Below are 57,671 nucleotides of genomic sequence, written 5' to 3'. Positions count from 1 at the left end.
GGTCGCTGAGCGCGTCGGCCTCCTCCAGGTATTGGGTGGTGAGCAGGGTGGTGATGCCCGCCTTCTTGAAGCCGGCGACCAGATCCCACACCCCTTGCCTGCTGCGCGGATCGAGGCCGGTGGTCGGCTCGTCCAGGAACACCACGTCGGGCCGCACGACCAGACCGCAGGCGATGTCGATGCGCCTGCGCATGCCGCCGGAGTAGGTGCCGACCCGGCGGCCCGCCGCGCGTTCGAGGTCGAACTCGGCGAGCAGTTCGTCCGCGCGGGCGCGGGCGGTCCGCTTGCGCAGGCCCATCAGCCTGCCGAACATCACCAGGTTCTCGTAGCCGCTGAGCATGTCGTCGAGCGCGGCGTACTGGCCGGTCAGCATGATGCTGCGGCGGACCGCCGCGGGATCGGCCAGCACGTCGTACCCGGCGACCGTCGCCCGGCCGCGATCCGGCCGGATCAGCGTGGACAGCACGTTCACCGTGGTGGTCTTGCCCGCGCCGTTCGGTCCCAGAATGCCGAGCACCTCGCCCGGCTCGGCCGCGAAGTCGACTCCGCGCAATGCCTTGACCGCGCCGAAGGATTTCTCGATCCCCTCGACGACGACTCCTTGGTCGGAATTCATCCTCGGCCTCCCAGATGTGCATCGAGCACGCGCGCGACGACCGGCAGCACGTGCGGCGCGGTCAGTTCGTCGTGGGTCGCCTCGATGTCGTGGTTGATGATCTCGCCGGTCACGTACGGCCCCCAGCCCTCCGGACCGAAGATGTCGGAGGTGTCGACGATCGCGCTGAAGTACACGATGTCGCCGTCGAACACCGGACGGCGGTAACCGGTTCTGGTTCGCGCGGCGGCGTTGTAGGACGCGGCCATGCGCTCGAGCGTCGCGGCGTCGATCAGCGACACGCCGCCGAGCCGTTCGCGGATCAGATCGGCCGCCTGCTGCGCGGTCGCGTCCGCGGGGACGTCGTGGATGCCGAACACCGCGCCGAAGGTGTTCACGAACGAGCCCGCGGTGAGCCGTTCGATGCTGTCGCCGTCGATGTCGGCGGTGTCGGCGTCCAGCAGCGCGACCACGCCCACCTCGGCGCCTTCGGCCTTCAGCTTCGCCGCCGCCGCGTGGGCGATGAGGCCGCCGAACGACCAGCCGAGCAGGTGGTACGGCCCCTCGGGTTGCAGGGCCCGGATCTCCCGCACGTACCGCTCGGCGAACTCGTCGATCGAGCGCGCGGGCGGTTCGTGGCCGCCGAGGTCGGGCGCTTGCAGCCCGTAGATCGGGCGGCCCGGTGCGAGCGCATCGGCGAATCCCAGGTACGTCCAGGACATCCCGGACGACGGGTGGATGCAGAACAGCGCGGGTTGCTCGCCCCCGAGCCGGATCGGCAGCACCACGTCCAGCCCGAGGCCGCCCGCCGCGGGCACGGCCGGAGACGCCGTGGCCGCCGCTTCTTCCTCGGCGGCGGTCCGCGCCGCCGGGGTATGGGCGAACCGGGCCGCGGCGCTCAGGGCGTCGATCCACAGATCGGCCAGTTCGGCGACCTCGTCCTGATCGAGCAGCGTGGACGGGAAGCCGAAGCTCGCCCGCAACCGGTCGCCGATCACGACCGCGTTCACGTCGATCGCCGATTGCAGCGGCACGCCGGGGTCTTCGGCGACGTGCACGTCGCCCAGTTCGTCGGTCGGCAGCCAGCCCAGGCCCTCGAGTCCGGCCGGGATGTCCCCGGTGGAGTACCGGCCGAGGTAGTTGAAGCCGACCCGGCCCGGCAGCCGTCGTGGCAACTGCCGCGCGGTCTCGGCGTTGAGGTAGCGCAACAGGCCGAAGCCGATGCCTTTGTCGGGCACCGCGAGCAACTGGTGCTTCACGGCGCGGATCGCGGCGCCCAGCGCGGGTCCACCGGCCAGCGCGTCGTCGATGTCGATCTGTGCCAGGTCGAGGCGCACCGGGTAGATGCTGGTGAACCAGCCGATGGTGCGGGACAGATCGGCGCCGGGCACCACTTCTTCCTGACGGCCGTGGCCTTCCAGGCGCAGCAGCGCCGACGGGTCACCGGCGCGCCAGCGCACCAGGGCCAGCGCCAAGGTGGCCAGCAGCGTGTCGTTGACGCTGCCCTGGAACAAGCCGGGCAGGGTGGTGAGCAGCGCGGTGGTGACCTCGGCGGACACCTCTCGCTCGACCATGCGCAGCGTGCCGGTCCGGTCGACGGCGGGATCGAGTTCCCGGCCGCCGATCAGCGGATCGGGTCCGGCGAGCACGTCGTGCCAGTACGCCAGTTCGGCGACCCGCTGTTCGGAGTGCGCCTCCTCGGTCAGCGCGTGGGCCCACCGGCGCATCGAGGTTCCGGTCTCCGCCAGCACCGGGGTGGCGCCCGCCGACACCTGGGCCCACGCGGCCACCAAGTCCGGGATCAGGATGCGCCAGGACACCCCGTCGATCACCAGGTGGTGCGCCAGCACGATCAACCGGCCCGATCGGGTGCGCGAACCCGCGTCGCCCACCGGGTCGAGCCAGATGAATTGCAGCACCGCGCCGTTGGCCGGGTCGAGCCGGTCGGCGGCGGCGTCCAGCTCCGTCATGGCGAACTCGTGCAGTTCGATCGGGTCGACGGCGCTGAACTCGACGCGGTGCACCAGCGCGTCCACGTCGACCGATCCGGGGGAGCCGACCAGTATGCGCGGGCCGTCCGCGCCGTCGGTCACCAGCCGGGCGCGCAGCATGTCGTGCCGGTCCACCGCGGCGGCGAGCACGGTGACGATCTGCGACCGCTCGATGCCGACCGGTAGCTCCAGGACCGCCGTCTGGGCGAAGCGGTCGTAGTTTCCGCCGCGCTCCAGCATGTAGTGCGCGATCGGCGTGAGCGGCAGTTCGCCGACGCCGCCGCCGGGCAGCTCGTCCAAGGTCACCGCGGCGCCCGCCGCGTCGACGGCCGCGGCCAGCGCCGCCACCGTGCGGTGCTCGAACACCTGGAGCGGGGTGCAGGTGATCCCCTGCTGCTTGGCGCGCGACACCAGCTGGATCGCCAGGATGCTGTCTCCGCCCAGCGCGAAGAACGAGTCGTCGGCGCCCACCCGCGCCACCCCCAGCAACTCGCCGAAGATCGCGGCCAGCTGCTGTTCGGTCGGCGTGCCGGGCGCGCGGTACTCGGTGCGGTCGGCGCGGAACTCCGGTGCGGGCAGCGCCTTGCGGTCCAGCTTGCCGACCGCGTTGAGCGGGATCTCGTCCAGCACGACGAACGCCGAGGGCACCATATAGCCGGGCAGGATGTCGGCGGCGAAGGCGCGCACCTTCGCCACGTCGAGCTCGGAGCCGGGCGTGCGGACCAGGTAGGCGGCCAGCGCGGTGGCCCCGGTGGGGCCGGGCACGCCGAGCGTCACCACGAAGTCCACGCCGTCGGCGCGGCCGAGCACCGCGTCGATCTCGCCCAGCTCGATCCGCTGTCCCCGCACTTTGACCTGGAAGTCGGTGCGGCCCAGGTACTCCAGTTCGGGTCCGGAGTCGCCGCGGATCCAGCGCACCAGATCGCCGGTGCGGTACATCCGTTCACCCGCCGTGCCGAAGGGACCGGCCACGAAGCGGGCCGCGGTCAGACTCGGCCGTGCGTGGTACCCGCGCGCCAGCGACGGCCCGGCGAGATACAGCTCGCCCGCCACGCCGAAGGGGACCGGACGCAGCCGGTCGTCGAGGACCAGCACCTGCGCGCCCTGCACCGGCGTGCCGATGGTTACCGGGGCGCCCACCGCCAGCGGCGCCGAACCTGTTGCCCAGATGGTCGATTCGGTGGGTCCGTACAGGTTGACCATGGTGCGTCCGGTGGCCCAGCGCTCGACCAGTTCCGCGCCGACCGCCTCGCCTGCCACCGCGAGCACCCGCACGCTGGTCACCTCGGCGGGGTCGAGGGTCGCCAGCGCGGATGGCGTGATCACCATGTGGCTGACCTGTTCGGTGTCGATCAGCTCCGCCAGCGCGCCGCCGCCGAACACCTCCGGCGGTGCCACCACCGACGCGCCGCCGGAACCGAATGCCATGATCGCCTCGAACACCGACGCGTCGAAACTCGGTGACGCCACCTGCAGCACCCGGGAGTGCTCGTCCAATCCGAGCGAAACTCGTTGCGCCGCGACGAGATCCGCGATGCCACGATGGGATACCGAGACGCCCTTCGGTGTGCCGGTCGAGCCGGAGGTGTAGATCATCCACGCCGCGTTGTCCGGCCGGATGGGGCCCGGCAGCTCACGCTCGCCCAGCGGTCGGCTGCTCGCGGCGCTCCACCGCTCGACGAGCGCGAGGTCGTCGAGCACCAGCCAGTTCGCGCTGTCGGGCAGCATGGGCCGGAACGCGGCGAGGGTCAGCCCGAGCGTCGCGCCGGAGTCGGTGAGCATGTGATCGATGCGCTCGACCGGGTGCTTCGGATCGACCGGAAGGAACGCCGCGCCCGCTTTCGCCGCGGCCCACATGCCGATGAGCAGTTCCGGCGAACGCGGCAGCCCGAGCGCGACCACGGTTTCCGGACCGCCGCCCGACTCGAGCAGCACTCGGGCCAGGCGATTGGCGTGCGCGTCGATCTCGGCATAGGTGGTGGTCTGCCCGTCGGACACCAAGGCGATGCGGTCCGGGTACCGCCGCACGGTCTCGGCCAGCAGGTCCGGCAGGATCGTGGTCGCCGCAGCGGCGGGGCCACGCACGGGTACCAACGTCGCCCGTTCGGTGTCGTCGAGAATGTCGATATCGGCGATGCGTACCTCGGGCCGCGCCAGCACCGCCGCGAGCACGCGCCGCCAGCGGGTGGCGAACGCGGCCACCGTCGCCTCGTCGAACAGATCCGTGGCGTAGGTCAGGACGGCCTCGATGCCCGCCGGACCGTCGGCGGCGAAGCGCTCGCGCAGATCCAAGGTCAGGTCGAACTGGGACGCGTCGCGCTCGAAGTCCTCCACCTCGAACCGCAGGCCGGGCAGTTCCAGCACGGGTTCGACGAAGTTCTGCAGCGACAGCGAGACCTGGAACAGCGGGTGATGCGCGGTCGAGCGAGCCGGATCCAGCACCTGGACCAGCCGCTCGAACGGCACGTCCGCGTTGGCGAAGGCGTCCAGGTCCGTGGACCGGACGGTGTCCAGGAACGCGGCGAAGCCCGCGCCCGGATCGACCGGGGTGCGCAGGGCCAGGGTGTTGACGAACATGCCGACGAGCTGGTCAAGCGCTTCCTCGCCGCGTCCGGCGACCGGGGTGCCGATCAGCACGTCGTCGGTGGTGGCGAGGCGCGCGAGCAGCACCGCGAGCGCCGCGTGCACGACCATGAACGGGCTGACGTGGTGCGCGGTGGCGAAATCCACCAGCGCTCGGTGCGTCTCGGCGTCGACGGTGAAGCCGAAGTCGGCGCTGTGCATGGTCTGCATCGCGGGGCGTGGCCGGTCGGAGGGCAGTTCCAGCACGTCGGGCGCGCCGGCCAGGGTCGCGCGCCAGAACTCGATCTGCCGCGCCGCCAATGATTCCGGATTCGCCTCGTCGCCGAGCACCTCGCGGTGCCACAGCGCGAAATCGGCGTACTGCACCGGCAGCGGGACGCGGACGGCGTGCCCGCCCGCGGACCGTTCGGAGTAGGCGGCGACCAGGTCGGCGGCCAGTGGCGCCATCGACGCGCCGTCGGCGCTGATGTGGTGCACCACCAGCACGACGACGTGCACCGGCGGCGTGGCGGCGGCGATCTCGCCGGAACTCGCGGTGTAACTCGATGAGACCGGTGCGGTCGCGCTCACGGGCCCGGACGAGATCGGCGCTTCGCCGGTGGAGGGGGCCGACGACACCGGTTCCGCACTCGCGGAGGACTCGACGTCGCCGTGGATCCGGAACAGGCCGACCCGCAGCGGCGGCTGGGTGGCGAGATCGAAGCCGGTTCCCGCCAATTCGGTGATCCGCTCCCGCAGTTCCGCGCCGTCCCCGGTGTCGGTCACCGGCATCGCGGGCACGGCCACGTCGGCGTCGACCACGACTTGACGCGGCCCTTCCGCGTCGGCGGGGTAGAGCGTGCGCAGGCTCTCGTGCCGGTCCACCACGTCGACGAGCGCGGCGCGCAGCGCATGGACGTCCAGCTCTCCGGTGAGCCGCAGTGCCACCGCGATGTTGTAGGCGGCGGAAGCCGGATCCATCCGGTTGAGCACCCACATGCGCTGTTGCGCGGGAGACAGCGGAACCCGGTCCGGCCGGATGCGGGGCGCGAGACCGAACCCGCCCGGTGCGGCGCCGGTGGCGGGTACCACCCGGGCGGACAGCTGGGCCACGGTCGGCGCGTCGAACAGATCACGCAGCGCGATCCGCGAGCCGAGCGCCGCGTTCACTCGCGCCACCACCTTGGTCGCGCTCAGCGAGTTGCCGCCGAGTTCGAAGAACGACTGGTCGACGCCGACGCGCTCCCGTTCGAGCACCTCGCCGAACACGGCGGCCACCGCCTCCTCGACGGGGCCGCGGGGCGCGAGGTAGGGCCGGTGGCTGTCGGAGAAGTCCGGCACCGGAAGGGCTTTGCGATCCAGCTTGCCGACCGGGGTGAGCGGGATGGTCTCCAGTACGACGAGGTAACCGGGCACCATGTAGCCGGGCAGCTCGGCGGCCACCTGGGCGCGCAGCCGCTCGACGTCCAGCCGCGCGCCTTCGACGGGCAGCACGTAGGAGACCAGCACGGTCGTCCCGGCGGGGCCGGTGCGCCCGATGGTCACCGCGTATTCGACCTCGTCGTCGCGGGAGAGCACCGCGTCGATCTCGCCCAGCTCGATACGCAGGCCGCGAATCTTCACCTGGAAATCGCTGCGGCCCAGGTACTCCAGCTCGGGACCGGCACCGTTGTCGACCCAGCGCACCATGTCGCCGGTGCGGTACATCCGCTCGCCGGGTTCGCCGAAGGGGTCGGCGACGAACCTGCTCGCGGTCATCTCGAACCGGTTGAAATAGCCGCGCGCGAGCGCGGGACCCGCGAGGTACAGCTCACCGGGCACTCCCATCGGCACGGGACGCAGCCAGGCGTCCAGCACCACGGTGTCCGCGCCGCGGATGGGGCCGCCGATCGTGATCGGCTCCCCGCTGACGAGTTCGCCCGGCCCGGTCGCCCAGATGCTGAACTCGGTGGGGCCGTACAGGTTCACCATCCGCCTGCCCGGCGCCCACCGCTCGATCAGCTCCGGCGTCGCCGCTTCGCCCGCGACCGCGAGAACGCGCAAGTGTTCCAGCCCGGCGGGTTCCATGGTGGCCAGCGCCGACGGCGTGATCACGGCGTGGGTGACGCGCTGGGTGCGCAGCAGCGTCTCCAGTTCCGTCCCGCCGTAGACATCCGGCGGCGACACCACCAGCCTGCCGCCCGCGCCGTGCGCGATGAGCAGTTCGAACACCGAGGCGTCGAAACTCGGCGAGGCCACTTGCAGCGCGCTGGTGGTGTGGTCGAGCGCGAGCGTCTCCCGTTGCGCGGTCACCAGGTTCGCGATGCCACGGTGGCTGAGCAGCACGGCCTTGGGTTTGCCGGTGGAGCCGGAGGTGTAGATCAGGTACGCCGTCTGATCGAGGTCGATCGGCCCGCCGCGCTCCTCGTCGGTGATCGGCGCTTCGGACACCGTCATCACCCGGCGGATGGTGTTCAGGTCGTCGAGCAGCAGCCAGTCGATCGTGCCGGGAAGCGTCTCGCCGGTCGCGGTGACCGTCACGCCGATCGGGGCCTTGGAGTCGGTGAGCATGTGCTCGATACGTTCCACCGGGTAGTTCGGGTCCAGCGGAGCGAACGCCGCGCCGGTCTTGGCCAGCGCCCACACGGCGACCACCGATTCCAGCGAACGGGTGAGCGCCAGCACGACGAACACCTCCCGCCCGACGCCGCGGCGCAGCAGTACCCGGGCGAAGCGGTTGGACCAGGCGTCGAGTTCGGCGTAGGACATGGTGAGCTCGCCCGCGGTGATCGCGATCGCGTCCGGATCGATTCGCGCGCCCGCGGTGAGCAGCTCGGGCAGCGTGGCGGGCGGCACGGACTCCGGGCCGCGTACCGGCGCCAGCGTTGCGCGCTCGGCGTCGTCGCAGTATTGCAACTGGGAGACCAGCGCGTGCGGGTTGTCCGCGAGCTGGGTCAGCAGCCGGACGAAGCGATCCAGCAGCGGCCGGGCATCCTCCGCCGGAAGCTGGTCGGCCATGTACTTCAGCGTGATCCGCAGCGTGTCCCGGCCGTCGTCGCCGCGCAGCGGGATCACCATGAGGTTCAGCGGGTACGGCGTCGCGTCGGTGCCCTCCACGTCGAGCACCCGCATGCCCGCGATGTCCAGCGCCTGCGACAGCGCTTCGCGGTCGATGGGATAGGACTCGAATACGGTGAGCGTGTCGAACAATTCGGCGAGGCCGACCGCCTGGTGGATGGCGGCCAATCCGACGTGCTGATGGTCCATCAGCCGCGCCTGCTCGGACTGCACGCGCGCGAGCAGGTCGGCGACCTTTTCCGCCGGATCCAGCCGCACCCGCACCGGCAGCGTGTTGATGAACAGGCCGACCATCTCCTCGACCCCGGCCAGCTCCGGCGGCCGTCCCGAGACCGTGCCGCCGAACACCACGTCGGTGCGCCCGGTGAGCATGGCCAGCAGCATCGCCCACGCGGCCTGCACCAGGGTGTTCACCGTCGCGCCCGCTTCCCGGCCCGCGGCCTCCAGCCCGGCGACGGTGTCGCGGGACAGGTCGACGGAGGTCATGCCGGTTTCGGTCGATTCGATTCCGGCGAGGGTGGGCACCGCGCGGGTCGGAGTGTCGATACCGGCCAGCGACTCGGTCCATGCGGCGAGGGATTCCGCGTCGTCCCTGGTCTCCAACCAGGTCAGGAACTCACGATAGGAATGCGCGGGCGGCAGGGCCGCGGCGTCACCGTCGGTGACGTAGAGGGTGAGCAGTTCGCGTACCAGCAGCGGGGTCGACCAGCCGTCCAGCACCAGGTGGTGGTTGGTCAGCACGAAACGGTAGGTGTCCGGGGCGATCCGGATGAGCGTGCAGCGCAGCAGCGGGGGCCGGGTGAGCTCGAACCGGGTGCGGGCGTCCACCGCGATCAACCGGTCGACTTCCCCGGCGCGCTCGGCCTCGTCGGCGATGCCGGTGAGATCCGCTTCCCGCCACTCGATCTCGGCGTCGGCCAGGACGAGCTGGCGCGGGCCGTCCTCGGTCTCGACGAAGGCGACGCGCAGGTTCTCGTGCCGGGTCACCAAAGCCTGTGCGGCGCGGCGCAACCGGGCCGCGTCGACGGTGCCTGCCAAGGTGAGCAGCGACTGCACCGTGTAGCCGTCGGCGGTGTCGGAATCGTAGAGCGCGTGGAAGAGCAGGCCGTACTGCAGTGGCGAGAGCGGCCACACATCGGCGAGGTTCGGGTAGGCGCGCTCCCAGGCGTCGATCTGCGCCTGTGTGACGGTGACCAGATCGAAGTCCGATGGTGTGCGTCCGCCCGCGCTCGCGGACGCGACGTGCCGAGCCAGCGCGCCGAGCGCCTGCTCCCACAGCGCGGCGAGTTCGCCGAGATCCGCCTCCTCGAAAAGCCGTCCGGCGTAGCCCCAGGTCACCTCGAGTCCGGCATCGGTGAGCACGGCGTTGATGTCGACCGCGGCGGCCAGCGGCGCGCGGTCGTCCTGGGTCGCGGCGAACCGGCGCGGCAGCCACGGTTCCGCGTCGCCGCCGGTGGACGCGCGTCCGAGGTAGTTGAAGCTGATCTGCGGTGTGGGCGCGTCCGCGAGCGCCGCCGCGGTGCTCGGGACCAGGTAGCGGAGCATCCCGAATCCGATGCCTTTGTCCGGCAGCGTGCGCAGCTGTTCTTTGGTCGCCTTGATCGCGGAGCCCGCCGCGGCCCCGCCCGCGAACGCGTCCGCCACGTCGATGCCGGTCAGATCGACCGCGACGGGGTAGACGCTGGTGAACCAGCCCACCGTGCGCGCCACGTCGGCACCCGGCAGGACGGTTTCCGCGCGGCCGTGGCCCTCCAGAGTGAACAGCGTGGAGCTGCGCTCGCGCCACCGTGCCACCGCCAGCGCGAGGGCTGCCAGCAGCACGTCGTCGGCGCCGCAGTGGAAACGATCCGGCGCGGTGGTGAGCACGGACTGCGCGATGTCCGGCGGTACGACGGTCGTCAGGTGCGCCATGGAGCCCACCACGTCGACGGCCGGGTCCATCGGCGCCGAGCCGAGCGCGGGGTCGGGTGTCGCCAGGACGCGTTGCCACAACGGCAGTTCGCCGGTGCGCGAGGCCGCGTGCTCGCGCTGTCCGTGCGCCCAGCGCCGGAACGAGGTGCCGACCGGAGCGAGTTCGGCGCCCAGCGCGGCGGTGGCGAGGTCCGGCAGCAGGATCCGCCAGGAAACGCCGTCGGTGACGAGGTGGTGCAGCACCAGCCACAGCAGCGGCGCGGCGTCGGCACGCTCGATCCACACGAATCGCGCGACCACGCCGGCCTCCGGGTCGAGCAGGTCGGCGGCGCGCTGCAACGCACGCTCGCAGGTCGCGTCGAGATCAGCGTCCGCGGTCACGATTTCCAGCAGGGCGCCCGCGTTCACCGCACCGGGTTCGGCGACCACCCAGTTCCAGCCGTCGCCGGTGCGGCGCAGCGTCGAACGCAGCAGGTCGTGCCGGTCGAGCAGCGCTGTGAGCGCGGCGGCGAGATCCGCGCGCTCCATGCCCGACGGCAGCTCGATCAGCACCGCTTGGGCGAACCGCCGCCAGGTGTCACCGGTCTCGAGCATCGCGTGCACGATCGGCGTCAGCTCTACGTCGCCGACTCCGCCGCCGGGCAGCTCGTGCACCACTCCGGTCGGCACGTCGGTGGCCACCGCGGCCAGCGCGGCGACGGTCTTGCGCTCGAAGACATCCCGTGCGCCGAACCCGAGCCCGGCCGCCTTCGCCCGCGACACCAGCTGGATCGAGACGATGCTGTCGCCGCCGAGCGCGAAGAAACTCTCGTCGACCCCCACCGATTCCAGGCCGAGCACCTCCGCGAACAGCGCGGCGAGCGTCTCCTCGCGCGGTGTGGACGGCGGCCTGCTCGCGGTGGTGCGCGCGCCGAATTCCGGTGCGGGCAGCGCCTTGCGGTCAACCTTGCCCAGCGGCGTGAGCGGAAGACGGTCGAGCACCATGATCACCGCGGGCACCATGTAGGCCGGAAGCGACTCTCCTACCGCGGCTTTCAGCGCCTCGGGGTGGATCTGCGCGTCCGGCTGCGGCAGCACGTACGACACGAGCGCGGTGGCGCCCGAACCGGTTTCGATACCGAGGGTGAGCGCGAAGTCGACGTCGGGCTGCCGCTGCAAGGCGGCATCGATCTCGCCGAGCTCGATGCGGAAGCCGCGCACCTTCACCTGGAAGTCGCTGCGTCCCTGGTACTCCAGTTCGACGCGGCCGTCGTTGTGCACCCAGCGCACGAGATCGCCGGTGCGGTACATCCGCTCGCCCGTGCCGTACGGGTCGGCGACGAAACGGTCGGCGGTCAGCCCGTTGCGCCGGTGGTACCCGCGCGCGACGCCGGGACCGGCGAGGTAGAGCTCGCCGACGGTGCCCGGCGGCAGCGGACGCAGCCACGGATCCAGGACCACCGCCGACACGTCGCGGGCCAGACTGCCGATGGTGACCGGACCGTCCGGCGTCAGCGGGGCGCTGAGGGTGACGGTGATGGTGGTCTCGGTGGGCCCGTAGCCGTTCAACAGGGTCCGGCCCGACCATTTGGTCACCAGCTCGGGCGGGCAGGCGTCGCCGCCCACGATCACGGTGCGCAGCTGTGGCAGCGTCGCCGGGTCGAGCGAGCCGACCACGGCCGGGGTCACGTTGAGGTGGGTGACGCGGTGGGCGCGCAATACCTGGGCCAGCTCCTCGCCCGCGTACGCCGACGGCGGCACCACGGCCAGCGTCGCGCCCGTCGCCAGGGTGACCAGGATCTCCTCCACCGAGATGTCGAAACTCGGCGACACGGCGTGGGCGACGACGGACTCGGCGTCGATGCCGAATCCGGCCCCGGAACTCGCCACCAGGTTGGCCAGCCCCCGGTGCGGGACGAGCACGCCTTTCGGGAGCCCGGTGGAACCGGAGGTGTAGATGATGTACGCGGCTTGGTCCGGGTGCGTCGCCGCGGTGCGGTCGGCGTCGGTCAGCGGCGCGGCATCCTGCTCGGCCATCGCCCGCTCGGTGCTCTCGTCGTCGAGCGACAGCCAGGACACTCGGCGCGGCAACGACTTTCGGGCGGCCGCCGTCGTGATGCCCGCGACGACGCCGCTGTCGCCGACCATGTGCTCGATCCGGTCGGCCGGGTAGGTCGGATCGATCGGCACGAACGCCGCGCCGGTCTTGGCCACCGCGATCGTCGCCAGCACCGACTCGATGGACCGCGGGATGGAGATCGCCACGGTGCGCTCGGGCCCCGCGCCCGCTGCGATCAGCACCCGGGCCAGCCGGTTGGTGTAGTCGTCGACCTGACGGTAGGTCAGCGTGGTCTCGCCCTCCACCAGCGCGGTCGCCAGCGGATCGCGGGCCGCGCCTTCGGCGAGGAGGGCGGGCAGCGTCCGCGCCGCGACACCCGCGGGTCCCCGGGCGGGTGCGAAGCCGGTGCGCTCGTCGTCCGACAGCACCGGCACACTCGCCAGCGGCGCGTCCGGCCCGGCGGCCAGGAAACGGTGCAGGAACGACAGGAAGCGGCGGTGCTGCCCGGTCAGCTCGGCCTCGGTGTAGAGGTTGCCGTTGGCCTGGAAGTCGATGTGCGTGCTCTCGCCGCCGACGCCCGGATACAAGTTGACGAACAGGTCGTCGATCAACCCGGAGGTCAGCACGTGCAACCGCCCGGTCACCGGGCCGAGCTGGATTCTGGTGTCGACCATCATCAGGTTCACCGACGGGCCGAACGACCCGGCCTCGTCCATCGGCCAGCCCAGATCGCGGAAGATGTCCTCCTGCCGGTAGCGCTGGCGCCGCAGCGCCCCGGTCAGCTCGCCCTGGGCCGCCCGGATCACCTCGCCGACGGTCGTGGCGGGCGTCAGCCGCAGCCGCAGCGGAACCACGTTGGCGATCATGCCGCCGGAACGCCGCAGCGTCGCGGTGGTGCGCGCGGACACCGGCAGGCTCAGCACGACTTCCGGCGCGCCGGTCATCGCGGACAGATACGCGCCGAACGCGGCGACCACGGTCGGCGCGACACCGGAGGACGCCTGCTCGGCGACGGCGTCCAGCAGGTTGCCGGTGTCGGCGGGCAGCGCGCCGGTGACCCGCCGCGGATGCCCGTCCACGCCCGCGGTGCGGCCGGCCAGGCTCACCGGATCGGCCATGCCGTCCAGATGCGCCTGCCAGTGCTCCCGGTCCGCGCCGAACCGCTCGGAACTGCGGTAGGCCAGATCGGCCTCGACGATCTTGCGCAGGTCCTCGGCCTTCGCCGGCGACGCTTCGCGGCCCTCGACGGCGGCGTTGTACAGCTCTCCGGTGCGCTGCACCATGGTCAGCGCGCCCATGCCGTCGAGCACGATGTGGTGGATGCGCGAGTACCAGAACCAGCGGTCCGCGCCGACGCGCAGCATGGCGATGCGCACCAGCCGGTCGCGGGTCAGCTCCAGCGGGGCCTCGTACTCCGCGCGCATCCACGCGTGCGCGGCCGCCTCCGGATCGGGTTCGGAACGGAAGTCCAGCGTTTCCAGACTGTCGTCGAGCGCGGGGTCGACGAATTGGAACGGATGTCCCTCCACCTCGACCAGGCGCAGGTAGCCGGTGCCGAACTCGCGCCCGGCCTGCCGCGCCGACCGCGCGAGCAGCTCGAGGTCGATCGGACCGTTCAGTTCGACGTACTGGGCGATCGAGATCGGAGTATCACCGGCGACGTGCTGGGCGAACCAGATGCCGCGCTGTGCCGCCGATAGGGCGAAAGCCCCATCGGGAAGAACTGTGTCGGAATCTTTCGCCGAAAGGGAAGGCTGTTGCATGACGTGTCCTACGTTCTGACCGCGATCCGGCCGATCGGCAGTGACCGCCCGTAGCCACCGCGGTAGCGGTAGTACCTGCCGCCGCACAGCACGCGGCAACTCAATTCTGAACCGGCGCGGTCGACGCTGCGGGGGTATTGGGCACACTGCGCGACCCGAACATCGCTGTTCGGGTCGCGGGGGAGGGGTTGTGTCCGGTCAGGCGGCTTTCGGGAGAAGATCCAGGTCGGCCGCGCCCAGCGGGGCGGCGGAGCTGGTCAGATAGCGCTGCAGAGTGGAGCGCTCGTCCAGCACCAGCCAGGTGATCGCTTCCACGGACTCGGGCTGCTGGTCCTTGGTGGTGACGCCCACCGAGGTGCCGAGCGCGTAGGAGCCGTCGTCGGTCACCGGGACGGCGATGGCGCCGATCTTGGTGGCGGCCCGCTCGGCCACGACGGACTCGATCGCCTGGTCGATCGCGACCGCGATCCGGGTGCCGGGTCCGGCGCCGAGGCGCAGCAGCAGCCGGGCCAGACGATTGGACCAGCGGTCCAGCTCGGCGTAGGTCAGGTCGCAACCGGCGGTGGACGCCACGACCGCGTGCGGATCGACCTCGGCGACGGGCTGTGCCACCGGCAGGGAGTACAGGTTGTCGGCGAGCGATTCGGTCAGCGTGTGCATGTCGTGTCCTCGGGGTCGATTGAGAGGTTCTGGGCGTACCTCTGAATCTCGTCCTCGAGCGGACTTTTCGACAGCAACCCCAGCGCTGGTCCGCGCACTCCAAGGGTGGGGGAAACCCCACCCAAGGGGTGGGCGGTCAGTCGGTCACGTAGCCGTTGAGCGTGTTGCGCAGGTCGGTGAGCAGGGCGCGGGCGGCGGTGAGGCCGTCGCCGTGCCAGACGCTGTCCTCCACGGCGAACACCCGGCGATCGGTGGCGGCGCCGAGTTGCTTCCACTCGTCGGTGCGCAGCACCGCTTCACCGTGCTTCTTGCCCTCCTGGCCCGCGAGGATCACGTAGATCAGGTCGCCCTCGGCCTTGGTGGCGAACTCGCTCTCGCGCACGTCGAACGACGCGCCGCGCTGCGCGGCGGGACGCTGCACGCCCGCGTCGGCGAGCACCTGGCCGGAGAAGCTGTCGCCGCCCTGCACCCGCTGAGCGTCGGCGGTGAACCTGAGAATCGACGCCTGGGTCTGCCCCGCCGCCAGCGTGGCACCGGTGTCGCGCGCCTCGGTGCGGTAGTTCTGCAGTGCGGTCTCCGCCGCGTCGCGCCGTCCCATGCCCGCCGCGTACGCCGCGAACTCGGCTTGCCAGCTGTTGTTCGAACCGACCAGCACGGTCGGGGCGATGCCCTGCAACGCGCTGAAACTCGCTGTGCCGGTGGGGTTCTCACCCAGAATCAGATCGGGATGCAGGGCTGCGATCCGGGCCGGGTCCGGCTGCGCGGCGGTGCCGACGCCGGGGATCTTCAGCACGCCGGTGCCCAGATAGGCCGGTTGCGGGCTCGGACCGTCGAGGGTCACCGTCCCCACGACCCGCTCCCACAGGCCGACCGCGCAGACGGCGTCCAGCGCGGAGGTGCTGAGCACGACGATGCGCTGCGGGTCGGCGGGAACCTCGGACACGCCCGCCGCATGGGTGACGCTGCGGGTGTCCCCCCCCGCCGGGTCGGGCGCGCTCGGCAGCGCGCAGGCCTTGGTGGTGTCGCGCTCCAGCCCCACCACACCCGCGCCCGCGATATTGGTGGTGGTGCGCACGATGGAGGCGGAGTCGTCGGTGGCGCCGCCGCAGCCCGCGAGCGCGAGCGCGGCACACCCGGCCACGACCGCCCGGAACCGGTGACCGGCCGCGCCGTTCCGATGACGAATCGCGCGAATTCGGGTGCGTACCTGCATCACGTCGCTCACCGGCATGCGAGTGAGGGTACATGTCGGCGCCGTCCGGCCCCGGGGTGAGGTCGCGGCGGTGGGCGTCCGTGTGCCGCGCTTCGCGGGCAGGAATCCACCCCCCAGCAGACGGCCCGCACGCAACGCCCCGGTCGGTGCCGGTCCGCGTGCGGGCCGCCGGGGTCAGGCTCGATTGCCCCCGATGCTGAAGCGGGCGCCGGTGGCGTCGGTGACCGCGGCCATCCGGCCGTAGGGCGTGTCCTGGGGCGGCGAGAGCACCGTCCCGCCCAGTTCGGTGAGCCGCTCGACGGTCTTGTCCACGTCGTCGGCGCCGAAGTAGACGATCCAGCCCGCGGACGCGCCCTCGGGCAGGAAGGCCGACGCGTCCATGACGCCGCCCAGCATCGGGCTCTGGGCGTGGATGGTGGAGTAGCGGAACTCCGGTGCGTCGGAGACGGTGAAGACGTCCGACCAGCCGAAGACCTCCCGGTAGAAGGTCAACGAGGCGTCGTAGGCGCGGGTGTGCAGCTCGAACCAGGACGGCGCGCCCGCGTGCTCGCGCCACTGCCCGCCGGAGACCAGACCCATGGTCTCGAAGCCGGGGAACGTCCCGGCCTGCCAGATGCCGACGCCCGCACCCCCGACGTCGCCGAGCACGGCCATCGTGCCCAGCTCGCCCACCGCCATCGGCGGCACGACCAGCGACGCCCCCGCCGCCGTCGCCGCGTCGGCGGTGGCCTGTGCGCCGGAACTGGCCAGATACACCGTCCACTGTTCCGGGCTGTCGGTGTCGCCGGGCATCCTGGCCATCGCGCCCGCCACCGCGCGTCCGTCCTTGCGGAAGGTGACGTACCCGCCGAACTCCTCGCCCGCGCTCTCGGCGGTCCAGTCGAACAGTTCGCGGTAGAACGCGATACTCCGATCGAGGTCGGAGCTGTACAAATCGACCCAACAGGGATCGCCGATCTTCGTGCGGTCGGTTCCGGTCATCGCTGCCCTCCTGGCCTGAGGTGAACTCGTGTCACCTCTACAGACGCCCGCCACCGACAGAACTCATCGGTCCCGCACGGAACAGACGAGCCCGGACGGACGCGAGCCATGCGGGGCCGCGAACACGCCACACCGCAGGTGCGGCCGAACAAATACGACAGAGAGTAGGACCCGTTCGGTCGGGCGCATCTTCACGGGTTTACGATTCGGAGAGCGCAAGCGAACTGTCGTCTGTTCCGACATCGGGATGGATGCGATCAGCGGAGCCTGCGGAGCGACCTAAAGGCACTTTCAGGAGGATCAGTGACTGCCGTAGAGCCCCAGCCAGTCCCTCAGTTGGAAGCGACTCGGCCTTATCCGGCTCGGACCGGGCCGAAGGGCTCGTTCATCTACAAGATGGTCACCACCACGGACCCGAAGGTCCTGGGTGTCATGTACCTGACCACGTCGATGGGCTTCTTCCTCATCGGTGGCCTGATGGCCCTGCTGATGCGCGGTGAGCTGGCCCGGCCGGGCTTGCAGTTCCTCTCGACCGAGCAGTTCAACCAGCTGTTCACCATGCACGGCACGATCATGCTGCTGTTCTACGCGACCGCGATCGTGTTCGGCTTCGCGAACATCATCCTCCCGCTGCAGATCGGCGCCCCCGACGTCGCCTTCCCGCGTTTGAACGCCTTCAGCTACTGGCTGTACGCGTTCGGCGCCAGCATGGCGACCGCGGGCTTCATCACCCCGGGCGGCGCCGCGGACTTCGGCTGGACGGCGTACGTGCCGCTCACCAGCATCCTGCACTCCCCGGGCGTCGGCACCGACCTGTGGATCCTGGGCCTGGCGGTGTCCGGTCTGGGCACCATCCTCGGTGGCGTGAACATGCTGACCACGGTGGTCTGCCTGCGTGCTCCCGGTATGACCATGTTCCGGATGCCGATCTTCACCTGGAACATCGCCGTGACCAGCGTCCTGGTGCTGCTGGCCTTCCCGCTGCTGACCGCCGCGCTGTTCGGCCTGGCCTACGACCGTCACCTGGGTGGCCACATCTACGACCCTGCGACCGGCGGCATCCTGCTCTACCAGCACTTGTTCTGGTTCTTCGGACACCCCGAGGTGTACATCATCGCGCTGCCGTTCTTCGGCATCGTCTCGGAGATCTTCCCGGTCTTCTCGCGTAAGCCGATCTTCGGTTACACCACGCTGGTCTACGCCACCCTGGGCATCGCCGCGCTGTCGATCGCGGTGTGGGCGCACCACATGTACGCCACCGGCGCCGTGCTGCTGCCGTACTTCTCGTTCATGACCTTCCTCATCGCGGTCCCGACCGGTGTGAAGTTCTTCAACTGGATCGGCACCATGTGGCGCGGTCAACTGACCTTCGAATCGCCGATGCTGTTCTCCATCGGCTTCATCGTCACCTTCCTCTTCGGTGGTCTGTCCGGCGTCATCCTGGCCAGCCCGCCGCTGGACTTCCACGTCACCGACTCGTACTTCGTCGTGGCGCACTTCCACTACGTGCTCTTCGGCACCATCGTGTTCGCCACCTACGCGGGCATCTACTTCTGGTTCCCGAAGATGACCGGCCGGATGCTGGACGAGCGCCTGGGCAAGTGGCACTTCTGGACGACGTTCATCGGCTTCCACACCACCTTCCTGGTCCAGCACTGGTTGGGCGCCGAGGGCATGCCGCGCCGCTACGCCGACTACCTGCCCAGCGACGGCTTCACCACGCTGAACACGATCTCCACGATCGGCGCCTTCGTGCTCGGCGCGTCGATGCTGCCGTTCCTGTGGAACGTCTTCAAGAGCTACCGCTACGGCGAGGTGGTCACCGTGGACGACCCGTGGGGCTACGGCAACTCGCTGGAGTGGGCCACCACCTGCCCGCCGCCGCGGCACAACTTCTACGAGCTGCCGCGCATCCGCTCGGAGCGTCCCGCGTTCGAGCTGCACTACCCGCACATGGTCGAGCGCATGCGCGCCGAGGCGCACGTCGGCTGGGGCGCGGGCAAGCACGCCACCGACCTGCACGAGCCGAACGTCCTCGCGCAGTAGGGCGCTTCCCCGGCGGGGCCGGACGGGTGACGTCCGGCCGCGCCGTAGGATTCATCGCGACGAGTGTGCACCCGCTGGTCACCAGCGGGTGCACACTCGTTTGTGGGAATCAGTACGCACCGTGCGTTGCGACAACGACGTCCAGCACAGCGACGGCGAACATCGAACATGGAGCGCATCAGTTGGCCGACACCACCGTCCTCGTCACCGTCACCGGGCCGGACCGCCCCGGTGTGACGTCCGTGCTGCTCGCGGCCATGTCCCGGCACCGAGTGAGCCTGCTGGACGTGGAGCAGGTCGTGATCCGGGGCAGGCTGACTCTCGGCGTCCTGGTGACCTGCCCGACCGACGCCGAGGCGTTGCAGGACGAGCTCGAAGAGGCCATGAACACCGTCGGCATGAACGTCGACGTTGAGGTGGACGCGGCGATCGGCAGGCAGCCGATGTCCACCCACGCGGTGGTTATTCTCGGCAGCCCGGTCACCGCGCGCGCGTTCAGCGCTGTGTCGCGGCAACTGGCCGCGCTGGGAGCCAACATCGACACCATCCGCGGTATCGCCGACTACCCGGTGACCGGCATGGAGTTGATGGTCACCGCGACCGACTCCGGCCCGGACACCGATTTCCGGCTGCGCACGGCGCTGGCCGAGGTCGCGGTGGCCGAGCAGGTGGACGTCGCCGTGGAACGGGCCGGGCTGGCGCGCCGGGGCAAGCGGCTGATCGTGTTCGACGTCGACTCGACCCTGATCCAGGGCGAGGTCATCGAGATGCTCGCCGCGCACGCGGGCGTGGAGGACGAGGTCCGCAAGGTGACCGAGGCCGCCATGCGCGGCGAGATCGATTTCGCCGAATCGCTGCGGCAGCGGGTAGCGACGCTGGCCGGGCTGGACGAGTCGGTGATCGAGGAGGTCGCCGACCGGATCGAGCTGACTCCCGGCGCCCGCACCACCATCCGCACGCTGCGCCGGATCGGTTTCCGCTGCGGCGTGGTGTCGGGCGGTTTCCGGCAGGTGATCGAACCGCTGGCGCACGAATTGGAATTGGACTTCGTGCGGGCGAACACCCTGGAAGTCGTGGACGGCAAGCTGACCGGCCGCGTCGTCGGCGAGATCGTCGACCGCGCGGCCAAGGCGACCGCCCTGCGCAAGTTCGCCGCCGACGCCGGGGTGCCGATGGAACAGACCGTCGCGGTGGGTGACGGCGCCAACGACATCGACATGCTCAACGCCGCCGGGCTCGGCGTCGCCTTCAACGCCAAACCGGCGCTGCGCGAGGTCGCCGACGCCGCGCTCTCCCATCCGTATCTCGACGCGGTGCTGTTCATCCTCGGGGTCACCCGGCACGAGGTGGAGGCCGCCGACGCCAGGGACGGCCTGCTGCGCCGCGTCCCGCTGGGCTGAACATCCGGCCCGGTCCCGCCTCGATAAACGCTGTCGGGCGCAGTCCGTCGTTAGCTTCGCGCATGGCCGGAGCGAAGGCGGAGGTACGCCTGTGTCGGTAGGCTCGCTGCTGTTGATCATGCGGCGATCGGAGGACGGGTGCGCAAGTCCCTGCTTGTGCTGCCCGCCGGATCGGCGGCGGGGTGCGGCGTGCCGGATAAGACGACAGAGTCCGCGAATTCCGTTGTCCGTATGGGCGAAGCGGACGGTCGGCAACAGCGGCCACCGCGCATGGGGCGGCGGCTGGTGACCGCGCGCCCCGCGAATTCGTCCACCGCCTACTCGGAGAGCATCGCGAAAGCCGGTGCGGCCGTGGCGAAGCAGGACGGAGCGGCGGATCTCGAACCCGACCCCACCCGCGCCGGGCGCGGGCAGGAGGTCGGTGTGGAGTTTCGTCGGCGTGGCGTCCCGTGCGTCGCCGCTGACGATGGAGTACGCGCGTCCGTGGGAGCCGGGTTCCGAACCGGCCCGGACGTTTTCGTCGACGATCGAGGTGGAGCGATGACGAGCATTCCGGAATGCGGCGCCGAAGTCCGTGAGGACGGCGAGATCCGCGGCGTGGCAACGGCATCGGACATCGAGGGGTTCCGGGCCCGGCACGCGGAGCTGGCCGGCGGCTACGGTGCGGGCGATCCGGCCGACCCGGCCATGGTGCAGGCGATGCAGATGGTCCTGCATCTGCCCAAGATCGACCCGCCGCCGCGCAGTGCGCTGCTCGCCGCAGCCGCGTCGGCCGCGGTGGCACTGTGCCTGGACGAGCGAGTCGGGCCGGGCGGCGAGTGGGAAGAACGCTACCTGGCGTGGAAGCGCTCCCGGATCCGCAAGGTGGCTCGGCGCGCTCGCGGCGCACAGTGGCAGGCGACTTGCGCTGTCGCGGGCGTCACGGTGGAGATCGACGGCGCGCAGGCGCGGGCGCTGGTCCCGGGGCCGGTGGGGCAGGTCGACCCGCGGATCAAGCGTCTGCAGATCGGCGGCACCGACCTCGCACACGACGAGCCCGGCCCGCCCGATCCCGAACTGCCGGTGTTGTGGGTGAACGCCGGGCTCGGGATGACGTTGGGCAAGGCCGCCGCTCAGGTGGGTCACGCGAGCATGCTGCTGGCCGGTGCGCTGCCGGTGGAGCACGCGCTGCGCTGGGCGGAACTCGGCTTCCGCTGCGCGGTGCGCGAGGCCGACCCGCGGCGCTGGGCGTCGCTGGCCGAGCAGGTGGCCGAGGGCGCGGCGATCGCGGTGCGCGACGCGGGATACACCGAAGTGGCGCCGGGCTCCATGACGGTGATCGCGGAGCCCGCCCGGTCCTGGTGAACCCTCCGCTACGGCGCGGCGCGCGTGTCGGTCGGTGTGGCCGATCGGGCCGGGACGGCGGCGTTCCAGCACAGATCCGACCGACCGGGTCGGTTTTCCCTCCCTGCGTTGGCAAGTGCCCCCCGGGGTGGGCCAAGATGGAGCGCGTGCCGCAACCGGATCCCGATCTGCTCATCGATTTCACCGACGTGACCGTCCGCCGCTCCGGCCATACCCTCGTCGGCCCGGTCACCTGGCAGGTCGAGCTCGACGAACGCTGGGTGGTCCTCGGCCCCAACGGCGCGGGCAAGACCTCGCTGCTGCGTATGGCCGCCGCCGAACTGCATCCCAGCGCGGGTATCGCCCATCTGCTCGGGGAGCGCATCGGAAAGGTGGACATCAGCGAGCTGCGCCCGCGCATCGGGCTGTCGTCGGCGGCGGTGGCCAGCCGGGTGCCGACCGACGAGAAGGTCAGCGATCTGGTGGTGTCCGCGGGTTACGCGGTGCTCGGCCGCTGGCGGGAGCGCTACGACGACGTGGACACCGACCGCGCCATCGACATGCTGGAAAGCCTCGGAGCCGAACATCTCTCCGACCGCACCTACGGCACGCTGTCGGAGGGCGAACGCAAACGCGTGCTCATCGCCCGCGCGTTGATGACCGATCCCGAGCTGCTGCTGCTCGACGAGCCCGCCGCGGGCTTGGACCTGGGCGGCCGCGAGGAACTGGTGGAGCGGCTCGGCGATCTCGCCGCCGACCCGGACTCGCCCGCGATCGTGCTGGTCACCCATCACGTCGAGGAGATCCCGCCCGGATTCACCCACGGCCTGCTGCTCAACGAGGGCGAAGTGGTCGCGCAAGGCCTGCTCTCCGACGTGCTCACCGCCGAGAACCTCAGCGACGCCTTCCACCAGTCGATCGCGCTGGATCGAGTCGACGGCCGCTACTTCGCGCGGCGTTCGCGGCGGGCGGGCAGTCACCGCACCCGCTGACTCGGACGGCGTGCGATCGCGCACCTTGCGTGCGTCAGGCGTACCTCCGCCTTCGCTCCGGCCGTGCGCGTTGTGCGTACCTCCGCCTTCGCTCCGGCCGTGCGCGTTGTGCGTACCTTCGCCTTCGCTCCGGCCGTGCGCGTTGTGCGTACCTTCGCCTTCGCTTCGGCCGTGCGCCTGTTGCGTACCTTCGCCTTCGCTTCGGCCGTGCGCGCGCTGCGGACGGAGTACGTCCGACTGCGCCTGTTGCGTACCTTCGCCTCGCTGCGGCCGTGCGCGGGCTATCGACGGACTACCTCCGACTGCGCCTGTTGCGTACCTTCGCCTTGCTCCCGCCGTGCGCGGGCTGCGGACGGACTTCCGACTGCACCTATTAAGGTGCAAGGGTGAGTGAGACAGTAACGCAGGCAGACTCTCAGCAACCCGAATCGCCGCTCAAAGACGCGTCCACCGTGATGCTGGTGCGCGACGGCGCCGACGGGCCCGAGATCTTCCTGCAGCGCAGGGTCGGCGCGATGGCCTTCGCCGCGGGCATGACCGTGTTCCCCGGCGGCGGCGTCGACCCGTCCGACGGAACCGCCGACATCGCCTGGGCCGGTCCCGAACCCGCATGGTGGGCCGAACAATTCGCGACCAGCGAAACCAGGGCGAAGGCGCTGGTCTGCGCTGCCGTCCGGGAGACGTTCGAGGAGTGCGGCGTGCTGCTGGCCGGGCCGACCGCCGACAGCGTCGTCTCCGACACCACCGATTACCACGAGGCCCGCGCGAGGCTCGAGCGCAGGGACCTGTCGCTGGCGTCCTTCCTCGCGGAGGAGAAGCTGGTGCTGCGCGCCGACCTGCTGCGGCCGTGGGCGAACTGGATCACCCCCGTCATCGAGCCGCGCCGTTACGACACCCGGTTCTTCGTCGCGGTCCTGCCGGAGGGACAGCGCGCCGACGGCGCCACCTCCGAGGCGGCGGAGGTGCGGTGGAGCACTCCGGCCGAGGCCCTGGAACGCTGGCGCTCGGGCGTCGACGTGCTGCTGCCGCCGACCTGGTCGCAGTTGGTCGCGCTCGGCGAATTCCGCTCCACCGCGGACATCCTCGCCGTTCGGCGCGCGATCGACCCGATCCTGCCGGTGCCGGCCGATCTGGACGGCAAACAGATGCTGTCCTTCCCCGACAACCGTCGCTACTTCGCCGACCTGCCCGACGCCGGGCGACTCAGGGGATCAGTGCGCCCGTGAGCAGAGCGGGTGGCCGGAAGGTGCACAGCCGGCGCTGAACAACTGCGGCACCCGCAGGAGTGACGACCGCTGCGAGATCATGACGGCGCGGACCCGGTAGCGTGCGTCCCATGGCCGAATTCGTGACCCTGGAGCTGACCGAAGGTGATGCCGCGCGGCGCGTGGCCGTCCTCCGGATCGCCCGCCCGCCGATGAACCTGCTGAACCTGCAGCTGGCGCGGGAGCTGGCCGAGGCGGCGGACGCCGTCGCGGCGGACCAGGGTGTCGCCGCGGTGGTCGTGTACGGCGACGAACGAGTGTTCTCGGCGGGCGACGACGTGGCCGAACTGTTCGGGCTCGGAAGCGCCCAGGCCGCCGCCATGGCGGCCGACCTGCAGCACGCCCTGGGCTGTCTGGCCCGGATCCCGCAGCCCACCGTCGCGGCGATCAGCGGTTACTGCCTCGGCGGCGGGCTGGAGCTGGCGCTGGGGGCGGACCGCCGCATCATCGGTGACAACGTCAAACTGGGCCTGCCGCAGATCCAGACGGGACTGATCCCGCTCGCGGGCATCCGGCGCCTGTCCCTGCTGATCGGGCCGGGCGCGGCCAAGGACCTCGTCTACACCGGTCGTTTCGTCGAACCGGACGAGGCGAAGGCGGTCGGCCTCGTCGACGAAGTCGTCGCGCCGGACGACGTGTACACCGCCGCGATGCGGTGGGCGCGCCAGTTCGCCGGCGGTCCCGCCCGCGCGCTGGCCGCCGCGAAAGCGGTTTTCGAAGCCGGTCCGCACGGCCTCGATCGCGCCCGCGGCGAGTGGTCGGCCCTGTTCACGACGGAAGATCGCCTGATAGGAACAGGTTCTTATCTGGCCAACGGTCCAGGGTCGGCCGAATTCGTAGGCCGATAGCAGGCGTCAACTGCGGATTTGGGTAGGCTTGCCGACCATGACGGTACGTCCCGACGACCCCGCGCCGAACCCGCACGCCACCGAGGCAGAGGTCGAAGCAGCGCTCAAGGATACGAAGCTGGCCCAGGTGCTCTACCACGACTGGGAAGCCGAGACCTATGACGACAAATGGTCCATTTCCTATGACGAGCGCTGTATCGAATATGCGCGCGGCAGGTTCGACTTGGCCGTCGGCCCCGCGCCGCTGCCCTACGGCAAGGCGCTCGAACTGGGCTGCGGTACCGGATTCTTCCTGCTGAACCTGATGCAGGCGGGCGTGGCGAAATCGGGCTCGGTCACCGACCTGTCGCCGGGCATGGTGAAGGTGGCGCTGCGCAACGCGCAGAACCTCGGGCTGGACGTGGACGGCCGGGTCGCCGACGCGGAGACCATCCCCTACGACGACGACACCTTCGATCTGGTGGTCGGCCACGCGGTGCTGCACCACATCCCCGACGTCGAGCTGGCGCTCAAGGAGTGCCTGCGCGTGCTGAAGCCGGGCGGCCGCTTCGTGTTCGCCGGTGAGCCGACCACGGTCGGGAACTTCTACGCCCGCTGGCTGGGCCGCATCACGTGGAAGGCCACCACCACGGTGACCAAGCTGCCGATGCTCAGCGACTGGCGGCGTCCGCAGGAGGAGCTGGACGAGTCCTCACGCGCGGCGGCTCTCGAGGCCGTCGTCGACCTGCACACCTTCGATCCGCGCGCCCTGGAGTCGATGGCTCGCTCGGCGGGCGCCGTCGAGGTGGCGGCCAACACCGAGGAGTTCGCCGCGGCTCTGTGGGGCTGGCCCGTGCGCACCTTCGAGGCCGCGGTTCCCGCGGAGAAGCTCACCTGGCGTTACCGGATGGCGATGTACCGTGCCTGGCTGGGACTGAGCTGGGTGGACGAGAACGTCATGCGCCGTGTCGTCCCGCGCCAGTTCTTCTACAACGCCATGATCACCGGCGTGAAGCCCACCTCAGCCGGAAAGTAGTGGCGCGCGATACCTGTCGCGACCGCATCGCTCATCGCGGCAGCACCATCGGTGCTGCTGCGGTGGATGTACACGAGCCCATGTCGCCGCGCCGGTTCGAATGCCGTGACCTGGCTCGGTCTGCCATGATCCGAACCGGCACGATCGCGATCGCCGGAATCAGGCGCGTCGACTCGATCCCGATGCGGGACCGATAGTGGGCTATCTCTTCACCCGCGACGACGTCGGGTACCTGGGTAGCGCGACCGGTCGGGCCGCGCTGGCCGAGGTGGATCGCCTCGCGCTGACGTCGGTGTCCCTGCTGAAGGATCTCGAGCAGGTGCGCGGCGCCTATGGTGACCGCGCCGCGGCGCTGGTCGAGACGGTCCGGTTGCGCCGCCGTGCCACGGCCAAACTGGCCGACGCCGGGGAGTGGTTGTTCACCGACGACGCCTTGCAGCAGGCGACCCCGACCGCCGTCGCCAGGCACCGGGCCGCGCGCCTGGCCGGGCGGGCGGTGCACGACGTGACCTGCTCGATCGGCGCGGAGCTGGCGGCCTTGGCGCCGCACTGTCCCGCCGTGCTCGGCAGCGATCTGGACGACATACGGTTGGCGATGGCGTCCCGCAATCTGTCCGGTCATCGAAATGTTCTGCTGGCCAAGGCGGATGCGCTGACGCCGTGCAGCGTCGACATCGTCGTGATCGCCGACCCGGCCCGGCGCGCCGACGGCCGCCGCACCCACGACCCGGCCAAACTGCAACCGCCACTGCCGGATCTGCTCGACGCCTATCGTGGGCGCGATCTCGCCGTGAAGTGCGCTCCTGGTTTGGATTTCGACCGTCTCGGCTGGCCCGGCGAGGTGGAGGTGGTGTCGCTCGACGGCTCCGTGCGCGAGGCGTGCGTCTGGTCGTCGGGACTCACCGAGCCCGGCGTCACCCGTCGTGCCACGGTGCTCTCCTCCAAGGCCGCCGCCTGGACTATCACCGACGCCGAACCGGACGTCATCGACGAGCGCCCGCCGGGGCAGTGGATCATCGACCCGGACGGTGCGGTCGTGCGCGCCGGTCTCGTCCGCCACTACGCCGCGAAACACGGCTTGTGGCAACTCGATCCCCGCATCGCCTATCTCACCGGCGACACCGTGCCAGAGGGCGTACGTGGTTTCCGCGTCCTCGACCGCATGGACTTCCGCGAGAAGGGCCTCCGCGCCGAACTGCATCGCCGCGACTGCGGCCCCCTCGAAATCCTCGCCCGGGGTGTCGACATCGACCCCGATGCCCTCCGTTCGCGCCTCAAACTCCGTGGCAGTCAACCGCATACGCTGGTGATCACTCGCATAGGCCGTAGCGCGACGGTTTTTCTCTGCGCGACCCCGTGATCACCCGGGCGGGAACCGCGCCTCAGAACCGCAGCCGGACCTCGCGACCGGGCGCTACTCCGGTGTGAACGCGAAGATCTCGCCGATGCGGGTGGCGACCACGACCTCACCCTGCGCGCCGACCGACGTACCGGTGGTCGTACCCTTCGCGCCCGGGAGGACGTCGGAATCGATGGTGGTTCCGGTCCGCGTGTCGAAGGTGACGAGGTTCAGGCCGTCGCCGATCGCCGCGGTGACGTAGCCGGTGTCGCCCGCCGTCTGCGCCGCAGGGCCGCGCAGCGCCAGATCCTTACGTTCCCACACCGTCTCGGCATTGTCGCCGTTGTCCCGCAGTGCGAGCAGGTAGCCTTCCTCGCCCGACGGGATGATCAGGCCGTCGTCGGACACCGAGATGCCGCCGCGCGGAGTCCAATCCAGCCGGTGCACCCACTTGGTCCGCCCGTCGGCGGTGTCGAGCGCGATCAGGCGGTTGTTGTTGTCGCCGACATAGACGGTGCCGCCGTCGGCGGACAGGGCCGGACTGGTCGCGCTGCCACCGAGCAACAGATCGGCGCTCCACTCCCGCGCGACCTTCGCGCCGGTGTAGCGCAGTGCGACGAGGGACGCGGCAGGCCGCCCCGGCTGCCACAACGTCACGTAGAAACGGCCACTGGCGGCGTCGATGGGGGAGATGTTCGCGACCGGGCAGTGCGGCCCTCCGGTGGCGCAGTCGTCCAGTCCCTGGCCCGCGTCCGGCCAGCCGAGGCCGGCGTGCGCGAGGAAGTCCGGTTCGCCGAGCAACTGCACGCTCGGAACCGCCCGATCGCCGGTCTGCCTGGACAGCACGTCGACCTGACCGGACTGGCTGATCGTCAGCAGTTTGCCGTCACCGGTGAACTGCACCGAGACCGGCGTTCCGGCCACGGGCGTCGCCCACCGCGGCTGCCCCAGGTAATTGAAGGAGATCACCCTGCTGTCGTCGCCGATGTAGACATTGGACATCCAGTCGACCGCCGACGGCGAGGAGATCGCGCTCGGGCCGAGGGCGTTGCAGAACCGCTTGCGGCCGGTGGCCATCTGGAAGGAGAAGATCGAGCAGTTCGCCAGACGCGTGGTGACGAACAGCTGGCCGTCGGGCCCCAGCGTGATCGGCTGGGCGATCGGTCCGCCGACCGGCCGCTGCCAGCTCAGTCCGAGCTTCCGCGACCCAGTGACCGGAGCGGTGCCGCTGTTGCGGCCGTCGTGGTAGGCGGCGGTCCAGCCCTTGCCGGTGCCGACGGTGATGTCGTCGTAGTCGGTGCCGCAACCGGCCAGCGTCAGCGCGCCGACCGCGGCCAGCACGACCGCGGCGCGTTTCCGGGACGGTCGCCACATGGAAGTAGCCAGTACGCCGCCGCTTCGCACCTGCCGTACTCCTGTCGTCGTTGGCTCGCACCCGCGCCCTGTCCGGCGCAGGAGTCACTGTACGGGAGGCCTTTGCGCGGGTGAACGAGTCCCGGCGTTGTCGTAGCGGGTGCTCGTCGCGATGCCCGCCACGGGCGATAGGCTCTATCCGTCGCCGCCGAGGCGGGCGACGGCCGGTAGGACCACGACAGGAGAACCGTTCGTGACGAGCATGTGGGGCGCACCGTTGCGCTCGCGCTGGCGGGGATCGCGCCGCCGGGATCCGCAGCAGGCGCGTTTTCTGACGCGGGCGTCGCTGCGCTGGGTGCTCGCGAACCGGGCGTACACGCCCTGGTATCTGGTGCGTTACTACCGGCTGTTCAAGTTCCGCCTGGCCAACCCGCACATCGTGCTGCGCGGCATGGTCTTTCTCGGGCGCCGCGTCGAGATCCACGCCACGCCGGAACTGAGCCGCATGGAGATCGGCCGCTGGGTGCACATCGGCGACGGCAACGCGATCCGTTGCCACGAGGGTTCGCTGCGCATCGGCGACAAGGTGGTGTTCGGCAAGGACAACGTGGTCAACACCTACCTCGACATCGAGATCGGGGAATCGACCCTGGTCGCCGACTGGTGCTACATCTGCGACTTCGACCACAAGATGGACGACATCAACGTGCCGATCAAAGACCAGGGCATCGTGAAGAGCCCGGTGCGCATCGGCCCCGACACGTGGATCGCGGCCAAGGTGACCGTGCTGCGCGACACCCGCGTCGGGCGCGGCTGCGTGCTCGGCGCGCACGCCGTGGTCAAGGGCGAGATCCCGGACTTCAGCATCGCCGTCGGCGCGCCGGCCAAGGTGGTCAAGAACCGCAAGGCGGCCTGGGAGGCGGGCGCCGAGCAGCGCGCCGAATACCTTGCGGCGCTGGAGGACATCGCGCGCAAGAAGAACGGTGCCGCGCAGAACGCCTGAGAGTTCGTCGGTGCGGGCGGGTAGGTTCGCGCTATGACTGCCTACGCCGCCCTGTTGCGCGGGATCATGCCGAGCAATCCGAACATGAGCAACGCGAAGTTGCGCGCGGTGTTCGAATCGCTCGGATTCGAGGGCGTCGGTTCGGTGCTGACCAGCGGCAACATCGTGTTCCGCAGCGCGGAGACCGACGTGCCCGCGCTCGAGGAGCGTATTCAGCAGGCGCTGGTCCAGGAATTGGGCATCGGCGGCGGCACGATCATCCGCAGCCACGACGAACTGCGCGCGTTGCTGGACACCGACCCTTTCCACGGCCTGACCCACGGACGCGGCACGTATCTGATCGCCACGTTCCTCAAGGACACGGCCGAGCCTCCGGCAACACTGCCCGAGCGGCCGGACCCGCTCACCCGGGTAGTCGGCTACGACGAGGCGGCCCGTGCCTTCCTCGCGGTCATCGACAACAGTCAGCCGGGCAAGACGCCCGACTTCATGGCCTGGCTGGAGAAGACATACGGCAAGGACATCACCACCCGCACCTGGCTCACCATCGAGCGCGTCGTCAAGAAACTGGCGGCTTAGCGGGCTACTTCGGATCGCGTTCCGGCAGTGGACGTTCCACGATGGACGGGCGGCCCAGCGGGTTGCGCACCCGCCGCTTGGCCGAGTGGTACACCTGAGCGGTCTCGGCGGCCACCACGTCCCAGGCGAAGTCGGCGGTGAGCCGTTCCCGGGCGGCGTAGGCGCGCTGCTGCGCGGCGGCGGGGTCGTCGAGGGTGGCGCGGACCGCCTCGACCAAGCCGTCGACGTCGGCGGGCGCGAACGAGGCGCCGGTGACGCCGTCGATCACGGCCTCGCCCAGGCCGCCCGCCGTCGAGGTGATCAGCGGGGTGCCCGCCGCGGCTGCCTCCAGCGCGACGATGCCGAACGGTTCGTATCGGCTGGGCAGCACGATCGCGTCGGCGCCGTGCAGCCAGCCGAGTAATTCCGCGTGGTCGAGCTGACCTGCGAAGTTCACCGCGCGGGCGACGCGGTGCACCCGGGCGCGCTCGCGCAGCCACTCGAACTGGGTGCCGACGCCCGCGACGGTCAGGGTGGTGCCGGGGTGGGCGCGGCGGATGCGCGGCAGCGCGGCGATCGCGTCCTGCACGCCCTTCTCGTACTCGAGCCTGCCCACATACAGCAGCCGGGGCGGACCGCTGCGCGGCGCGCGCGGGCGGAAAGTCCACGCGCCCACGTCGATGCCGTTGCGGATCACCGTCATCGGGATTCGCTCCGGACCGTAGAGCCGCTCGACTTCGTCCTGCATGGACGACGAGCAGGTGATCAGCGCGTCGGACTCGTTGGCGAGCCACCACTCCACCGAGTGCACCTGCTTGTTGACCTTGCCCGCGACCCAGCCGCTGTGCCGCCCGGCCTCGGTGGCGTGGATGGTCGACACCAGCGGCACGTCGTAGTACTCGGCCAGCGCGATGCCGGGGTGGGCGACCAGCCAGTCGTGCGCGTGCACCACGTCGGGTGTCCAGCCGTCGCCGATGCCCGGCTTGCCGAGCGCGACGCCCGCGCGCACCATGGCGTGCCCCATCGCGAGCGTCCAGGCGAGCATGTCCTCGCCGAAGTCGAACACCGGCGGGTCCTCGGCGACCGCGACCACCAGCACGCCTTCGGCGATGTAGGAGTGCGTGGGATGGGTGGAGGCGTCGGTGCCGGAGGGGCGCCGGGACAGGACGACCACCTCGTGGCCGGCCGCGGCGAGTTCGACGGCGAGGTGATGCACGTGCCTACCCAGCCCGCCGACCACGACGGGTGGGTACTCCCACGACACCATCAAAATCTTCATGCAAGTCCTTCTGCGGCCGAGCCCGGGTCCGCCGGAACCGGTCCGTGGTCCGCGGTGGCGGAGTCCGGGCCTGGCTCGGCGGCGGATACTGCCCCGGTGGCGCTGGGTACGGACCCCGCGGAGGTGAGTCGTCGCGCGTCCACGCCGGGGAAGAGTCCGTCAGCTTGCCCCCATCCTGCCGCCAACTGCTGTGCTTTCGCGAGTTGGCCCGCCCCGACCGCCGCGGCGATTTCCCGGACCGCGTGGGCGTGGCGGTGCGCGCGGTCGCGCGCGTACCCCGCGGCGGAGTCCTTGCTGACCATGAACGCCCAGTCGCTGGAGACGGTCAGGATCGCTTCGCGCAGCAGCTGATCGGCGACGTGATCGCGGAGTGCGGGTGCGCCGCCCTGCGCGGCGCGCATCTTGTCGACGGTGTCCAGGGTCAGCCGCACGATGTCGTCGTTGAGCTCGACCAGGTCGCGCACCTGTTCGCCCGCCCACACCCGCCAGTCCTTGCCCGAACCCCAGGACGAGTCGGCCAGTGGCACCGGTTCGCCCAGGTAGCCGCGCGCGCGGGCGTCGGCTAGGGTGCCAACGGTGACGCCCGCCTCCGGCAGCGCGCGCAGCACCTGCGCCAGCCACTGCGGGCCCTCGTGCCACCAGTGGCCGAACAGTTCGGTGTCGAACGCGGCGACGACCAGGGCGGGCCTGCCGATCCGCTCGGACTCGGAGATCAACCGCTCGCGCACCGTCCGCACGAAGTCGTCCACATCCCGGACGACGGCCGCGGCGGCGAGTTCCGGATCGTAGGGAGCCTTGTCCGGGCCCGCGACGGTCTTGCCGGTGACCCGCGCGGGTTTGAGACCTGTGGCGTGGTCATAGTGATGAAAGTCACGGTAGGCGCCGTGGCCGGGATAGCCGGATTTCGGTGACCACACGCGGTAACTCACCTGCAAATCGCGCCCGAACGCGACCACGTCGGAATCCCGGACCGGTCGGCCGAGCGTGGTATCGCCACGCAGCGCGGGACCGTCGACCATGAAATGCGTCACACCTGCGGCGGCGTAGCCGACCTCCATGCCCGGGGTGTAGCCGCATTCCGGCGCCCAGATGCCGGTCGGTGTGTGGCCCCAGCGGTGTCGTGCGTCGGCCAGGCCCTCGGTGAGCTGGAACTGGCGCAGCCGTGGGTCCAGCAGCGGCTGGAACGGGTGGGCCAGCGGGCCGCCGAGCAGTTCGATGGCCTCCGCGTCGACGAGCGCGCGCCAGACCGGCGCGGCGCCGTGCCGCCAGTACTGCTCGAACTCGGCCAGGGCGGCGGCGGCCAGGCGGTGTTCGTGCCTGCCCAGCGCGACGTTGCCCGCCATGGCGGCTTCGTCGGCGCGCAGCTGCCAGTTGCCCAGCCAGTGGTGCATGCCCGCCAGGCAGTGCGGGTCGTCCAGCTGGGCCGCGAGCACCGGTGTGATGCCGAGGCTGAGCAGATGCGAACGACCTTCGGCCGCAAGGGTTCGCAACACTTCGACGACGGGCAGGTAGGAGGCGGCCCAGGACTGGTAGAGCCATTCCTCGCCGACCGGCCAGCGACCGTGATGTGCCAGCCAGGGCAGGTGGGAGTGCAGGACCAAGGTGAACTGGCCCGGCACGGGACTTGCCGCGTGCCCGCCGGGCACGGTACCGCGATCGGTCAAGGCTTCACCGCGATGGCGATCAGATCCAGGCTCGCGTCGATGTCCGCGGCCAGCAACTCGAAATCGTCCACCGTGACGCTCGCGACGTCCGCGGTGAGTTCCGCGGGCCAGGGTTCCCCGGCCAGCGCGCGTTCGATCTGCGCGTCGATGAACGACCCGCCGTGCTTGGCGTCCAACGCTTTCAGACCGGGCCCGTGGTGCACGCCGATCATCTCCGACACCTCGAATCCGGCCTCGACCAGCAGTTCGGTCAGCTCGGCCGCGTCGAGTTCCCTCGTGTGGAACGGGTTGAGCGGAGTGTCACGACCGGGCGAGAAGGTGATCCGGTTGGGGGTGCTGATCAGCAGCTCACCGCCGGGACGAAGCACGCGCAGGCATTCGCGCAGGAACTGGGCCTGATCCCAAAGGTGCTCGATCACTTGGAAGTTCACCACGACGTCGACCGAGGCGTCCTCCAGCGGCAGCTCGGCGAGGTTGCCGTGGAGCATCTCCACGCGGGGGTAGCGCACGCGCACGTGCTCGACGGCGCCGGTGTCGTAATCCACGCCGATCACCTTGGTGGCAACGCCCGCGATCATGTCGGCGCCGTAGCCCTCGCCGGAACCCGCCTCCAGCACGGTCTTTCCGGCGCAGCGGTCCAGCAGGCGGGCGTAGGCGATCTCGTGCCTGCGGAACCAGTAGTTCTCCTCGGCGATGCCGGGAACGGTGCGCTCGCCGGTCAGCGGCAGTGGTTCGACGGCGCCGGTGCTCGTCTCGGATGCCACGGTGATGCCGGACGGGTCGTCCACTGCGGCAGGGATCACAGCCTCGCTCATCACTCCGACGTTACTGGCACCGCATCCGCGGGGCATACCCCACCCGGCCGCCCCGGAAGTGCGGCTTCGCTCGCCGGGGCAGGGGCCGCTGAAACGGCGCACTGTAGTGCGTGGTAACCACTTGTGAGAGAGAAGCCACTAAGTTACCCACGGGTAACTTAACGTAAGGTAATGTCACGGCCTGAGCCACCCACCCGGGCGTACGGCGCAGTTCGTGCGACCACCACATACGTGTAACCAGAACAGGAGGTCGACGAAGACCGATGCCGAACATCGTCGTACTCATCAAGCAGGTTCCCGACACCTGGTCCGAGCGCAAGCTCACCGATGGTGACTTCACGCTCGATCGCGAGGCCGCCGACGCCGTCCTCGACGAGATCAACGAGCGCGCCGTCGAAGAGGCGCTGCTGATCAAGGAGGCCCAGGGCGGTGAGGTCACCGTGCTGGCCGCCGGTCCGGACCGCGCCACCGAGGCCATCCGCAAGGCGCTGTCCATGGGCGCCGACAAGGCCATCCACATCAACGACCCGGCCATCCACGGCTCCGACGCCGTGCAGACGGCGTGGGTGCTGGCGAGTGCGCTCGGTCAGGTCGAGGGTGTCGAGCTGGTTATCGCGGGCAACGAGGCCACCGACGGCCGCGCGGGCGCGGTGCCCGCGATCATCGCCGAGTACCTCGGCCTGCCGCAGCTGACGCACCTGCGCAAGCTGGTCGTCGACGGCGACAAGGTCACCGGTGAGCGCGAGACCGACGAGGGCGTGTTCAAGCTGGAGGCCTCGCTGCCCGCCATCGTCAGCGTCACCGAGAAGATCAACGAGCCGCGTTTCCCGTCCTTCAAGGGCATCATGGCCGCGAAGAAGAAGGAAGTGCAGACCTTCACGCTGGCCGACTTGGGCGTCGACCCGTCGACCGTGGGCGTCGCGAACGCGGGTTCCGCCGTCACCGCCGCCACGCCGAAGCCTCCGCGCACCGCGGGCGAGAAGATCGCCGACGAAGGCGACGGCGGCACCAAGATCGCCCAGTACCTGATCGGCCAGAAGATCATCTGATCTCGGTAGCGCTGCAGACTTCCTAGGAGAGAACACATGGCTGAAGTACTCGTGCTCGTCGAGCACGCCGAGGGTGCGATCAAGAAGGTCAGCACCGAACTGCTCACCGCCGCTCGCGCCCTTGGCGAGCCCGCCGCCGTCGTGCTCGGCACGGCGGGCACGGGCGAGAAGCTGGCCGACGCGCTGGCCGCCGCGGGCGCCGAGAAGATCTACATCGCCGAGTCCGACGATGTGGAGAACTACTTGGTGACCCCGAAGGTCGACGTGCTGGCCGCGCTGACCGAGTCGGTCTCGCCCGCCGCCGTCATCGTCGCCGCCTCCGCCGAGGGCAAGGAGGTGTCGGGTCGCCTGGCCGCCCGCATCGGCTCCGGCCTGCTGGTGGACGTCATCGACGTGAAGTCCGACGGCACCGCCGTGCACTCCATCTTCGGTGGCGCGTTCACCGTCGACGCCAAGGTCACCGGCGATGTCCCGGTGATCTCGGTTCGCCCTGGCGCCGTCGAGGCCTCCGCGCAGGCCGGCGCAGGCGAGAAGGTGACCGTCGAGGTGCCCGCGCAGGAAGAGGGCGTCGTCAAGGTGACCTCGCGCGAGCCGGTCGTCGGCGGTGACCGCCCGGAACTCACCGAGGCGAGCATCGTGGTCTCCGGTGGCCGCGGCGTCGGTTCCGCCGACAACTTCTCGGTGGTCGAGGCCCTGGCCGACTCGCTCGGCGCGGCCGTGGGCGCTTCGCGCGCCGCCGTCGACTCGGGCTACTACCCGGGCCAGTTCCAGGTCGGCCAGACCGGTAAGACGGTCTCCCCTCAGCTGTACATCGCCCTCGGCATCTCGGGCGCGATCCAGCACCGCGCGGGCATGCAGACCTCGAAGACCATCGTCGCCGTCAACAAGGACGAAGAGGCGCCGATCTTCGAGATCGCGGACTACGGCATCGTGGGCGACCTGTTCAACGTCGCGCCGCAGCTGACCGAAGCGGTCAAGACGCACAAGGGCTGATCGGGCTCTCGCCGTCGAACGGCCCCGGACCTCGTGTCCGGGGCTGTTCGCGTTCCGGGGCGCATCTTCTCGGCCCGCGTGTTGTGGCCGATCGGAAAAGATCGGCGCGAAATTCGTGCGAACTCTCGAGGCCACTCGGGCGAGATTCGTGACCGATGCGAAAGAAATTATGGCGCAGGCGATTTCGCGTCGAAATCGCAGGTCACGGACGTACACTCGGCCGGTGAGCATCCCAACGGAACCGATCGGTAGCATCCCTCGACCTCACGATCTGTTGGCCGCCATGGCCGACGAATCCGGCGACGCCACCGCGCTCGCCGAACTCCAGCGCAGCGCGGTCGCCGAGACCGTGCGCAAGCTGGAAGAACTCGGCTCTCCCGTCGTCACCGACGGCGAGCAGTCCAAGCCGAGCTTCGCCACCTATCCGATTGCCGGGCTGGATAATCTGGCCCCGGACGGGGCGATCATCCCGTTCGCCGACGGACACCAGAGACAGCTGCCCCGGCTGGCCTCCGGTCCGTTCCGCTATGCCGCGCACGCGGCGGACTATCTGCGCGACGCGCAGCAGCACGCCACCGTTCCGGTGAAGCAGGCCGTTATCGCGCCATCGGCGCTGAGCCTGCTGTATCCGGCCGACGGGATCGAGGGTTACCCGCGCGAGCAGTTCCTCGCCGATCTCGCGGACGCGGCCGAGGCCGACATTCGCGGCTGCCTGGAGGCGGGTGCGCACCTGGTGCAGCTCGACTTCACCGAGGGGCGGCTGTCGCTGAAACTGGATCCCAGCGGCGGCGTGCTCGACCAGTTCATCGAGCTGAACAACACAGTGCTCGACCGGTTCTCGAACGAGGAGCGGGCCAGGATCGGCGTGCACACCTGCCCGGGCGGCGACCAGGACTCCACGCACAGCCTGGACGTGGACTACGTCGAATTGCTGCCGAAGCTGCTGCAACTGCGGGTGGGCGCGTTCTACCTCCAGTTCGCGAGCGAGCCGGATCCGGAGAAGGTGCTCGCAGTGGTCGCCGAACACCTGCCCGCCGAGGCGCGGGTGTTCATCGGTGTCACCGACCCGATCGACCCGCAGGTCGAGACACCCGAACAGGTCCGCGACCGGGTGCTGCTCGCCGCTCGTTTCCTGCCCGTCGATCGGTTGGGCACCTGCGACGACTGCGGCTTCGCACCGTTCGCCGACGACACCTCCACCTCGCGTGAGACCGCGTTCGCCAAGATCCGCGCGCGCATCGAGGGCACGGCGCTGGCGGCGACGGAACTGGGCGTCTGACCCTGGGGTGACTCGGGCGACCGGCCCCGGTTGGACCGGGGCCGGTTTCGTCCGGCGAGAAGTCGGATTGCGGTTGCCGGATGGTTCAGCGCAGATGCGCAGCAGGATCGTTGCGCCGTAGGGGAGCCCCTTGCCGATCTCGCTCTTTCGCCGGAAAGGATTCGATGGACGCAATGGAGCAGCCCCGCTCCGGTCGTGTGGTGGGCGGTGCGGGGCCAGTCGTTTCCCGTTAGTGGGTGCGAGTTCTCGTCAGGCGGGGCGGTCGAATTCGCCGACCTGCACGCCTGTGGTGAAGGCGTCCCACTCACCTGGCGCGAACACCAACGCTGGGCCGGTCGGGTTCTTGCTGTCCCGGACGCCGATCATGCCGCTGTGGAGCCATGCCACTTCGACGCATTGCGAACCACTCTCGCTGCGGCTGCTCTTGAACCATTTCGCCCCGGATAGGTCACTGTTCACCGCTCGTAACTCCTTGCCACCCGCCGAAGCAGGTCTCGCGATTCCACTTCGTGGCCGCGAGGGGCGTTGTCGTCCCCCGACGCCTGAATCAGCAACGATGCAATGCGGTGAGCAGGGTGTCGAGGATCGGTGAGCGCCGGGCGTCGGCTCGCAGGACCGCCGACACGGGGATGCGCAGCTTGGATTCGGCCAGCCGCAGCACCACCAGCCCCTCGGTCGTGCTCTCCGCGTAGAGCACCGTCCACGCCTCGGGCCGGTTGATCAGCTCCATCGTCGCGGTGTGGTCCGGCGGGATGGGCGGTCCGAAGGTGGGGCCGGTAGGCAGTTCGGCGAACGCGTTGCGAATTACGGTGTGTAGCAACACCTGTTCCTGCTCCGGGGGAAGTAGCAGGGGGTAGGAGGCCAGATCCGCCAGGGTCACCGTGTCCTTCGTGGCCAGCGGATGCGCGCTGGAGGTGGCGATCACCAGATCCTCCACCCACAGCTGCTCGACCACGAGGCCGGGCTGGTCGACTCGGCCGCGGATGAGGGCCAGATCACAGTCGCTGTCCGCCACCGCGGTGATGCGCTGACGGAACGGTTTGATGACGAACTCGATCTCCGCCTCCGGATGCGCGGCGCGCGCCCCCGCGATGGCCGACAGCGAGCGAGTGGCGAAGGACATGTTCGCGGCCAGCCGGATGCGCGGGCCGACCGTCCGCACGGCGGCGCGGATCGCCGACTCCAGGCTCAGCATTTGTTTCGCAAGGGGAAGTAGCCGTGCGGTGGCGTCGGTAGGCACGACCGAGCGGGTCGAGCGCTCGAACAGTTGCACACCGAGGTCGCGTTCGAGCCGGGAGATCTGGTGGCTGATCGCCGACTGCGAGATGAAGCAGCGCGCCGCGGCGCCGCTGAAGCTGAGTTCCTCGCACACCGCGACGAAGTAGGTGAGCTGCCGAAGTTCCACAGCGCCTCCTGATTAATTACGAATCGAGATAAGAGTCATCTTAATTATGCGCCCACACACCTGAAATATCCGCCCTCCGGATCGCGGTTCGTAATGAGAGAAGGAGGCTGTCATGCAGTACGTGGACGCGGGAATCGAAACCGCGGGTGTCGTCATTGTCGGATCGGGGTTCGGCGGGCTCGCCGCCGCCAAGCAACTGGCCAAGTCGGGGGTGGACTATGTGTTGATCTCCAGCACGCCCGAGCATCTGTTCCAACCGCTGTTGTACCAGGTAGCGACCGGTGTGCTCACATCGGAGGAGATCGCGCCGCCGATCGCGGGCATCCTGCGCCGCCATCGCGAGGCCGACGTTCGCCTCGGCACCGTGGTCGGCATCGATCCCGACCGCGCCATCGTGACCTATGAGCACGAGGGCGTTTCGCACCGCATCCGCTACGGCTCGCTGATCGCGGCCACCGGCGCGAGCCAGTCCTACTTCGGCCGCGACGATTTTGCGGAGAAGACCTATTCGCTCAAGACCATCGATGACGCGCGGCGGCTGCGCGCCCAGATCGCGCGCGTCTTCGCCGAAGCCGCGCAGGCCGACGAGCAGACCAGGCGCAAGCTGCTGAGCTTCGTCGTGGTCGGCGCGGGCGCGACCGGCGTCGAGGTGGCCGGTCAGCTGAAGGAGCTGGCGAAACGGTATTACCACCAGGAGGTTTCGGTCACGCTCGTGGAGGGCGCGGGCGAGGTGCTGCCGCCGTTCGGCGGCGGGCTGTCGGAGTACGCGAAGAAGTCGCTGACCGGCAGCGGCGTGGAGGTGCTGCTCGGCACCTTCGTCACCGACATCGAGCACGGCAAGGTCACCGTCAAGAGCGCCGACGGGGTCGAGCACGCCATCGCGGCCGAGACCGTGGTGTGGTCGGCGGGCGTGCAGGCGGGCGGGTTCGCGAAGATCCTGGCCGAGGCCACGGGCGTGGCGACCGACCGGGCCGGCCGACTGCTGATCAACCCCGATCTCACCGTCGGCGGCTACGCCGACATCTACGCCATCGGCGACATGACCTCGCTCAACGGCTACCCCGGGCAATCGCCGGTGGCCATGCAGGAGGGCAGGCACGCCGCCGACATCATCCGCCGCAAGAAGCAGCCCGGCACGCCCTTCACCTACTGGGACAAGGGCAGCATGGCGGTGATCAGCCGGTTCAGCGCCGTGACGAAGCTGAACGACCGCATCACCTTCCGCGGTGTGATCGCCTGGTTCATGTGGCTCGCGGTGCACCTGTTCTACCTGGTCGGTTTCCGCAACCGCTTCGCCGCGGTCGCGTCCTGGCTGGTCGCGTTCATCTTCACCGGGCGCCCCGGTTTCGCCGAGGAGGACGCGACCGCGCCGAAGGTACTCGCCGCGGAGAGCCGAGCCGCTTAAATGGCTTCTCGCACCTGAGAATCGCGTCGCGCACGATCGAAAGGCGGCGCGATTCACGGTGCGCGCGGCATTCACGCTGCACAGGATCGAACCGCGATTCGCGTGGTAAACCGCATGTCGGAAGCGGTTTCGGTGCGGGAGGGCGAACGCGGTGGAACCGTTCGGTGAACGCTCGGTGTGACAGCCGTCTCGTTCACCCAACCGGCATCGTGGCGACACTTCGAGGTTGCTGGGGCGCATTGTCGGGCTGGCTTCATCGTGGATATGACTATTTCGTCCGTGCTGACAGCCCCGGCTCGACCAACGGACTCCGGGGAGGGACGGTCGCGTTACTCGCTGGTGGTCTCCTCCGACCTCGATCACCGCGTCGCCGCGCAGCGCCTGCGCTACAACGTATTCGCCAACGAGCCGGGTTTCCGGATCCCGAATGACGGCAGCGGTTTGGACGCCGACCATTTCGACGAGCACTGCGACCACATGCTGGTGCGGGACGACGCCAGCGGGGAATTCGTCGGCTGCTACCGGATGCTGCCGCCGGACAAGGTCGCCGCGGCGGGCGGGTACTACACGGCGACGGAATTCGATCTCGCTCAACTGGATCCGGAACGGATGCGGATCGTCGAGATGGGCCGCGCGTGCGTGGTCCCCGACCACCGCAACGGCTCGGTGCTCACCCTCATGTGGGCTGGGATCCTGCACTACATCCAGCTCACCGGCTACGAGTGGGTGATGGGCTGCGTGTCGGTGCCGATGCAGGACACCCCGGCCGACCCGCCCGGAGTGAACGTGCGCGGCGTGCGCGACATGCTGCTCGGGCGGCACGCCTCCGACCCGGAGCGCCGGGTGCACCCTTACAACCCGGTGATCGTCGACGGCAAGACCCTCGACGAACTGACCCCGCCGTCGCGTCCGAAGCTGCCCCCGCTGGTGCGCGGCTACCTGCGGCTGGGCGCGGAGATCTGCGGCGAGCCCGCCCACGATCCCGCCTTCGCGGTCGCCGACTTCGTCGTGCTGCTCGGGCTGAACACCATCAACACCCGCTACCTCGATCGCCTACGAGACGCCGCCGCGTCGTTCGACGGAGGACGGTGAGGACAGTGGTCTTCGACGCGCCACCCGCCACGTCCGCCGCGCACGCATGGATGCCGTCGAGTCCCTGCGGTTCCGGCTGCATCGATTCGATCGACCGGGTCGGCCCGGCGCGGGTGGCCGCCCGGCTGGCCGGAGTCGCGGGCCTGCTGCTCAGCTACCCGATCGCGCACGCGGTGACCCCGCGCGGCAAGCGTGCGCCTTTGCAGCGCGGCTACGCGCGCCTGCTGCTCGCTTCCATCGGCCTGCGGTTGCGCGTCGTCGACAACCGGGTGACCCCGGACGAGCGTGGTGTCGTCGATGAGGGCGACACCACGCTCGCACCCGCCGGTTTCGGCGCCGCAGGCCGGGGTGTGCTGATCGTCACCGGGCACATCAGCTGGACCGACATCGTCGCCTTGGCCTCGGTGCAGCCGCTCGGCTTCGTGGCCCGCGCCGACATGCTGGACTGGCCGATGATCGGCAAACTCGCCGAGTTGATGCGGGTGATCCCGATCGAACGCGAGAGCCTGCGGCAGTTGCCGGGCGTAGTGGCCGCGGTCGGAGCGCGGTTGGCGGCCGGTGAGCGGATCGGCGTCTTCCCCGAGGGCACCACGTGGTGTGGCCGCGCCTACGGCAGCATGCGTCCCGCGTTGCTCCAGGCCGCGGTGGACACCGGCACCCCCGTGCAGCCGGTGCGGTTGCGGTACCTGGACCGGCACGGCGTGCCGTGCACGGTGCCCGCTTTCGTCGGCGTCGACACCTTCGGCTCCTCCGCCGGGCGGGTGCTGCGTTCGCGTGGAATGGTCGCCGAAGTGGTGCTGGAACCGGTGCTGGAACCCGGCCCCGACCGGCGCGAACTGGCCCGCCGCTGCGAGGCGGCCGTTCGCGGCACCGCGTCGCCGCGCCACGAAACCACGGAATGGATCGAGGCGGGGCACACCCGGGTACAGGACCCGTCGGTCGCGACCGAAGCACCGGAAGTGCGCCGACCTCGCCGCCGCCCGATTCTGCGCGGCCGCCGCACCGCAGCGGTCGCCCGGTAAGCGACTCGACCGGTTTCACGAGTGGCACACCACTGAGAGGTCTACTCGCGGTTTGCCACAGCCATGTGCCACTCGCGGACGTGTCTGTTGGGGGGTCGCGCGTTCACATGAGCACCGGCGTGGAGGGTGCCCGCACATGAGTCCGGGGCGAGCCGATGTCGACCCGCCCCGGAAGCTGGGGAAGAACTCAGAAGCCGCTTCCCGTCGGCGGCCGCCACCTGTTGTCCCAGCCGTGATCCCAGCCGCGATCCCAGTCGTCGTGGCGGTCGCGGCCGCGGAACCAGTCGTCGTTGCGGCCGCGATCCCAGTCGTTGTGCCTGCCGCGATTCCAGTCGTCGTGACCGTGGCGGCCGTGGGTCGCGTCGAGCTGGTCGGCGGGTTCGAGCACGATCGGGTCGGCGAGCGCGGGCACCGCGGCGGCGGCGACCGGCATCAGGGCGAGTACGGACGCGGCGGCGGCGCGTGCCAGCACACGTCGGGTACGTCCATGGGTGCGTGGGTCCATCGGAACTTCCTCACTATCGATTCGTCCGGGAGGCGACCGCTCGGCCGTCCCGGCCCGGATCCGCTCTCCAAAACGGATCGACGATCAACACGCTGAACAACGTACCGCTATTCAGCGGTACGATCAATAGGTGAAAACCCTGAGATCCGGCCGGTCACAGGGTGTTCGAACCTGAACAGCGCCGGGGAACGGACTCCGCGCGGGCGCGCGAGCAGGGGGGAATAAGCGGCTGAGGGTGACAGCTATCCTTAACTGGTCATGAAGTCGGCTTTTTCGGGTCCGGTCAACGGTGCTGCGCCCCAGACGGTCTACCTCGATCACGCGGCCACCACACCGATGCTGCCCGCGGCCATCGAGGCGATGACGGCTGCCTTGCGCAGCACGGGCAACGCGTCCTCGTTGCACGGCTCCGGGCGCGCCGCCCGTCGGCTGCTGGAGGAGGCGCGCGAGTCGATCGCGGCCGACCTGGGCGCCCGGCCCTCGGAGGTCATCTTCACCTCCGGCGGCACCGAGAGCGACAACCTGGCGGTGAAGGGCATCTTCTGGGCGCGCCGCGACGCCGATCCGCGCCGGAACCGGATCATCACCAGCTCGGTCGAGCACCACGCGGTGATCGACGCGGTGGAGTGGCTGGAGCGGCACGAGGGCGCGGAAGTCACCTGGCTGCCGGTCGACGCCGAGGGCGTGGTCGCGGCCGCAGCGCTGCGCGCCGCGCTCGCCGCCCATCCCGACGAGGTCGCGCTGGTCACCGTCATGTGGGCGAACAACGAGGTCGGCACGATCCAGCCGATCGTCGAACTCGCTTCCGTCGCAGCCGAATTCGGCGTGCCGATGCACAGCGACGCGGTGCAGGCGGCGGCGCAGCTGCCCATCGACTTCGCCGCGAGCGGCCTGTCCGCGGCCAGCTTCGCCGGGCACAAGGTCGGCGGCCCGCACGGTATCGGGGTGCTACTGCTCGGCAGGCAGGTGCCGTGCGTGCCGCTGCTGCACGGCGGCGGGCACGAGCGCGACCTGCGGTCGGGCACCTCGGACACGGCGGCCGCGATCGGCCTGGCCGCCGCGCTGCGCCAGACTTCGATCGAACTACACGCCCGGACCGCCGAGCTGGTCGCGTTGCGGGACGCGTTGATCGACGGGATCCGCTCGACGGCGCCCGACGCGGTGCTCAACGGACCGGCCGGCGAACGGAGGCTACCCGGCAACGTGCACATCACATTTCCCGGCTGCGAAGGGGATTCGCTGCTGATGCTGCTGGACGCCGCGGGGATCGAATGCTCGACCGGTTCGGCGTGCACCGCGGGCGTCGCCACGCCCAGTCACGTGCTGATCGCGATGGGTGTCGAGCCCTGGCAGGCGCGCGGATCGCTGCGCTTCTCGCTGGGACACACCTCGACGCGTGCCGATGTCGACGCAGTACTGAAAGTCTTGCCGCAAGTGGTGGAGCGGGCCAAGGCCGCGGGCCTGGCCGGTGCGAAAGGAGGTGTTTGATGCGGGTACTCGCCGCGATGAGCGGTGGTGTGGATTCGGCCGTGGCGGCGGCGCGTGCCGTCGACGCCGGTCACGAGGTGGTCGGCGTGCATCTGGCGCTGTCGGCGACACCGGGCACGCTGCGCACCGGATCGCGCGGTTGCTGCTCGAAGGAGGACGCCGGTGACGCCCGGCGCGCCGCCGACGTGCTCGGCATCCCGTTCTACGTCTGGGATTTCGCCGACCGCTTCAAGGAAGACGTCATCGACGACTTCGTCGCGGCCTACGCGGCGGGCGAGACGCCGAACCCGTGCCTGCGCTGCAACGAGAAGATCAAGTTCTCCGCCCTGGCCGACCGCGCGGTGGCGCTCGGCTTCGACGCCGTGGTCACCGGACACTACGCGCGGCTCGAGGACGGTGTGCTGCGCCGCGCCGTCGACGCCGACAAGGACCAGTCCTATGTGCTGGCGGTGCTGACCGCGCAGCAGCTCTCGCGCGCGATGTTCCCGGTGGGCGACACCCCCAAGCCGCAGATCCGCGCCGAGGCCGCCGAGCGCGGGCTCGCCGTCGCGAACAAGCCCGACAGCCACGACATCTGCTTCATCCCCTCCGGCGACACGCGCGCCTTCCTCGGCGCGAAGATCGGCATCCGGCCCGGCGCGGTCGTCGACGCCGACGGCCGGGAGCTCGCGCGGCACGAGGGTGTGCACGGATTCACCATCGGCCAGCGCAAGGGTCTGGGGTTGCCGGGTCCCGCCGCCGACGGCAAGCCGCGGTACGTCACCGGCATCGATCCCGAGTCCGGCACGGTCCGCGTGGGGTCCGCCGAGGACTTGCAGGTCTGGACGGTCGAGGCGGAGCACGCGATCTGGACGTCCGGCTCCGCGCCCGTGGGCCCGATCGAGTGCGTGGCGCAGGTGCGCGCGCACGGCGGCACCGCGCCCGCGGTGGCCGAGGCGGTGGGCGACGGACTGCTCGTGCGGCTGCGCGAGCCGCTGACCGGCGTCGCGCGCGGCCAAGCCGTGGTCGTCTACCGTCCGGATCCCGAGGGTGACGAGGTGATCGGCAGCGGGACCATCTCCGGCACCGCGCAAGAGCCTGTCACGAGTGAAATGGGGGCCGAGGCGGCGCGGTGATCCCGCACCATCCTCCGGTGTCGTCCGGTGCGGAAAACTGGGCTGTGACCGTCGAGGACGACGGGTCCCGTAAATGGCGGAATCGATCGGATGGAGTGCGGCAACGGTGTACGAGACCGGCACGGATGACGTGACGCGAGACGGCGGGACGGACGTGACCGCCGAGCCGGTGCGCTTGCGAGGCGGCGTCGCCACCGGCGTCGGCTCTTGGCCGGGCACCGACCCGCGCGAGGCCGCCGCGACCATCGTCGGCGAACTCGGTGAGTTACCGCACCTGGTGGAGCTGCCCGGTCGGGGCGCGGGCGCGGACCTGGTCGGCCGCGCCTCCGCGTTGCTGGTCGATCTGCGTTTCGACACCACCTCCAGGGGCTATCGACTGGCGCCGCGCCCGGGTTCGGTCTCGCGGCGCGCCCATGACCTGCTGCGGACCGATCTGGACGCGCTCGAGGAAGCGTGGGAGAACGCAGGCCTGTCCGGTCGCGGCCGGACGGTGAAGGTGCAGTCGGCGGGCCCGCTGACGTTGGCCGCGCAGGTCGAGTTGCCCGGCGGTCATCGGGTGCTCACCGATCCCGGCGCGGTGCGCGACCTCTCGGAGTCCCTGGCCGAGGGGCTGGCGCAGCACGTGGCGGAGGTGCGCAAGCGGCTCGGCGCGCAGGTCGTCGTGCAGCTGGACGAACCGTCGCTGACGGCCGTGCTGGACGGCTCGCTGCGCGGGGTGAGCGTGCTGAACACCGTGCGCGCGTTGCCCGAACCGGAAGCGCTGGCCGTGCTGGACGCGGTGATCACCGCCCAGTCCGCGCCGGTGCTGGTGCACAGCTGCGCCGAGCCGCCCGCGCTCGGTGCGCTGCGCCGCAGCGCCGCCGCGGGGATCGGGTTCGATTTGAGCATCATCGGCACCGGGCAACTCGACGAGGTCGGGGAGGCCCTGGAAGCGGGCAAGCAGCTGGTGCTCGGTGTCGTCCCCACCGAGGCGCCTGCCGCGACGGTCACCTGGCGGACCTTCGCGGAACCGGGCGTGCGGCTGATCGATCGGCTCGGCTTCGGCCGCCGCACGCTGGCGGAGCGGGTCGCGGTCAGCCCGGCATGCGGACTGGCGGGCGGGTCGCTGGAGTGGAGCAGACGAGCGCTGCGCTTGACCGCGGACGTCGCGCGCGCGTATGCCGAAGAGCCGGAGGAGCTTTCGTTCTCCTGACGTCGCCGTGCGAGAACGCGAATCCCCGCTCGGACCCGCGGTGCAGGTCCGTTCGCACGATGACACCCCGTGAGTTCGGTCTGCCGTGGTGTGGGTTTCGCGACGGCGAGCCGGGGCAGGCCGCCGCACCGCCGGAGCGCCGGTGCTCGCGCCGAAGAACGGACCGGCCGGAATTCGTGTCCGCCAGGGCGGCGACGTGCGCGAACACGGCGGCTCACTGTCGGTGGCCTCCGCTAATGTGCGATGGGTGAGTGACAGCGAGAGCGCGGCGGCCCCGGCGACGCCAGAGCAGCGGGTGGACTGGCAGCAACTCGCGGACGAGGTGCGTGAGCATCAGTTCCGCTACTACGTCCGGGACGCGCCGATCATCTCCGACGGCGAGTTCGACGCGCTGTTGCGGCGGTTGCAGGCCATGGAGGACGAGCATCCGGACCTGCGCACGCCGGACTCGCCGACCCAGCTGGTCGGCGGTGGGTTCGCGACCGATTTCACCGCCGTCGACCATCTCGAGCGGATGCTGTCGCTGGACAACGTGTTCGACGTCGACGAGCTACGCGCCTGGGCCGCCCGGGTGGAGGGGGAGACCGGGCCGGACCTGCACTATCTGTGCGAGGTCAAGATCGACGGCGTCGCGCTGAACCTGGTCTACGAGAACGGCAGGCTGGTCCGTGGCGCCACTCGAGGCGACGGACGCACGGGTGAAGACGTGACGCTCAACGCGCGCACCATCGATGACATCCCCGGCGAGCTGAACCCCAGCGACGAGTTCCCGATCCCGCGACTACTGGAGGTCCGCGGCGAGGTGTACTTCCGGCTGGAGGATTTCGAGACGCTCAACGCCGCCATCGTGGCCGAGGGCAAGCCGCCCTACGCCAACCCGCGCAACACCGCGGCCGGTTCGCTGCGGCAGAAGGATCCGTCGGTCACCGCGCGGCGCAGACTGCGCATGATCTGTCACGGCTTCGGCCGGATCGAGGGCTACACGCCGACCTCGCAATACGAGGCGTACCGCGCGCTCGCCGCGTGGGGCCTGCCGGTGTCCGAGCACACCAGACGGGTGCAGGGCATCGACGCGGTGATCGAGCGAGTCGCGTATTGGGGCGAGCACCGGCACGACATCGAGCACGAGATCGACGGCCAGGTGATCAAGGTCGACGAGACCGCGCTGCAACGCCGCCTCGGCTCCACCTCGCGCGCTCCGCGCTGGGCGATCGCCTACAAGTACCCGCCCGAGGAGGCGACGACCAAGCTGCTGAACATCCAGGTGAACGTCGGCCGCACCGGGCGGGTGACGCCGTTCGCGGTGATGGAGCCGGTGTCGGTCGCGGGGTCGACGGTCGCGATGGCCACCTTGCACAACTCGGCCGAGGTCAAGCGCAAAGGCGTGCTGATCGGCGACACGGTCACCATCCGCAAGGCGGGTGACGTGATCCCCGAGGTGCTGGGGCCGGTGGTGGACGCGCGTCCCGAGGACGCGCGCGAATTCGTCATGCCGACGCACTGTCCCGAATGCGGCACCGAACTGCGCCCGGAGAAAGAGGGCGACGCCGATATCCGCTGCCCGAACCAGCAGTTCTGCCCGGCCCAGTTGCGCGAGCGCGTGTACCACGTAGCAGGCCGCGGCGCTTTCGACATCGAGGCCCTCGGTTACGAGGGCGCGATCGATCTGCTGAAGTCCGGCGCCATCACCGACGAGGGCGACTTGTTCGACTTGGACGAGGCGACGCTGCTCACCACGTCGCTCTACGCCAACAAGAACGGCAGCCTCTCCGCCAACGGCAAGCGGCTGCTGGAGAACTTGGCCGCGGTCAAGAACCGGCCGCTGTGGCGGGTGCTGGTCGGCCTGTCCATCCGGCACGTCGGCCCCACCGCGGCGCGAGCGCTGGCCGCCGAATTCGGCAGCTTGGACCGCATCGAGGCGGCGTCGGTCGAGGAATTGGCCGCCGCCGACGGCGTGGGCCCTACCATCGCGGCCGCGGTGGCGGAGTGGTTCACCGTCGACTGGCACCGCGCCGTGGTGGCGAAGTGGCGGGCCGCGGGTGTGCGGATGGAGGACGAGCGCGACGAATCCATCGAGCGCAACCTGGAGGGTCTGTCCATCGTGGTGACCGGTTCGCTGCAAGGCTTCACCCGCGACGGCGCCAAGGAGGCGATCCTGGTGCGCGGCGGCAAGGCGGCCAGTTCGGTTTCGAAGAAGACCGCGTTCGTGGTGATCGGCGACGCGCCGGGGTCCAAGGCCGCCAAGGCGGAGGAACTCGGTGTGCCGATTCTCGACGAGGAGGGGTTCCAGCGGCTGCTGGCCGGCGGTACCGAGGCGGTCACGCCGGAGACGGCCGCGGAGGACGCCGAAGCCGAGGAGTGATCGGCGCTTGACCTAAAGATACGTTGAGGTATGAGGATCGACCGGTAGGCGACTACCAGGAGGTCATCATGTCTCGTCCTACCGCACTGATCACCGGCGCATCGGCCGGGTTCGGCGCTGCGCTCGCGCGGGCGCTGATCGAACAAGGGTGGCGGGTGCTGGGGACCGGGCGTCGTGCCGACCGGTTGACGCGGGTGGCCGCCGAACTCGGGCCGTCGTTCCAGGCAGTCCCGGGCGACGTCACGGATCCGGCGGATCGCGCCCGGTTGGCGGACGCCGCGCGCGGTGCGGGGGAACTCGCCCTGGTGGTGAACAACGCCAGCCGTCTCGGGCCGAGTCCGTTGCTGGGCCTCGCGGACTATCCACTCGACGAGTTCGAGCGTGTCTTGCGCACGAATGTCGTCGCGCCACTGGCGATTCTGCGGCTCGTGCTGCCGCTGCTGCGGCCGGACGGCGCCATGGTGAACATCAGCTCCGACGCCGCGGTGGAGCCGTATCCCACGTGGGGTGGATACGGTTCGTCGAAGGCAGCGCTCGATCAGCTCACGGCCATCCTCGGTGCGGAGCATCCGGCCCTGTCCATCTACGCGTTCGATCCCGGCGACATGCGTACCGAGATGCATCAGGCCGCGTTTCCCGGCGTCGACATCTCCGACCGGCCCGAGCCCGCGACAGTGGTGCCCGCGCTGCTGCGGTTGCTCGCCGAGAAGCCGAAGAGCGGGCGTTATGCCGCCGCGGATTTCGTGGCCGGGCGGGCGTCATGACGGTGCGGACCGAACTGCCGTTCTTCGATCTGTCCCCGGATCGCAACGCCACCCTCCCGCCCGAGGCGAGAGGGATGGCGCGCGACGAGGTCCGTTTGCTCGTCGTCGACGACGGTCTGACGCACGCCCGATTCCGGGAGCTGCCCGACCGCCTGCGCCCGGGCGACCTTCTGGTGGTGAACAACTCGGCGACCATCTCGTCGGCGGTCGACGCCACGGTGGATGGGGAGCCGGTCGTGCTGCATTTCTCCACCTGGCTGGACGACGGCAGCTGGGTGGTCGAGGTCCGGACCACCGAGCGCACTCCCTATCCGGCCGAGCGGCTCTCGGCCGGGACCGTGTTGCGATTGCCGGGTGCGACGGCCACGCTGCGAGCGCCCTGGCTTCCCGGCGGACGTCGTCTCTGGAGTGCGGACGTCACCGGCGACGTGTTCGGGTTGCTCGCCGCACACGGCCGCCCCATCACGTATGCCTATGTGCCGCAGCGGTGGTCGGCGGCCTATTACACGACGGTCTTCGGCAGGGTGCCGGGCAGCGCGGAAATGCCGAGTGCGGCACGGCCGTTCACCGAGCGTGTGGTGTTGGATCTGATCACCGCAGGGGTTGCTCTCGCGCCGATCACCCTGCATACCGGCGTCTCCTCGCCCGAGGCCGGTGAACCGCCGAGCCCGGAACGGTTCGCCGTTGCCGCCTCGACGGCGCGGCTGGTGAACGACACGAAAGCCGCCGGTGGGCGGGTCGTCGCGGTGGGCACGACGGTGACGCGGGCGCTGGAGACCGCCGCCGACCCGTTGGGACTGGTCCACGCGTCGCGCGGGTGGACCGACCTGGTGCTCGGCGCACGGCGACCGGCGCGCGTGGTGGACGGTCTGATCACCGGTTGGCACGCGCCCGGCGCGTCACACCTGGATCTCCTGGCAGCAGTGGCGGGGGAGGAAACCGTCGCCGCCGCGTATGCCGCCGCCGTGGACACCGGCTACCTGTGGCACGAGTTCGGCGACAGCGCTCTGCTGTTCGGGCGTGACCCGCTCAGTGGACCGTGACCGTGGCGCCCAGCTGGCCCGCGATGTCGAAACGCCCGCAGCGGCCGTCGCTCAGGTCGAGTTTCTGGGTGATGATCTTGCCGCGGCGATTCTTGAACGTCGCCTCGGCGGACACGTCGGCGGCGGCCGTCGAGCACACCTTCGACACCACGCCGGGCGGGTCGTAGCTGACCGTCCCGCCACCCTGGCAGGTGTTCGTGCTGTTGGCCAGGAACACGCGTGCGGTGCCCTCCGGACACGGCGCGTCCGCCACCGCCTCCGGCGCCACGGTCAGCGAGCCCAGCGCGAGCGCGGCCACGACGGAGCCTCCGACCACTACGCGACGAACCGTCGATCCCATCGTTACCCTCATCCCATCGAACAACTTCGGCAGTACGCCGCGGCAAGACCACAGCGTGCAGGCATGCTAACCCGCTATCACACCTGCTGTCCTGATGACGGTCGTCCAGCTACTGGGAGAACAGCAGATCATCCACGGCGATGGTGGTGTCCGCGTAATGGACGGGAATGTGGTCGCCGGGCCGGTACCTGGTCCGAGTGCGATAACCCTCCGACGTCGGTTCGGTGTGTTCGTAGATCACATCTTTGGTGACGACCCAATAGGTCGGATATCCGGCGCGGCTGTACAGATCCGCCTTGCGGTTGAGATCCTGCACCACCGTTTCGTCCGAAACCTCCACCACAAGAAGGACATCGGAAGCCGCCCACACCGAGAGCTTGTTGCCGATCAGGTCGACGGGCTCGGCGCCTGAGCGAAGTGCCCAGCAGTCGGGATCGGGCAACGACTGACCGGTAGGTAGTGTCGCGTTGGTCACTTCCACACCTGCCCGTGGCAGCCGACCGACGATCCGGCCGACTGTGAACCCGTGCCAGTCCCCGATAACCACCGGCCATACCTCCCCCTCGACGAGTTCGACACGATGGTCGAACGCGCCCGCCTCCCACGCGCGCAGGAACTCGCTGCGCGTCCAGCGGTAGGCGATCGAAGCCTCGGTCATGCGCTCAGGGTACCGTGCCGCCGACCGTCGATCCATCGGTAACAGACCTGTTCGACCAGGTAGCAGTCGTGATCAGGCACCGCAGGCGGAAAAGTCGTCGCCGCGCCGAATCGATGTGTGAGCCTGATGCGTGAGTATCCGATCTGGACACGACAGGCGCGGATCGCGGACGCCACCGGGTTGATGTCGCACAGCCGTGGCCCAGACGGAAGTATGGCGGCATGCTGCGCAGTTTTCAGGTGACCAATCACAGATCGCTGGCCGACGAGCAGGAGTTGCGGCTCACCAGAGGAAGCGGGCCGGTGGCGGTGCCGGTGACCGCCGTGCACGGCGGCGCCGCTGCGGGCAAGACGAACCTGATCGACGCGCTCGGGCAGATGCGCGACGCGGTGTTGCACTCGGTGACCGGGTGGGACCCGTACGCGGGCCCGGTGCGGGCGCCGCATCTCGGATTCCCGGACCGGCCTTCGGAGTTCGTGGCGGCGTTCGTCGCCGAGGGCGTGCCGTATACCTACGGGTTCCGGCTGGACAACGCCGACGTGACGGCGGAATGGCTGCACACCCATCCGCGCTCGCGCAAGCGAATCGTGTTCGAGCGCAACGGGGAACAGATCAAGATCGGCCCGATGTTCGAGGCCGCGCGCTACGGGATCACCGCGCTGGCTCCGCTGGTTCGTCCGAACGCGTTGCTGCTCAGCCTCGCCGGTCAGATGTATTCCGACGCGCTCGTGCCCGCTTACCGCTGGTTCGATTCCATGCTGGAAGTGCAGCGCGGTCCCGCTGAACCCGACGCCATCGCCCATCGGCTGGGCAGCCACATCTCCCGATCCCCGGACAACGCGGCGCGGCTGTTGATGCTGCTGCGCACGGCCGAGCTGGGCATCAGCGATCTGCTCGTCGCCGAACACGACCCGTTGTACGCCGACTACCTGCGTGATCTGGACGCCGACATCGCCGGTCTCGGCAAGCAGATCGATCTGTGCGCCTCCTCGCCCGGCCACGCCGATCAGTTGCTGCGTGACAACGGCCTGACCCCGGTGCTGCTCGAACGTGAGCTGACCAATCTGAAGGCCGCGCGCGATGCCTTGTACACGCGCATGGTGGCCCGGCGCGGCGTCGGCCTGAGCCTGGTGCACGACGGCATCGACGCCCCGTTCGGGATCGGCGACGAATCCTTCGCCACGCTGTCGTTGCTGCGGGTCCTGCCCGCCATGCTCGACGCGCTGGACGAGGGCCGGGTACTCGCCGTCGACGACATCGGCGCGTGCCTGCCCGCGGAGGAGACCGATCGGTTGATCCAGCTGTTCCAGAACCCGGAGACGAATGCCCGCGGGGCGCAGTTGATCTTCACCACGAACAATCGGACGCTGATCGATCGGGGCAACGGACGATCGCAACGCACCCGCACATCGGTCTGGCAGGTACGGCGCACGGCTCAGGGCGCCAGCGAGCTCACGCCGGTCTGACGCGACTTAGCATGGGGGCATGTTGGAGTTCGTCGCGCTGGTAACCCTGACCGCGGTGTTGGTGTCGCTGATCGTGTTCACCATCCGCGGCAAGCGGGGCTACCGCCCGGCGAACCCGGAGGAGGGGACGCTGTACGTCACCGGTGTGAGCCCGCGCCCCGACGCGACGGGCGAACAGTACGTGACCATCACCGGGAATCTGAGCGGTCCTTCCGTCTCCGGCAAGGTCGTGTACGGCCGTTTCGCCTGGGACACGAGTTCCTGGCCGTCGATCGGCGACCTGCTCACCGTCGTCTATCCGGCGGGCAAGCCCGACCGCTGGCAGATCTCTCGTCCCGGCTGAGCGGTCGCCGTGCCATAGCCCACACTATGGTCGATGGCATCATGCCGGGTATGGATGAGCGGGACGCGGGTGTCGTCGTCCGGGCGGCGCGGCCCGAGGAGTACGCGACGATCGGCGAGTTGACGGTGGAGGTCTACGTCGGCGAAGGCTACGTGGCAACGGGCAGCTGGTACGCGGGCGAGCTGGCCGACACCGCCCGCCGCGCCGCCTCGGCCCGGGTCCTGGTCGCCACGCACGCGGGCCGGATCGTCGGCTCGCTGACGGTCGCACCCGCGGGCAATCCGTACGCGGAGATCGCGCTGCCGGGTGAACTCGAGTTCCGCATGCTCGCCGTCGCGAAGGCCGCGCGCGGACTCGGCGCGGGGACGGCACTGGTGCGCGCCGTGCTCGAACTCGCCCGCGCGGAAGGTTGCGCGGCGGTCGCCCTCACCACCATGGCCGCCATGGTCGACGCCCGGCGGATATACGATCGCTTCGGCTTCCTCCCCGTACCGAGCCGGGACTGGCGTACTCCCGCCGGGGAGCTGCTGCATGTGCTCCGGCTACCGCTCGGCCCTTCTGGCGATTCCGCCTAGGTATTCGTCCGCGGCGCGGAATCCGCTGCGCCGCTTGCGAATCAGCCGAGGACGGTGGCGACGATCCCGGCGAGGTAGCCGAGCCGGGCCACCTCGGAGGGCCGGAAGTCGGGGCCGCCCGGCCTGCCGAGCAGCAGCACCTTGCCGGTGTTGCCGAGCGGAGCGGCGGCGAGTTTGGTGTCCATGTCCCGCCAGATCTCCGGCACCCAGTCGGCTTCGGGGTCGAGCACCGTCGGCTTCTCCAGCGGCATCCACGGCGCCGAACCCGCTTGTGTCTGTGGCGCACTCGGGCTGCCCACCACCCGGTAGGCGCCCTGCGGCCCGATATCGATGATCGTGCTCCAGCCGACCCGCAGCACCCGTGGCACACCGTCCACCAGCACCTGCATCCGGTCGTCGCGAGCACCGGCCACCTGATCGATGAGCTCGAGCTCGCGGTGGGTGTCGAGCACGCCGGAGTACGGGCGGATCGAGTCCACGTGCACGTCGCCGATGGATTCGGCGGCGGTGATGAGGGTGTCGGGGAGTGCGCCGGAGGGCACCTCGACGACCAGATCGTCGACGGCGTAGCCCGCGCCGCGCTCGACCACGTCCAGCGAGAGGATGTCGGCACCGACGGAGCCGAGTGCGAGGGCGAGCGCACCGAGGCTTCCCGGTCGATCCGGAAGTTGCACGCGGAGCAGATACGACACGTGCGTTTCCTTTCTTAGGGCGGCCGAGGCTCTGAACGGATACCCGGGTGACGCAATACTTACACCCCTTACGGCCGGTTATCGAGTCGAAGACCGGCGAGTGATGCGCGCCACTCGATGAATTCGCGCGAAACCGGCGTGTCGGGCTAGTCCGAGCGGACGTGTCGCGCGCCGGAGGGGGTTGCCGGTGGCCTGCTGGGCGATGGTTCCTCCGCCGCGCCGACGAAGCCCGGGTGCCGGGTGGTGAGCCGGTCCCCGGTGGCTAGGCTGTGTGGGTTGAGCACTGTTGATAACGAAGCCGAAAGGGGTCCCGCGGTGCCCGCCATCTCCCGCGACGAGGTCGCACACCTCGCCCGGCTGTCCCGGCTCGCGCTGTCCGACGCGGAACTGGATCAGTTCGCCGGACAGCTGGATTCGATCCTGAGCCATGTGCGGACCATTTCCGAGGTAGCCGCCGCCGACGTCCCGGCTACGGCGTCGCCGAACCCGGCGACCAATGTGACCCGTCCCGACGAGGTGGTGCCGGGCCTGACCCCGCGGGAGGCGCTGTCGGGCGCGCCCGCGGTGGACGAGCAGCGGTTCATGGTGCCGCAGATTCTGGGGGAGGGCGAATGAACGCGGCATCGCATCGCGATTCCATGGAGGGCGGTGGCGGGTCGACGGGTGGGCGTGATCTGACGACGCTGTCGGCGGCCGAGCTGGCCGGCAAGATCCACGGCCGCGAGCTGTCCTCGGTCGAGGTCACCCAGGCGCACCTGGACCGGATCGCCGCGGTCGACGGCGAGTACCACGCCTTCCTGCACGTCGCGGGAGAGCAGGCGCTCGAGGCCGCGGCCGCGGTGGACGCCGCGATCGCCTCCGGCGCCGAGCCCGCTTCGCCGCTGGCCGGAGTTCCGTTGGCGCTCAAGGACGTGTTCACCACCACGGACATGCCCACCACCTGTGCGTCGAAGATCCTCGAGGGTTGGGTGTCGCCGTACGACGCGACGCTCACCACGCGGCTGCGCGCGGCGGGCATCCCGATCCTCGGCAAGACCAACATGGACGAGTTCGCCATGGGCTCCTCCACCGAGAACTCCGCCTACGGTCCCACCCGCAACCCGTGGGACACCACCCGCATCCCGGGCGGTTCGGGCGGCGGCTCCGCGGCGGCGCTGGCCTCGCATCAGGCCCCGCTGGCCATCGGCACCGATACCGGCGGATCGATCCGCCAGCCCGCGGCCGTCACCGCCACCGTCGGCACCAAGCCCACCTACGGCACCGTGTCGCGCTTCGGCCTGGTCGCGTGCGCGTCGTCGCTGGACCAGGGCGGTCCGTGCGGTCGAACGGTGCTGGACACGGCGCTGCTGCACGAGGTGATCGCCGGATACGACCCGCGCGACTCCACCTCGCGCGACGTTCCGGTGCCGCCGGTGGTGGCCGCCGCGCGCGCCGGGGCGCAGGGCGATCTGCGCGGCGTCAAGATCGGCGTGGTGAAGGAGCTGCATTCCGACAGCTACCAGCCCGGCGTGCTCGCCTCCTTCGACGCCGCCGTGGCGGTGCTGAAGGATCTCGGCGCCGAAGTGATCGAAGTGTCCTGTCCGCACTTCGAATACGCGCTGTCGTCCTACTACTTGGTGATGCCGTCGGAGGTGTCGTCGAACCTCGCGCGGTTCGACGCGATGCGCTACGGCCTGCGCGTCGCCGACGACGGTCAGCACAGCGCCGAGCAGGTCATGGCGGCCACACGCGCGGCCGGGTTCGGCCCCGAGGTCAAGCGGCGGATCATGATCGGCACCTACGCGCTGTCGGCGGGCTACTACGACGCCTACTACGGTCAGGCGCTGAAGGTGCGCACGCTGATCGCCCGCGACTTCGACAAGGCCTACGAGCAGGTCGACGTGCTCGTCTCGCCGACCAGCCCGTTCACGCCGTGGAAGCTGGGCGAGAAGGTCGACGATCCGCTGGCCATGTACCTGTCGGACCTGTGCACCCTCCCGACCAACCTGGCCGGTCATCCCGCCATGTCGGTCCCCTCCGGGCTGAGCAAGGACGACGGCATGCCCGTCGGCCTCCAGATCATGGCCCCCGCCCTCGCCGACGATCGCCTCTACCGGGTGGGCGCGGCCTACGAGGCCGCCCGCGGGCCCATCGCCTGATATCGCCGAGCCGCTCGGTTTCCGCGCACGCGGTACCGAGCGGCTCGGTGAATGATCAGGCGGGCCAGACGAATTCGGGGTCGCTGACGTAGTCGTCGCGGCGTTGATCCAACGCGAGTGCGACCATTTGGTGCGCGCCGGGCCCGATGATCTTGCGTAGCGGGGGGTTCGCCATGTTCACCAACTCGATCAGGCCCGCTGCGCCGACCTCCGGGGGCGCTTCGATCCATTCGGCCTCGGTGTCGGCGCTCGGCTCCACCGAAGCGGTGGACTCGTTCGCTGTGTTTCCCGGCCCGGCTTCGGTCGACGTCGTTCCGGTCGCCGGACCGGCAGTCGCTTCGGCCGGGTAGTCCGGCATACCCAGGATGGAGTTGCGCAACTGCGCATAGGCGGGAATGCCAGTGGCGAATCGCATGCTCGACTTGGCCCAGTCGGTGTCGAAGCCGCCCATCTGCGCGAGCGTGACTCGGATGCCGAAGGGGCGCAGTTCGTCCGCGAGCGAGGCGCTGAATCCCTCCAGGGCCCATTTGCTCGCGTTGTACAGCCCGAACAGGGGAAGACTGCCCACGGCCCCGACCGTGGAGATCTGCACGATGTGCCCCGAACCCTGTGTGCGCAGATGGGGCACCGCCGCTTGGGAAACCCAGAGGGCGCCGAAGAAGTTGGTGTCCATCTGGTCGCGGATCTGCGTCTCGGTCAGTTCCTCCACGGCGCCGACCAAGCCGTAACCCGCGTTGTTCACGATCACATCGATCGTGCCCGTCAGCGCGAACGCCTTGTCCACGGTGGCGAGCACGCCGGCGCGGTCGCGAACGTCCAAGGGCAACACGGTGAGACGGTCGTCGGCAATGCCCGCGAGGGTCTCCGGGTTCCTTGCGGTCGCGACGACGCGATCGCCCTCGGCGAGCGCGGCCGTCGTGAAGGCGCGGCCGAGTCCGCGGCCTGCGCCGGTGATGAACCACGTTCTGGTCATGGGTGATCCCTAAGTTTGTAGGTGTCTGGGGTTGGTGCCCTGGATGCCCAGGGCGGTGGGGTGTAGCTGATGGTTGTTTGCCTCTATCGAGGCTTGAAAGG

The 57,671-nt window shown here is 70.0% G+C and carries 43 protein-coding genes (1 of these 43 running past the window's edge); 27 read left to right on the top strand and 16 right to left on the bottom strand.

Features of this window, described 5'->3' with window-relative positions; all coding sequences use genetic code 11:
• The 5 genes from ACWEH3_RS26070 to ACWEH3_RS26050 form a co-directional block, all read right to left on the bottom strand.
• Positions 1-616 carry the 5' portion of an ATP-binding cassette domain-containing protein gene (locus ACWEH3_RS26070; RefSeq protein WP_450020454.1) on the bottom strand. It extends 371 nt beyond the left edge of the window, so only the first 616 of its 987 coding nucleotides appear in the window; it begins with the start codon at positions 614-616; the stop codon falls past the left edge of the window.
• Positions 613-13,917, bottom strand: coding sequence for an amino acid adenylation domain-containing protein (locus ACWEH3_RS26065; protein WP_450020456.1), 13,305 nt, complete (start codon positions 13,915-13,917; stop codon positions 613-615). Before ACWEH3_RS26065 ends, ACWEH3_RS26070 begins: the two co-directional genes overlap by 4 nt.
• A 198-nt stretch (positions 13,918-14,115) precedes the next feature.
• A complete protein-coding gene (locus tag ACWEH3_RS26060) occupies positions 14,116-14,577 on the bottom strand; it encodes an AMP-binding protein (RefSeq protein ID WP_450020458.1) in 462 nt (153 codons plus the stop codon).
• A 136-nt stretch (positions 14,578-14,713) separates the two neighbouring features.
• A complete protein-coding gene (locus ACWEH3_RS26055) occupies positions 14,714-15,808 on the bottom strand; it encodes an ABC transporter substrate-binding protein (RefSeq protein WP_450020460.1) in 1,095 nt (364 codons plus the stop codon).
• A 156-nt stretch (positions 15,809-15,964) separates the two neighbouring features.
• On the bottom strand, positions 15,965-16,771 hold the full coding sequence (locus tag ACWEH3_RS26050) for a VOC family protein (RefSeq protein ID WP_450020462.1): 807 nt from the start codon (positions 16,769-16,771) through the stop codon (positions 15,965-15,967).
• A gap of 303 nt (positions 16,772-17,074) precedes the next feature.
• On the opposite strand from ACWEH3_RS26050, the gene ctaD reads away from it, so the two are divergent.
• The 8 genes from ctaD to ACWEH3_RS26010 all read left to right on the top strand — a co-directional run bounded on the left by ctaD (position 17,075) and on the right by ACWEH3_RS26010 (position 27,020).
• A complete protein-coding gene (gene ctaD, locus ACWEH3_RS26045; protein WP_450020464.1) occupies positions 17,075-18,817 on the top strand; it encodes an aa3-type cytochrome oxidase subunit I in 1,743 nt (580 codons plus the stop codon).
• A 182-nt stretch (positions 18,818-18,999) separates the two neighbouring features.
• Positions 19,000-20,217, top strand: a complete 1,218-nt coding sequence (gene serB, locus ACWEH3_RS26040; protein ID WP_450020466.1) for a phosphoserine phosphatase SerB — start codon at positions 19,000-19,002, stop codon at positions 20,215-20,217.
• A 540-nt stretch (positions 20,218-20,757) separates the two neighbouring features.
• Positions 20,758-21,561, top strand: a complete 804-nt coding sequence (locus tag ACWEH3_RS26035) for an aminoacyl-tRNA hydrolase (RefSeq protein WP_450020525.1) — start codon at positions 20,758-20,760, stop codon at positions 21,559-21,561.
• Positions 21,562-21,698: 137 nt separating this feature from the next.
• Positions 21,699-22,532 carry an ABC transporter ATP-binding protein gene (locus ACWEH3_RS26030; protein ID WP_450020468.1) on the top strand — a complete coding sequence of 278 codons (834 nt, stop codon included), beginning with the start codon at positions 21,699-21,701 and terminating at the stop codon, positions 22,530-22,532.
• Positions 22,533-22,987: 455 nt separating this feature from the next.
• Positions 22,988-23,758, top strand: a complete 771-nt coding sequence (locus ACWEH3_RS26025; protein WP_450020527.1) for an NUDIX hydrolase — start codon at positions 22,988-22,990, stop codon at positions 23,756-23,758.
• Between the two features lie 110 nt (positions 23,759-23,868).
• A complete protein-coding gene (locus ACWEH3_RS26020) occupies positions 23,869-24,645 on the top strand; it encodes an enoyl-CoA hydratase-related protein (RefSeq protein ID WP_450020470.1) in 777 nt (258 codons plus the stop codon).
• 37 nt (positions 24,646-24,682) lie between these two features.
• Positions 24,683-25,660, top strand: a complete 978-nt coding sequence (locus ACWEH3_RS26015; protein WP_450020472.1) for a methyltransferase domain-containing protein — start codon at positions 24,683-24,685, stop codon at positions 25,658-25,660.
• Between the two features lie 196 nt (positions 25,661-25,856).
• Complete coding sequence (locus ACWEH3_RS26010) at positions 25,857-27,020, top strand: THUMP-like domain-containing protein (RefSeq protein WP_450020474.1); 1,164 nt, start codon at positions 25,857-25,859, stop codon at positions 27,018-27,020.
• Positions 27,021-27,074: 54 nt separating this feature from the next.
• On the opposite strand, the gene ACWEH3_RS26005 is transcribed toward ACWEH3_RS26010, so the two are convergent.
• A complete protein-coding gene (locus tag ACWEH3_RS26005) occupies positions 27,075-28,373 on the bottom strand; it encodes an outer membrane protein assembly factor BamB family protein (RefSeq protein WP_450020476.1) in 1,299 nt (432 codons plus the stop codon).
• Between the two features lie 232 nt (positions 28,374-28,605).
• Here ACWEH3_RS26005 and ACWEH3_RS26000 point away from each other — a divergent pair, with 232 nt between their 5' ends.
• Complete coding sequence (locus tag ACWEH3_RS26000) at positions 28,606-29,355, top strand: acyltransferase (protein WP_355078771.1); 750 nt, start codon at positions 28,606-28,608, stop codon at positions 29,353-29,355.
• Between the two features lie 33 nt (positions 29,356-29,388).
• Positions 29,389-29,934, top strand: a complete 546-nt coding sequence (locus ACWEH3_RS25995) for a DUF1697 domain-containing protein (protein ID WP_355078772.1) — start codon at positions 29,389-29,391, stop codon at positions 29,932-29,934.
• Positions 29,935-29,938: 4 nt separating this feature from the next.
• Here the strand turns inward: ACWEH3_RS25995 and ACWEH3_RS25990 are convergent, their stop codons facing one another.
• The 3 genes from ACWEH3_RS25990 to ACWEH3_RS25980 are packed head-to-tail and all read right to left on the bottom strand — an operon-like array spanning position 29,939 to position 33,671.
• A complete protein-coding gene (locus ACWEH3_RS25990) occupies positions 29,939-31,192 on the bottom strand; it encodes a glycosyltransferase family 4 protein (RefSeq protein WP_039795312.1) in 1,254 nt (417 codons plus the stop codon).
• Positions 31,189-32,856: a 1,4-alpha-glucan branching protein domain-containing protein gene (locus ACWEH3_RS25985; RefSeq protein ID WP_450020479.1), complete on the bottom strand. Its 1,668-nt coding sequence runs from the start codon at positions 32,854-32,856 to the stop codon at positions 31,189-31,191. The genes ACWEH3_RS25990 and ACWEH3_RS25985 overlap by 4 nt, the downstream gene beginning before the upstream one ends.
• A complete protein-coding gene (locus ACWEH3_RS25980; protein ID WP_450020481.1) occupies positions 32,853-33,671 on the bottom strand; it encodes a class I SAM-dependent methyltransferase in 819 nt (272 codons plus the stop codon). The genes ACWEH3_RS25985 and ACWEH3_RS25980 overlap by 4 nt, the downstream gene beginning before the upstream one ends.
• A gap of 263 nt (positions 33,672-33,934) precedes the next feature.
• Between ACWEH3_RS25980 and ACWEH3_RS25975 the strand changes: the two genes are divergently transcribed.
• The 3 genes from ACWEH3_RS25975 (at position 33,935) to ACWEH3_RS25965 (ending at position 36,992) form a co-directional block, all read left to right on the top strand.
• Positions 33,935-34,720: an electron transfer flavoprotein subunit beta/FixA family protein gene (locus ACWEH3_RS25975; protein ID WP_450020483.1), complete on the top strand. Its 786-nt coding sequence runs from the start codon at positions 33,935-33,937 to the stop codon at positions 34,718-34,720.
• A gap of 36 nt (positions 34,721-34,756) precedes the next feature.
• Entirely contained in the window at positions 34,757-35,713 is a 957-nt protein-coding gene (locus ACWEH3_RS25970) for an electron transfer flavoprotein subunit alpha/FixB family protein (protein ID WP_355078776.1), read from the top strand.
• A gap of 223 nt (positions 35,714-35,936) precedes the next feature.
• On the top strand, positions 35,937-36,992 hold the full coding sequence (locus ACWEH3_RS25965) for a 5-methyltetrahydropteroyltriglutamate--homocysteine methyltransferase (protein WP_450020486.1): 1,056 nt from the start codon (positions 35,937-35,939) through the stop codon (positions 36,990-36,992).
• 249 nt (positions 36,993-37,241) lie between these two features.
• Here ACWEH3_RS25965 and ACWEH3_RS25960 read toward each other — a convergent pair whose 3' ends face one another.
• Together ACWEH3_RS25960 and ACWEH3_RS25955 are read right to left on the bottom strand one after the other, a co-directional pair.
• Complete coding sequence (locus ACWEH3_RS25960; protein ID WP_397079610.1) at positions 37,242-37,451, bottom strand: DUF397 domain-containing protein; 210 nt, start codon at positions 37,449-37,451, stop codon at positions 37,242-37,244.
• Positions 37,452-37,539: 88 nt separating this feature from the next.
• The gene (locus ACWEH3_RS25955; RefSeq protein WP_450020489.1) at positions 37,540-38,397 is read right to left on the bottom strand and encodes a LysR family transcriptional regulator; all 858 of its coding nucleotides are present in this window, start codon (positions 38,395-38,397) and stop codon (positions 37,540-37,542) included.
• Between the two features lie 112 nt (positions 38,398-38,509).
• Between ACWEH3_RS25955 and ACWEH3_RS25950 the strand changes: the two genes are divergently transcribed.
• The 3 genes from ACWEH3_RS25950 to ACWEH3_RS25940 all read left to right on the top strand — a co-directional run bounded on the left by ACWEH3_RS25950 (position 38,510) and on the right by ACWEH3_RS25940 (position 41,916).
• Complete coding sequence (locus tag ACWEH3_RS25950; protein WP_450020491.1) at positions 38,510-39,802, top strand: NAD(P)/FAD-dependent oxidoreductase; 1,293 nt, start codon at positions 38,510-38,512, stop codon at positions 39,800-39,802.
• Between the two features lie 264 nt (positions 39,803-40,066).
• On the top strand, positions 40,067-40,894 hold the full coding sequence (locus tag ACWEH3_RS25945; protein ID WP_450020493.1) for a GNAT family N-acetyltransferase: 828 nt from the start codon (positions 40,067-40,069) through the stop codon (positions 40,892-40,894).
• Positions 40,891-41,916 carry a lysophospholipid acyltransferase family protein gene (locus ACWEH3_RS25940; protein ID WP_450020495.1) on the top strand — a complete coding sequence of 342 codons (1,026 nt, stop codon included), beginning with the start codon at positions 40,891-40,893 and terminating at the stop codon, positions 41,914-41,916. The genes ACWEH3_RS25945 and ACWEH3_RS25940 overlap by 4 nt, the downstream gene beginning before the upstream one ends.
• Positions 41,917-42,103: 187 nt before the next feature.
• Here the strand turns inward: ACWEH3_RS25940 and ACWEH3_RS25935 are convergent, their stop codons facing one another.
• Entirely contained in the window at positions 42,104-42,421 is a 318-nt protein-coding gene (locus tag ACWEH3_RS25935) for a hypothetical protein (protein WP_450020497.1), read from the bottom strand.
• 258 nt (positions 42,422-42,679) lie between these two features.
• Between ACWEH3_RS25935 and ACWEH3_RS25930 the strand changes: the two genes are divergently transcribed.
• The 6 genes from ACWEH3_RS25930 (at position 42,680) to ACWEH3_RS25905 (ending at position 50,385) form a co-directional block, all read left to right on the top strand.
• Positions 42,680-43,909: a cysteine desulfurase family protein gene (locus tag ACWEH3_RS25930; protein ID WP_450020499.1), complete on the top strand. Its 1,230-nt coding sequence runs from the start codon at positions 42,680-42,682 to the stop codon at positions 43,907-43,909.
• Entirely contained in the window at positions 43,909-45,024 is a 1,116-nt protein-coding gene (gene mnmA / locus ACWEH3_RS25925) for a tRNA 2-thiouridine(34) synthase MnmA (protein WP_450020501.1), read from the top strand. Before ACWEH3_RS25930 ends, mnmA begins: the two co-directional genes overlap by 1 nt.
• Positions 45,025-45,097: 73 nt before the next feature.
• Positions 45,098-46,216 (top strand): methionine synthase, encoded by a 1,119-nt coding sequence (locus ACWEH3_RS25920; protein WP_450020503.1) that lies wholly within the window; start codon positions 45,098-45,100, stop codon positions 46,214-46,216.
• A gap of 247 nt (positions 46,217-46,463) precedes the next feature.
• Complete coding sequence (gene ligA, locus ACWEH3_RS25915) at positions 46,464-48,578, top strand: NAD-dependent DNA ligase LigA (protein WP_450020505.1); 2,115 nt, start codon at positions 46,464-46,466, stop codon at positions 48,576-48,578.
• Between the two features lie 68 nt (positions 48,579-48,646).
• A complete protein-coding gene (locus tag ACWEH3_RS25910) occupies positions 48,647-49,342 on the top strand; it encodes an SDR family NAD(P)-dependent oxidoreductase (RefSeq protein WP_450020507.1) in 696 nt (231 codons plus the stop codon).
• Positions 49,339-50,385 carry an S-adenosylmethionine:tRNA ribosyltransferase-isomerase gene (locus ACWEH3_RS25905; RefSeq protein ID WP_450020509.1) on the top strand — a complete coding sequence of 349 codons (1,047 nt, stop codon included), beginning with the start codon at positions 49,339-49,341 and terminating at the stop codon, positions 50,383-50,385. Before ACWEH3_RS25910 ends, ACWEH3_RS25905 begins: the two co-directional genes overlap by 4 nt.
• On the opposite strand, the gene ACWEH3_RS25900 is transcribed toward ACWEH3_RS25905, so the two are convergent.
• Both ACWEH3_RS25900 and ACWEH3_RS25895 read right to left on the bottom strand, forming a co-directional pair.
• On the bottom strand, positions 50,372-50,725 hold the full coding sequence (locus ACWEH3_RS25900; protein WP_450020511.1) for a hypothetical protein: 354 nt from the start codon (positions 50,723-50,725) through the stop codon (positions 50,372-50,374). The genes ACWEH3_RS25905 and ACWEH3_RS25900 overlap by 14 nt on opposite strands.
• A 109-nt stretch (positions 50,726-50,834) precedes the next feature.
• Positions 50,835-51,383 carry a Uma2 family endonuclease gene (locus ACWEH3_RS25895; RefSeq protein WP_450020513.1) on the bottom strand — a complete coding sequence of 183 codons (549 nt, stop codon included), beginning with the start codon at positions 51,381-51,383 and terminating at the stop codon, positions 50,835-50,837.
• Positions 51,384-51,604: 221 nt separating this feature from the next.
• Here ACWEH3_RS25895 and ACWEH3_RS25890 point away from each other — a divergent pair, with 221 nt between their 5' ends.
• Genes ACWEH3_RS25890 through ACWEH3_RS25880 form a run of 3 tightly spaced genes read left to right on the top strand, consistent with a single transcriptional unit; the run spans position 51,605 to position 53,767 of the window.
• Positions 51,605-52,849 carry an AAA family ATPase gene (locus ACWEH3_RS25890; RefSeq protein ID WP_450020515.1) on the top strand — a complete coding sequence of 415 codons (1,245 nt, stop codon included), beginning with the start codon at positions 51,605-51,607 and terminating at the stop codon, positions 52,847-52,849.
• A 19-nt stretch (positions 52,850-52,868) separates the two neighbouring features.
• Positions 52,869-53,192 carry a hypothetical protein gene (locus tag ACWEH3_RS25885; protein WP_355078797.1) on the top strand — a complete coding sequence of 108 codons (324 nt, stop codon included), beginning with the start codon at positions 52,869-52,871 and terminating at the stop codon, positions 53,190-53,192.
• A gap of 50 nt (positions 53,193-53,242) precedes the next feature.
• Positions 53,243-53,767, top strand: a complete 525-nt coding sequence (locus ACWEH3_RS25880) for a GNAT family N-acetyltransferase (RefSeq protein WP_450020517.1) — start codon at positions 53,243-53,245, stop codon at positions 53,765-53,767.
• Between the two features lie 41 nt (positions 53,768-53,808).
• On the opposite strand, the gene ACWEH3_RS25875 is transcribed toward ACWEH3_RS25880, so the two are convergent.
• A complete protein-coding gene (locus tag ACWEH3_RS25875) occupies positions 53,809-54,459 on the bottom strand; it encodes an amino acid-binding protein (RefSeq protein WP_450020519.1) in 651 nt (216 codons plus the stop codon).
• Between the two features lie 315 nt (positions 54,460-54,774).
• On the opposite strand from ACWEH3_RS25875, the gene gatC reads away from it, so the two are divergent.
• Together gatC and gatA are read left to right on the top strand one after the other, a co-directional pair.
• Positions 54,775-55,074, top strand: a complete 300-nt coding sequence (gatC, locus tag ACWEH3_RS25870) for an Asp-tRNA(Asn)/Glu-tRNA(Gln) amidotransferase subunit GatC (RefSeq protein WP_067797657.1) — start codon at positions 54,775-54,777, stop codon at positions 55,072-55,074.
• On the top strand, positions 55,071-56,597 hold the full coding sequence (gene gatA, locus ACWEH3_RS25865; protein ID WP_450020521.1) for an Asp-tRNA(Asn)/Glu-tRNA(Gln) amidotransferase subunit GatA: 1,527 nt from the start codon (positions 55,071-55,073) through the stop codon (positions 56,595-56,597). The genes gatC and gatA overlap by 4 nt, the downstream gene beginning before the upstream one ends.
• 55 nt (positions 56,598-56,652) lie before the next feature.
• On the opposite strand, the gene ACWEH3_RS25860 is transcribed toward gatA, so the two are convergent.
• The gene (locus tag ACWEH3_RS25860; RefSeq protein WP_450020523.1) at positions 56,653-57,570 is read right to left on the bottom strand and encodes an SDR family NAD(P)-dependent oxidoreductase; all 918 of its coding nucleotides are present in this window, start codon (positions 57,568-57,570) and stop codon (positions 56,653-56,655) included.
• Positions 57,571-57,671 lie beyond the last annotated feature (101 nt).

It is taken from the genome of Nocardia sp. NPDC004718 (genome assembly GCF_053601535.1).
Note: the sequence above shows the minus strand (reverse complement) of the source record. Positions and strands in the feature narration are given on the sequence as shown.

What these genes read in the sequence shown, in the direction of transcription:
- ACWEH3_RS26065 (WP_450020456.1), bottom strand. Translation starts at nt 13,917, where the DNA reads ATGCAACAGCCTTCCCTTTCGGCGAAAGATTCCGACACAGTTCTTCCC.
- ACWEH3_RS26060 (WP_450020458.1), bottom strand. Translation starts at nt 14,577, where the DNA reads ATGCACACGCTGACCGAATCGCTCGCCGACAACCTGTACTCCCTGCCG.
- ACWEH3_RS26055 (WP_450020460.1), bottom strand. Translation starts at nt 15,808, where the DNA reads ATGCCGGTGAGCGACGTGATGCAGGTACGCACCCGAATTCGCGCGATT.
- ACWEH3_RS26050 (WP_450020462.1), bottom strand. Translation starts at nt 16,771, where the DNA reads ATGACCGGAACCGACCGCACGAAGATCGGCGATCCCTGTTGGGTCGAT.
- ACWEH3_RS26035 (WP_450020525.1), top strand. Translation starts at nt 20,758, where the DNA reads ATGACGAGCATTCCGGAATGCGGCGCCGAAGTCCGTGAGGACGGCGAG.
- ACWEH3_RS26030 (WP_450020468.1), top strand. Translation starts at nt 21,699, where the DNA reads ATGGAGCGCGTGCCGCAACCGGATCCCGATCTGCTCATCGATTTCACC.
- ACWEH3_RS26025 (WP_450020527.1), top strand. Translation starts at nt 22,988, where the DNA reads ATGCTGGTGCGCGACGGCGCCGACGGGCCCGAGATCTTCCTGCAGCGC.
- ACWEH3_RS26020 (WP_450020470.1), top strand. Translation starts at nt 23,869, where the DNA reads ATGGCCGAATTCGTGACCCTGGAGCTGACCGAAGGTGATGCCGCGCGG.
- ACWEH3_RS26015 (WP_450020472.1), top strand. Translation starts at nt 24,683, where the DNA reads ATGACGGTACGTCCCGACGACCCCGCGCCGAACCCGCACGCCACCGAG.
- ACWEH3_RS26005 (WP_450020476.1), bottom strand. Translation starts at nt 28,373, where the DNA reads ATGTGGCGACCGTCCCGGAAACGCGCCGCGGTCGTGCTGGCCGCGGTC.
- ACWEH3_RS25995 (WP_355078772.1), top strand. Translation starts at nt 29,389, where the DNA reads ATGACTGCCTACGCCGCCCTGTTGCGCGGGATCATGCCGAGCAATCCG.
- ACWEH3_RS25990 (WP_039795312.1), bottom strand. Translation starts at nt 31,192, where the DNA reads ATGAAGATTTTGATGGTGTCGTGGGAGTACCCACCCGTCGTGGTCGGC.
- ACWEH3_RS25980 (WP_450020481.1), bottom strand. Translation starts at nt 33,671, where the DNA reads ATGAGCGAGGCTGTGATCCCTGCCGCAGTGGACGACCCGTCCGGCATC.
- ACWEH3_RS25975 (WP_450020483.1), top strand. Translation starts at nt 33,935, where the DNA reads ATGCCGAACATCGTCGTACTCATCAAGCAGGTTCCCGACACCTGGTCC.
- ACWEH3_RS25970 (WP_355078776.1), top strand. Translation starts at nt 34,757, where the DNA reads ATGGCTGAAGTACTCGTGCTCGTCGAGCACGCCGAGGGTGCGATCAAG.
- ACWEH3_RS25950 (WP_450020491.1), top strand. Translation starts at nt 38,510, where the DNA reads ATGCAGTACGTGGACGCGGGAATCGAAACCGCGGGTGTCGTCATTGTC.
- ACWEH3_RS25945 (WP_450020493.1), top strand. Translation starts at nt 40,067, where the DNA reads ATGACTATTTCGTCCGTGCTGACAGCCCCGGCTCGACCAACGGACTCC.
- ACWEH3_RS25935 (WP_450020497.1), bottom strand. Translation starts at nt 42,421, where the DNA reads ATGGACCCACGCACCCATGGACGTACCCGACGTGTGCTGGCACGCGCC.
- ACWEH3_RS25930 (WP_450020499.1), top strand. Translation starts at nt 42,680, where the DNA reads ATGAAGTCGGCTTTTTCGGGTCCGGTCAACGGTGCTGCGCCCCAGACG.
- mnmA (WP_450020501.1), top strand. Translation starts at nt 43,909, where the DNA reads ATGCGGGTACTCGCCGCGATGAGCGGTGGTGTGGATTCGGCCGTGGCG.
- ACWEH3_RS25920 (WP_450020503.1), top strand. Translation starts at nt 45,098, where the DNA reads ATGGCGGAATCGATCGGATGGAGTGCGGCAACGGTGTACGAGACCGGC.
- ACWEH3_RS25910 (WP_450020507.1), top strand. Translation starts at nt 48,647, where the DNA reads ATGTCTCGTCCTACCGCACTGATCACCGGCGCATCGGCCGGGTTCGGC.
- ACWEH3_RS25905 (WP_450020509.1), top strand. Translation starts at nt 49,339, where the DNA reads ATGACGGTGCGGACCGAACTGCCGTTCTTCGATCTGTCCCCGGATCGC.
- ACWEH3_RS25900 (WP_450020511.1), bottom strand. Translation starts at nt 50,725, where the DNA reads ATGGGATCGACGGTTCGTCGCGTAGTGGTCGGAGGCTCCGTCGTGGCC.
- ACWEH3_RS25895 (WP_450020513.1), bottom strand. Translation starts at nt 51,383, where the DNA reads ATGACCGAGGCTTCGATCGCCTACCGCTGGACGCGCAGCGAGTTCCTG.
- ACWEH3_RS25890 (WP_450020515.1), top strand. Translation starts at nt 51,605, where the DNA reads ATGCTGCGCAGTTTTCAGGTGACCAATCACAGATCGCTGGCCGACGAG.
- ACWEH3_RS25885 (WP_355078797.1), top strand. Translation starts at nt 52,869, where the DNA reads ATGTTGGAGTTCGTCGCGCTGGTAACCCTGACCGCGGTGTTGGTGTCG.
- ACWEH3_RS25880 (WP_450020517.1), top strand. Translation starts at nt 53,243, where the DNA reads ATGGATGAGCGGGACGCGGGTGTCGTCGTCCGGGCGGCGCGGCCCGAG.
- gatA (WP_450020521.1), top strand. Translation starts at nt 55,071, where the DNA reads ATGAACGCGGCATCGCATCGCGATTCCATGGAGGGCGGTGGCGGGTCG.
- ACWEH3_RS25860 (WP_450020523.1), bottom strand. Translation starts at nt 57,570, where the DNA reads ATGACCAGAACGTGGTTCATCACCGGCGCAGGCCGCGGACTCGGCCGC.